Source organism: Yinghuangia soli (genome assembly GCF_021502675.1).
GTDB lineage: Bacteria > Actinomycetota > Actinomycetes > Streptomycetales > Streptomycetaceae > Yinghuangia > Yinghuangia soli.
The window spans coordinates 1-56351 of record NZ_JAKFHA010000015.1 but is presented as its reverse complement, the minus strand read 5'-3'; the positions used below and the strand labels follow the sequence as shown (position 1 = coordinate 56351).

The 56351-nt window shown below is 72.9% G+C and carries 54 protein-coding genes and 1 pseudogene (1 of these 55 running past the window's edge); 25 read left to right on the top strand and 30 right to left on the bottom strand.

Annotated features, from left to right (window positions below):
• From LZ495_RS23790 to LZ495_RS23780, 3 genes are all read right to left on the bottom strand, one after another.
• Positions 1-1014, bottom strand: partial view of a pyridoxal phosphate-dependent decarboxylase family protein gene (locus tag LZ495_RS23790; protein ID WP_235054892.1) — the 5' portion only. Its footprint begins 468 nt before the window's first position; only the first 1014 of its 1482 coding nucleotides appear in the window; the start codon lies at positions 1012-1014; its stop codon lies off the left edge, out of view.
• Positions 1015-1474: 460 nt separating this feature from the next.
• Positions 1475-2479, bottom strand: coding sequence for a Gfo/Idh/MocA family protein (locus LZ495_RS44980; protein WP_235054891.1), 1005 nt, complete (start codon positions 2477-2479; stop codon positions 1475-1477).
• Positions 2480-2566: 87 nt separating this feature from the next.
• Positions 2567-3133 (bottom strand): PadR family transcriptional regulator, encoded by a 567-nt coding sequence (locus LZ495_RS23780; protein WP_235054890.1) that lies wholly within the window; start codon positions 3131-3133, stop codon positions 2567-2569.
• Positions 3134-3352: 219 nt separating this feature from the next.
• On the opposite strand from LZ495_RS23780, the gene LZ495_RS23775 reads away from it, so the two are divergent.
• On the top strand, positions 3353-4291 hold the full coding sequence (locus LZ495_RS23775) for a L,D-transpeptidase family protein (RefSeq protein WP_235054889.1): 939 nt from the start codon (positions 3353-3355) through the stop codon (positions 4289-4291).
• 48 nt (positions 4292-4339) lie between these two features.
• Here the strand turns inward: LZ495_RS23775 and LZ495_RS23770 are convergent, their stop codons facing one another.
• On the bottom strand, positions 4340-4633 hold the full coding sequence (locus LZ495_RS23770) for a hypothetical protein (RefSeq protein ID WP_235054888.1): 294 nt from the start codon (positions 4631-4633) through the stop codon (positions 4340-4342).
• Positions 4634-4754: 121 nt separating this feature from the next.
• On the bottom strand, positions 4755-5432 hold the full coding sequence (locus LZ495_RS23765; RefSeq protein WP_235054887.1) for a winged helix-turn-helix transcriptional regulator: 678 nt from the start codon (positions 5430-5432) through the stop codon (positions 4755-4757).
• 164 nt (positions 5433-5596) lie between these two features.
• Between LZ495_RS23765 and LZ495_RS23760 the strand changes: the two genes are divergently transcribed.
• From LZ495_RS23760 to LZ495_RS23745, 4 genes are all read left to right on the top strand, one after another.
• Positions 5597-6460, top strand: a complete 864-nt coding sequence (locus LZ495_RS23760) for a class I SAM-dependent methyltransferase (protein ID WP_308268601.1) — start codon at positions 5597-5599, stop codon at positions 6458-6460.
• Between the two features lie 97 nt (positions 6461-6557).
• On the top strand, positions 6558-7940 hold the full coding sequence (locus LZ495_RS23755; protein WP_235054886.1) for a M1 family metallopeptidase: 1383 nt from the start codon (positions 6558-6560) through the stop codon (positions 7938-7940).
• 158 nt (positions 7941-8098) lie between these two features.
• Positions 8099-8830: a helix-turn-helix domain-containing protein gene (locus LZ495_RS23750; protein ID WP_235054885.1), complete on the top strand. Its 732-nt coding sequence runs from the start codon at positions 8099-8101 to the stop codon at positions 8828-8830.
• A 178-nt stretch (positions 8831-9008) separates the two neighbouring features.
• Positions 9009-11075 carry a phosphocholine-specific phospholipase C gene (locus LZ495_RS23745; RefSeq protein ID WP_235054884.1) on the top strand — a complete coding sequence of 689 codons (2067 nt, stop codon included), beginning with the start codon at positions 9009-9011 and terminating at the stop codon, positions 11073-11075.
• A 66-nt stretch (positions 11076-11141) separates the two neighbouring features.
• On the opposite strand, the gene LZ495_RS23740 is transcribed toward LZ495_RS23745, so the two are convergent.
• On the bottom strand, positions 11142-12299 hold the full coding sequence (locus tag LZ495_RS23740) for an MBL fold metallo-hydrolase (protein WP_235054883.1): 1158 nt from the start codon (positions 12297-12299) through the stop codon (positions 11142-11144).
• Positions 12300-12394: 95 nt separating this feature from the next.
• Positions 12395-12982 carry a TMEM165/GDT1 family protein gene (locus LZ495_RS23735; RefSeq protein ID WP_235054882.1) on the bottom strand — a complete coding sequence of 196 codons (588 nt, stop codon included), beginning with the start codon at positions 12980-12982 and terminating at the stop codon, positions 12395-12397.
• 316 nt (positions 12983-13298) lie between these two features.
• Between LZ495_RS23735 and LZ495_RS23730 the strand changes: the two genes are divergently transcribed.
• Positions 13299-13778: a nucleoside deaminase gene (locus LZ495_RS23730; protein ID WP_235054881.1), complete on the top strand. Its 480-nt coding sequence runs from the start codon at positions 13299-13301 to the stop codon at positions 13776-13778.
• A 6-nt stretch (positions 13779-13784) separates the two neighbouring features.
• On the opposite strand, the gene LZ495_RS23725 is transcribed toward LZ495_RS23730, so the two are convergent.
• The gene (locus tag LZ495_RS23725; RefSeq protein ID WP_235054880.1) at positions 13785-14417 is read right to left on the bottom strand and encodes an RBBP9/YdeN family alpha/beta hydrolase; all 633 of its coding nucleotides are present in this window, start codon (positions 14415-14417) and stop codon (positions 13785-13787) included.
• A gap of 51 nt (positions 14418-14468) precedes the next feature.
• Here LZ495_RS23725 and LZ495_RS23720 point away from each other — a divergent pair, with 51 nt between their 5' ends.
• From LZ495_RS23720 to LZ495_RS23700, 5 genes are all read left to right on the top strand, one after another.
• Positions 14469-15416 (top strand): LysR family transcriptional regulator, encoded by a 948-nt coding sequence (locus LZ495_RS23720; protein WP_235054879.1) that lies wholly within the window; start codon positions 14469-14471, stop codon positions 15414-15416.
• A 72-nt stretch (positions 15417-15488) separates the two neighbouring features.
• Positions 15489-16079: a TetR family transcriptional regulator C-terminal domain-containing protein gene (locus LZ495_RS23715; protein WP_235054878.1), complete on the top strand. Its 591-nt coding sequence runs from the start codon at positions 15489-15491 to the stop codon at positions 16077-16079.
• A 64-nt stretch (positions 16080-16143) separates the two neighbouring features.
• Entirely contained in the window at positions 16144-17076 is a 933-nt protein-coding gene (locus LZ495_RS23710) for a haloalkane dehalogenase (protein WP_235054877.1), read from the top strand.
• 132 nt (positions 17077-17208) lie between these two features.
• A complete protein-coding gene (locus LZ495_RS23705) occupies positions 17209-18066 on the top strand; it encodes a class I SAM-dependent methyltransferase (protein ID WP_235054876.1) in 858 nt (285 codons plus the stop codon).
• Entirely contained in the window at positions 18063-18977 is a 915-nt protein-coding gene (locus tag LZ495_RS23700) for an alpha/beta fold hydrolase (protein WP_235054875.1), read from the top strand. Before LZ495_RS23705 ends, LZ495_RS23700 begins: the two co-directional genes overlap by 4 nt.
• Before the next feature lie 10 nt (positions 18978-18987).
• Here the strand turns inward: LZ495_RS23700 and LZ495_RS23695 are convergent, their stop codons facing one another.
• Positions 18988-19806 (bottom strand): L,D-transpeptidase, encoded by an 819-nt coding sequence (locus tag LZ495_RS23695; RefSeq protein ID WP_235054874.1) that lies wholly within the window; start codon positions 19804-19806, stop codon positions 18988-18990.
• Positions 19807-20023: 217 nt separating this feature from the next.
• Here LZ495_RS23695 and LZ495_RS23690 point away from each other — a divergent pair, with 217 nt between their 5' ends.
• Together LZ495_RS23690 and LZ495_RS23685 are read left to right on the top strand one after the other, a co-directional pair.
• Positions 20024-20539: a putative immunity protein gene (locus LZ495_RS23690; RefSeq protein ID WP_235054873.1), complete on the top strand. Its 516-nt coding sequence runs from the start codon at positions 20024-20026 to the stop codon at positions 20537-20539.
• Between the two features lie 64 nt (positions 20540-20603).
• The gene (locus LZ495_RS23685; protein WP_235054872.1) at positions 20604-21491 is read left to right on the top strand and encodes a LysR family transcriptional regulator; all 888 of its coding nucleotides are present in this window, start codon (positions 20604-20606) and stop codon (positions 21489-21491) included.
• 71 nt (positions 21492-21562) lie between these two features.
• On the opposite strand, the gene LZ495_RS23680 is transcribed toward LZ495_RS23685, so the two are convergent.
• The 5 genes from LZ495_RS23680 to LZ495_RS23660 form a co-directional block, all read right to left on the bottom strand.
• Positions 21563-24400, bottom strand: a complete 2838-nt coding sequence (locus LZ495_RS23680) for a DUF5682 family protein (RefSeq protein WP_235054871.1) — start codon at positions 24398-24400, stop codon at positions 21563-21565.
• On the bottom strand, positions 24397-25509 hold the full coding sequence (locus tag LZ495_RS23675) for an ATP-binding protein (RefSeq protein WP_235054870.1): 1113 nt from the start codon (positions 25507-25509) through the stop codon (positions 24397-24399). The genes LZ495_RS23680 and LZ495_RS23675 overlap by 4 nt, the downstream gene beginning before the upstream one ends.
• Positions 25510-25609: 100 nt before the next feature.
• Positions 25610-26923 carry a VWA domain-containing protein gene (locus LZ495_RS23670; RefSeq protein ID WP_235054869.1) on the bottom strand — a complete coding sequence of 438 codons (1314 nt, stop codon included), beginning with the start codon at positions 26921-26923 and terminating at the stop codon, positions 25610-25612.
• Entirely contained in the window at positions 26920-28308 is a 1389-nt protein-coding gene (locus LZ495_RS23665) for a hypothetical protein (protein WP_268823273.1), read from the bottom strand. Before LZ495_RS23665 ends, LZ495_RS23670 begins: the two co-directional genes overlap by 4 nt.
• Positions 28308-28811 carry a hypothetical protein gene (locus LZ495_RS23660; protein ID WP_235054867.1) on the bottom strand — a complete coding sequence of 168 codons (504 nt, stop codon included), beginning with the start codon at positions 28809-28811 and terminating at the stop codon, positions 28308-28310. The genes LZ495_RS23665 and LZ495_RS23660 overlap by 1 nt, the downstream gene beginning before the upstream one ends.
• Positions 28812-28945: 134 nt before the next feature.
• Here LZ495_RS23660 and LZ495_RS23655 point away from each other — a divergent pair, with 134 nt between their 5' ends.
• The gene (locus LZ495_RS23655) at positions 28946-29563 is read left to right on the top strand and encodes an NUDIX domain-containing protein (protein WP_235054866.1); all 618 of its coding nucleotides are present in this window, start codon (positions 28946-28948) and stop codon (positions 29561-29563) included.
• A gap of 81 nt (positions 29564-29644) precedes the next feature.
• On the opposite strand, the gene LZ495_RS23650 is transcribed toward LZ495_RS23655, so the two are convergent.
• Both LZ495_RS23650 and LZ495_RS23645 read right to left on the bottom strand, forming a co-directional pair.
• On the bottom strand, positions 29645-30349 hold the full coding sequence (locus LZ495_RS23650; protein ID WP_235054865.1) for a response regulator: 705 nt from the start codon (positions 30347-30349) through the stop codon (positions 29645-29647).
• Entirely contained in the window at positions 30346-31632 is a 1287-nt protein-coding gene (locus LZ495_RS23645) for a sensor histidine kinase (protein ID WP_235054864.1), read from the bottom strand. The genes LZ495_RS23650 and LZ495_RS23645 overlap by 4 nt, the downstream gene beginning before the upstream one ends.
• A gap of 235 nt (positions 31633-31867) precedes the next feature.
• On the opposite strand from LZ495_RS23645, the gene LZ495_RS23640 reads away from it, so the two are divergent.
• The gene (locus LZ495_RS23640; protein WP_235054863.1) at positions 31868-34093 is read left to right on the top strand and encodes an MMPL family transporter; all 2226 of its coding nucleotides are present in this window, start codon (positions 31868-31870) and stop codon (positions 34091-34093) included.
• On the opposite strand, the gene LZ495_RS23635 is transcribed toward LZ495_RS23640, so the two are convergent.
• Positions 34062-34763, bottom strand: coding sequence for a hypothetical protein (locus tag LZ495_RS23635; RefSeq protein WP_235054862.1), 702 nt, complete (start codon positions 34761-34763; stop codon positions 34062-34064). The two genes, LZ495_RS23640 and LZ495_RS23635, sit on opposite strands and share 32 nt — an antisense overlap.
• Before the next feature lie 152 nt (positions 34764-34915).
• On the opposite strand from LZ495_RS23635, the gene LZ495_RS23630 reads away from it, so the two are divergent.
• Positions 34916-35206: a DUF1905 domain-containing protein gene (locus LZ495_RS23630; protein WP_235054861.1), complete on the top strand. Its 291-nt coding sequence runs from the start codon at positions 34916-34918 to the stop codon at positions 35204-35206.
• A 26-nt stretch (positions 35207-35232) separates the two neighbouring features.
• Here LZ495_RS23630 and LZ495_RS23625 read toward each other — a convergent pair.
• Positions 35233-35642: pseudogene (locus tag LZ495_RS23625) on the bottom strand (organic hydroperoxide resistance protein).
• A gap of 93 nt (positions 35643-35735) precedes the next feature.
• Here LZ495_RS23625 and LZ495_RS23620 point away from each other — a divergent pair.
• Positions 35736-36356: a TetR/AcrR family transcriptional regulator gene (locus LZ495_RS23620; protein WP_235054860.1), complete on the top strand. Its 621-nt coding sequence runs from the start codon at positions 35736-35738 to the stop codon at positions 36354-36356.
• 194 nt (positions 36357-36550) lie between these two features.
• Positions 36551-36958, top strand: a complete 408-nt coding sequence (locus tag LZ495_RS23615) for an SHOCT domain-containing protein (protein WP_235054859.1) — start codon at positions 36551-36553, stop codon at positions 36956-36958.
• Between the two features lie 61 nt (positions 36959-37019).
• Here the strand turns inward: LZ495_RS23615 and LZ495_RS23610 are convergent, their stop codons facing one another.
• The 6 genes from LZ495_RS23610 to LZ495_RS23585 form a co-directional block, all read right to left on the bottom strand.
• Positions 37020-37730, bottom strand: a complete 711-nt coding sequence (locus tag LZ495_RS23610) for a response regulator transcription factor (protein ID WP_235054858.1) — start codon at positions 37728-37730, stop codon at positions 37020-37022.
• A complete protein-coding gene (locus LZ495_RS23605; RefSeq protein ID WP_235054857.1) occupies positions 37727-39394 on the bottom strand; it encodes an ATP-binding protein in 1668 nt (555 codons plus the stop codon). The genes LZ495_RS23610 and LZ495_RS23605 overlap by 4 nt, the downstream gene beginning before the upstream one ends.
• A gap of 161 nt (positions 39395-39555) precedes the next feature.
• On the bottom strand, positions 39556-40002 hold the full coding sequence (locus LZ495_RS23600; RefSeq protein ID WP_235054856.1) for a hypothetical protein: 447 nt from the start codon (positions 40000-40002) through the stop codon (positions 39556-39558).
• A gap of 133 nt (positions 40003-40135) precedes the next feature.
• A complete protein-coding gene (locus tag LZ495_RS23595; RefSeq protein WP_235054855.1) occupies positions 40136-41272 on the bottom strand; it encodes a glycosyltransferase in 1137 nt (378 codons plus the stop codon).
• Positions 41273-41780: 508 nt separating this feature from the next.
• Positions 41781-42041: a hypothetical protein gene (locus tag LZ495_RS23590; protein ID WP_235054854.1), complete on the bottom strand. Its 261-nt coding sequence runs from the start codon at positions 42039-42041 to the stop codon at positions 41781-41783.
• 171 nt (positions 42042-42212) lie between these two features.
• Positions 42213-43436 carry a trans-sulfuration enzyme family protein gene (locus LZ495_RS23585; RefSeq protein ID WP_235054853.1) on the bottom strand — a complete coding sequence of 408 codons (1224 nt, stop codon included), beginning with the start codon at positions 43434-43436 and terminating at the stop codon, positions 42213-42215.
• A 101-nt stretch (positions 43437-43537) separates the two neighbouring features.
• On the opposite strand from LZ495_RS23585, the gene LZ495_RS23580 reads away from it, so the two are divergent.
• Positions 43538-44032: an Lrp/AsnC family transcriptional regulator gene (locus LZ495_RS23580; RefSeq protein ID WP_235054852.1), complete on the top strand. Its 495-nt coding sequence runs from the start codon at positions 43538-43540 to the stop codon at positions 44030-44032.
• 50 nt (positions 44033-44082) lie between these two features.
• Here LZ495_RS23580 and LZ495_RS23575 read toward each other — a convergent pair whose 3' ends face one another.
• The 3 genes from LZ495_RS23575 to LZ495_RS23565 form a co-directional block, all read right to left on the bottom strand.
• On the bottom strand, positions 44083-45840 hold the full coding sequence (locus LZ495_RS23575; RefSeq protein WP_235055015.1) for an ABC transporter ATP-binding protein: 1758 nt from the start codon (positions 45838-45840) through the stop codon (positions 44083-44085).
• 169 nt (positions 45841-46009) lie between these two features.
• Positions 46010-46753 carry a permease prefix domain 1-containing protein gene (locus LZ495_RS23570; RefSeq protein ID WP_235054851.1) on the bottom strand — a complete coding sequence of 248 codons (744 nt, stop codon included), beginning with the start codon at positions 46751-46753 and terminating at the stop codon, positions 46010-46012.
• The gene (locus tag LZ495_RS23565) at positions 46750-47091 is read right to left on the bottom strand and encodes a PadR family transcriptional regulator (protein WP_235054850.1); all 342 of its coding nucleotides are present in this window, start codon (positions 47089-47091) and stop codon (positions 46750-46752) included. The genes LZ495_RS23570 and LZ495_RS23565 overlap by 4 nt, the downstream gene beginning before the upstream one ends.
• 79 nt (positions 47092-47170) lie before the next feature.
• Between LZ495_RS23565 and LZ495_RS23560 the strand changes: the two genes are divergently transcribed.
• Positions 47171-47638: a DUF2269 family protein gene (locus tag LZ495_RS23560; RefSeq protein WP_235054849.1), complete on the top strand. Its 468-nt coding sequence runs from the start codon at positions 47171-47173 to the stop codon at positions 47636-47638.
• Between the two features lie 12 nt (positions 47639-47650).
• Here the strand turns inward: LZ495_RS23560 and LZ495_RS23555 are convergent, their stop codons facing one another.
• The gene (locus LZ495_RS23555) at positions 47651-48067 is read right to left on the bottom strand and encodes an NTP pyrophosphohydrolase (protein WP_235054848.1); all 417 of its coding nucleotides are present in this window, start codon (positions 48065-48067) and stop codon (positions 47651-47653) included.
• A 442-nt stretch (positions 48068-48509) separates the two neighbouring features.
• Here LZ495_RS23555 and LZ495_RS23550 point away from each other — a divergent pair, with 442 nt between their 5' ends.
• Both LZ495_RS23550 and LZ495_RS23545 read left to right on the top strand, forming a co-directional pair.
• A complete protein-coding gene (locus LZ495_RS23550; RefSeq protein ID WP_235054847.1) occupies positions 48510-48995 on the top strand; it encodes a cation:proton antiporter regulatory subunit in 486 nt (161 codons plus the stop codon).
• Between the two features lie 4 nt (positions 48996-48999).
• Positions 49000-50301, top strand: coding sequence for a cation:proton antiporter (locus LZ495_RS23545; RefSeq protein WP_235054846.1), 1302 nt, complete (start codon positions 49000-49002; stop codon positions 50299-50301).
• A gap of 33 nt (positions 50302-50334) precedes the next feature.
• Here LZ495_RS23545 and LZ495_RS23540 read toward each other — a convergent pair whose 3' ends face one another.
• Positions 50335-50937, bottom strand: coding sequence for a TetR/AcrR family transcriptional regulator (locus LZ495_RS23540; RefSeq protein ID WP_235054845.1), 603 nt, complete (start codon positions 50935-50937; stop codon positions 50335-50337).
• A 156-nt stretch (positions 50938-51093) separates the two neighbouring features.
• On the opposite strand from LZ495_RS23540, the gene LZ495_RS23535 reads away from it, so the two are divergent.
• A complete protein-coding gene (locus LZ495_RS23535) occupies positions 51094-52161 on the top strand; it encodes a zinc-binding dehydrogenase (protein ID WP_235054844.1) in 1068 nt (355 codons plus the stop codon).
• A 65-nt stretch (positions 52162-52226) separates the two neighbouring features.
• On the opposite strand, the gene LZ495_RS23530 is transcribed toward LZ495_RS23535, so the two are convergent.
• Complete coding sequence (locus LZ495_RS23530; protein ID WP_235054843.1) at positions 52227-52808, bottom strand: TetR/AcrR family transcriptional regulator; 582 nt, start codon at positions 52806-52808, stop codon at positions 52227-52229.
• 91 nt (positions 52809-52899) lie between these two features.
• Between LZ495_RS23530 and LZ495_RS23525 the strand changes: the two genes are divergently transcribed.
• Together LZ495_RS23525 and fusA are read left to right on the top strand one after the other, a co-directional pair.
• Positions 52900-53760: an NAD(P)-dependent oxidoreductase gene (locus LZ495_RS23525; RefSeq protein ID WP_235054842.1), complete on the top strand. Its 861-nt coding sequence runs from the start codon at positions 52900-52902 to the stop codon at positions 53758-53760.
• 460 nt (positions 53761-54220) lie between these two features.
• A complete protein-coding gene (fusA, locus tag LZ495_RS23520) occupies positions 54221-56338 on the top strand; it encodes an elongation factor G (protein WP_235054841.1) in 2118 nt (705 codons plus the stop codon).
• The last annotated feature ends 13 nt before the right edge of the window (positions 56339-56351 follow it).

Genomic DNA, 56351 nt, shown 5'->3' with positions numbered 1-56351 from the left:
GAACACGTAGCTGGCCTGCTGGCGGAACGCGGCCAGGCTGTGCTCGCGGTTCCGGTAGAACAGCAGCGTGCAGGGCGCGGGCACGAACATCATCTTGTGCGCGTCCCAGGTCAGCGAGTCGGCCTCGGCGATGCCGCGCAGCGCGCCGCGCAGCTCGTCGGACACCAGCAGGCTGGCGCCGTGCGCGCCGTCCACGTGCAGCCAGCAGTCGCGCTCATGGGCCAGGTCGGCCAGTTCGCCGATCGGGTCGAAGGCCCCCACCGAGGTGGTGCCCGCCGACGCGACCAGGCAGAACACCCGCAGTCCGGTGCGGGCCGCGCGGTCCAGTGCGGACCTGGCCTGCGCCGGGTCGATGCGGTAGTCCCGGTCCAGCGGCAGCCGGACGATCTGCTCCTCGCCGATGCCCATCACGCCGGCCGCCCGGGACACGCTGTAGTGCACGTCGGCGCCGACCGCGATGGCCGGCCTGGCGCCGCCGGCCAGTGCCGCGCCGCCGTGCGACCAGTAGTCCGGGAACGCCCGGTTGCGGGCCGCGAGCAGCGCGGTCAGGTTGGCCAGCGAGCCGCCGGAAGTCGTCACCATCGCGAAGCTGCCGGCCGGCCAGCCGATGAAGGAATTCAGTTCGTCGGCCATGATGCGCTCGACGGCATTGGGAAGTTGGCCGGCCTCGTAGAACGACGAGGGCTGGTTGACCACGGAGCTGACGAAGTCGATGACACCGGCCAGCGGCACCACCCCGGAGAACTGCCGGCCCATGTACGAGGGCGAATGCACCTGGATTCCGGTGGCCAGGTACAGGTCGACGATCGCGGCGAGTTTCTCCTCGTCGAAATCCGCGATCTTCTCGCGCTCCTCGGTCATGAGCGCCCGGGCCGCCGCGATGAGCCGTGCCGGATCGGACAGTTCCAGACCGCGGAGCGACTGGTCGGCCAAGTGTTTCTCCAGTTTGGCCAGGACGGTCTCGGAGTTCTCCCGGAACAACTTGGCGTCGAACGTCGCGGGCAGAATCGTCACGCGGGCCTCCCCCTAAGAGTTCGCCGGCGAAGGCAGGGCAGCCGGAAACTCCTGCCACCCACCACCGGCCCAGGACCGGGAATACCGACGGGCGGCTGTCGGAAATCCCCGGGACTACCCGCGGCCGGCACCCCCACCGGCCACGTCCACAACCATACGTATTTTCTGGCCGACTCCTCCGCTTTTTCCGGTCTGACCGGAAAACGCCGCACCGGTCGGCGCTGTGCTGCGTCTCCATGGCGCTGCGCCACGGACCGCGACCTCGCAACTCATCGCGTCACCGGGCGACTTCAGGCGGTGAAAGCGGATCGGGGCATGCCGGTTCGGCCGGCCGCGGGCGCGTTCGGGCCAGCGGCGGCACGGCGCCAGGCGGGAGCCGGCGTTCCGCATGTCCGGGAACGCTCCGTGGCGCATCGCTCACAGGTTGTGTCCGTGGCGCAGCGGGCGTGGCGAAGGGTGTTCAGCGCGCCCCGAGTTCGTGGCGGGCGTCGGCGAGGATGCGGAGGACCGCGAGGGTGTCGTCCAGCGGCATCACCGGGGATTCGGTACGGCCGGCCCGGACCATGTCGCGCACTTCGCGCAGTTCGCCGGCCAGCGCCTCGTCCGCGCTCTCGATGACGAACTCCTGCGCGGCGGCGCCGTCGTACGGCTGCACGGTGACCCGGGTGGCGGCGTGGAAGGGCATCGCGAAGTCGGCGCGGGCCTTGGTGCCGACCACGCTCGCGGTCATCGGCAGCAGGGTGAGCAGGGAGGTCTCCAGGAGCGCGTGCGCGCCGCCCGGCCAGCGCATGAGCAGCGCCGCCTCGGCGTCGACGCCGCTGGGGCCGAGCGAGCCGGCGACCGCGACCGATTCCGGCGAACCGAGGAGCAGCTGGGCCAGCGCGACCGGGTAGACGCCCAGGTCGAGCAGCGCGCCGCCGCCCAGCTCCGGGTTCCACAGCCGGTGGTCCGGGTCGTAGGGGAACGGGAAGCCGAAGGAGGCGTGCACCGAGCGGACTTCGCCGAGCTTCCCGTCGTCGGCGAGCTCCTTGACGCGGCGGACCAGCGGATTGAACCGCATCCACATCGCCTCCATGAGGAACACCCCGGCGGCCCGGGCCTGCGCGGCCATCGCCTCGGCGTCGGCCACGGTCGCCGCGATCGGCTTCTCGCACAGCACCGCCTTGCCCGCGGCGAGGGCGAGTTCGACGACCTCGCGGTGCTGGGCGTGCGGGGTCGCGACGTAGACGGCGTGCACGCCGGGGTCGGCCATGAGCTCCGCATAGGACCCGTACGATGCGGCGGCACCGTGCCGGGCGGCGAAGTCGGCGGCGCGCTCCTTGCTGCGCGAGCCGACCGCGGCTATCCACATGCCGGGCTCGGCGGCGATCACCGCGGCAAGCGTCGCGGCGATGCCACCGGTCGCGGCAATCCCCCAACCGAACTCCTCGGCGGTGTCTGCGGCAGTGTTCGGCGACGGGTGCACGGGGTTCCTCCGGGGACGGTCGGCACAGCAGGGGACGGACGGAAGGGACGTCGGTGTCGGTGTCGGCGTCGGGCGTGCGGGGGCCGGTCAGCCCTGGCGGCGCAGTTCCAGGCGCTGGAGCGTGAGCTTGAGCCACGCGATGTACGCCGCGGTGGACGCGTAGCCGTGCTCGTGCGCGAGCAGGTGGACCTCGCGCGCCCAGGCCGGGTCCAGTTCGGGGATCTGCGGCTCGTAGTGGTCGCTCAGGTCGAGGACGCCCATGGGGCTGACATGCGCCATCCGGTACTCGAGTTCGGCGCGGACCACCGCGATGGCGATGTCGGGGTGGAGCTGCCCGCCGAAGACGAAGCGGATCAGGAAGTCGGAGTCCATCGGCCGCGCGGCCGGCTCGAACGGGGACCGGGCCCATTCCAGGAGCGCCTCGCGGCCCGCGTCGGTCATGCGGTAGACCTTGGCGTCCGGACCGCGGTCGCGCGCGTCGATGTCGAACTCCACCCAGCCGCGCTCGACGAGCTTGGCGAGCCGGCGGTAGATCTGCGGCAGTTGGACGCCGTAGCCGATGTACTTGAGCGGGCCGTCCATCCACTTGCGCAGGTCGTAGCCGGAGAACCGGCGCATCGCCAGCAGCCCGAGGATGACGAAGTCGAGTTGCATGCCCGTCCTTTGACCGCGCCGGTCACTAGAGACCCATGAATCCAGTGATGATAGCCGAATAAGCTGGCCATCCAGCATATTCGGCCCTCGTCATACCCTCGCCATAGCTTCGGACTTATATAGCCGACCGGGAGAATACGGCGAGGCGGCCCGCCGCGCGGCCGGCCGGGATACCGTGGCCGCGACGTGCGGAGGATGCGACCGGGGCTGGGGGCACAGGTGGGAAGAGCTCGGCGCCGGGCGGCGGTTCTGCTGGCGGTCGCGGTCCTGCAGGCCGGACTCGCCGGCTGCGCGGACGGCGGCAAGACCGGCAAGGCCGGAGCGGGCAGCCCGGCGCCCGCCTCGTCGGGCGCCGTACCGAATCCGCCGACCGAGCCGGTCCCCGCGTCGGCGCCCGCCGAGACGGCAACCGCGTCCGCCGCCCCGACCACGCCTCCGGCCGAGTCCCCGACCCCCTCGGCCACCCCGGCCGCCACTCCCGCGACCCGGCCGCCGGCCACGGCGACGAGCGCCCGCCCCCAGCCGCCCACCACCCCCGCGAAGCCGCCCGCCCCGGCGTTCCCGGTACCGGTCCAGGTCGGCGACGCCCGGCAGGTCGTGACCGTCCAGGCACGCGGCAGCTACGCCACCGTCGCCACCTGGCAGCGGGAGGCGGACGGGAGTTGGACCCGCCGCACGGTGACCGAGAACGCCCGGATCGGGTCGGGCGGCGTGGTGCCGGGCGCGTCCCGGACCCAGAACACCAACACCACGCCCGCCGGGACGTACACCCTGACCCAGGCCTTCGGCATCAACGCCGATCCGGGCACCGCGCTGCCCTACACCAAGGTCGGCCAGGACCACTGGTGGGTGCAGGACAACAACTCCGACTACTACAACCAGATGCGTCTGGGCAGCCAGGGCGGCTTCGACAAGACGCTGCCGGAGAGCCACACCAACGGTTCGGAGCGCCTGATCACCCACGATCCGGCATACCGCTACGCCGTGGTCATCGACTTCAACCGCTCCCCCGCGGTGCGGTACCGCGGCGCGGGGATCTTCCTGCACGTCAACGGGTCCGGTGCGACGGCGGGGTGCGTATCGGTGCCGCAGGACTTCCTGGCTGCCGCGCTGCGCTGGCTGGACCCGGCGCAGAAGCCGCGCATCGCCATCGGCTGACACCGCCGCGCCATCTGGGAAACGGTCGGCAGGTGCCGCGGGCGCCGGTCAGGAAACCTGGCCGCGGGCCGCCGCGGTGGCCCGCTTGTGCGCCTCGACCGGGTCCACGCCGCGCGCCTTGAGCAGCTTGACCAGCACCGCGACCACCTCGCGCGTGCGCAGCAGTTCGGTGGCCAGGTTCATGGCGCCGACGTCCTCGACCCAGTCCGCGAGCGCCCGGGCGCGTTCGGCGCCGGCCATCTCGTCGTGGCGGCGCAGCGCGGCCGGGAAGTCCACCCAGCAGTCGAACGGCGAGGACGCGGGGAGCACCGGCTCGGTGCGCGGGCGCGGGAGTTCGGTCACGGCGTCGACCTCACGGGACGAGGGGTACCTGCGGTCACCGCGCACTCTGCCACGGGCGGACCACGGAAATCGACACCCCCGCGGGTGCCGGTGCCGCCGCGGCCCCGCAGGGCCGGGTCCGTCAGGCCGGGCGCGGCACCGCGGCGAAGGCGGGCAGCGTGAACCATCCCGGGACGCCCCGCCGCAGCTCCTCCGGGCCGTGCACGCTGACGCCGCCCGAGCGCAGCGCGTCCGACCAGGCCAGGTCGCCGCGCCACACCTCGATGAGGCGGCGCAGGCTGGCGGTCACCGTCACGGTCACGTCGAATCCGGGGTCCGCATCGCACAGGTCGGCCTCGCCGCCGGAGATCACCAGCCACCAGTCGCGCAGCTTGGCCGGCACGTCCGGGAAGTTGAACCGCACTACCGTGCGGCCGTCCGGCACCGCGCTGCCGTCGACGCTGCGGCGCATGTCCCACAGCAGCAGCTTGGGATCCAGGTCGACATCGCCCAGCTCGCCCACCCAGCGCACGCTCCAGGCGCTGAGCGCCTCGACGACCGGGCGCAGTTCGCGGCCCGCCTCGGTGAGTTCGTATCGCACCTCGGAGCCGTCCGCGACCCGCTCGACCAGCCCGGCGCGGACCAGGGTGATGAGCCGTTTGGACAGCAGCGTCGGGGACATCCGCGGCACGCCGCGCCGGATCTCGTTGAAGCGGCTGCTGCCCGCGACCATCTCGCGCACGATCAGCAGCGTCCACCGCTCGTCGAGCAGTTCCATGGCCTTCGCCACCGGACAGAACTGGTAGTACGAAGCACCCATGCGAACAGGTTATCGCCGCGCGCCGCTCGCCCGAGGCCGGTCGGTACAGATCCTGTACTAGGCCGGGGCCTTCCCGGCTCCCTACTGTCGTTTGTGGAGGAGCGCGGCAAACTCCCGCAACAGGGCGGGAAGTTGGTCATCGCGCCCAAGGAAAGGGAACGATCGTGGGGGACACGGAAGCAAAGGGCGGCCAGGGGGCGGCGGAGGCGGCCGCGGCCGACCAGGCGTTGAAGGCCAAGCACAAGGCCATGTGGGCGCTCGGCGACTACCCGGCGGTGGCCACCGAGGTCATCGCCGAGCTGGGCCCGGTGCTGGTGCGGGCCTGCCAGGCCGGCCCCGGCACCCGGGTGCTGGACATCGCGGCCGGCTCCGGCAACGCCGCGATCGCGGCGGCGCTGACCGGGGCGGACGTCGTGGCGTCCGACCTCACTCCGGAGCTGCTGGAGACCGGCCGCGCGCACGCCGCCGAGGCCGGCGCCAAGCTCGAATGGCAGCAGGGGGATGCCGAGGACCTGCCGTACGGGGACGGCGAGTTCGACGTGGCGATGTCCTGCGTGGGCATCATGTTCGCACCGCACCACCAGGCGAGCGCCGACGAGATGCTGCGCGTGGTCCGGCCGGGCGGCACCCTCGGGGTCGTCAACTGGACGCCGCAGGGCTTCATCGGGCAGATGTTCGCCACCATGAAGCCGTACGCCGCTCCCCCGCCGCCCGGTGCGCAGCCCGCACCGCTGTGGGGCGACCCGGAGCACGTGCGCGCGCTGTTCGGCGACCGGGTCACCGACGTCGTCGCCGAGCGCCGCATGCTGCGCGTCGAACGCTTCGGCAGCCCGGAGGAGTTCCGCGACTTCTTCAAGGCCTGCTACGGCCCGACCATCGCCACCTACCGGTTCATCGCCGAGGACCCGGAGCGCGTCGCCGCGCTGGACCGCGACCTCGCCGACCTCGGCCGCCGCTTCGGCGCCGCCGACGGTTCGGGCGCGATGGAGTGGGAGTACCTGCTCCTGACCGCCCGCAAGGCGGACTGACCAGGAAAGCCGCCCCGGCCCGGCGACAAGATCTTTCCACCCGGAGGATCTGTTGCCGGGCCGCTCCGCGGTCCTAATGTGTCGCGACATGCGACGTATGACGAAACGACGCTGGGGCACCACGGCGACCGCGCTCGGGTGTTCCATGCTGCTGTTCGCCGCGGTTCCGGCCTCGGCGACCGGCGACGGTGCGGCGGGGTCCGGAGACCCCTACTTCCCGCTCGCCGGCAACCAGGGATACGACGTCGAACACTACGACCTCGCCCTGGACTTCACTCCATCCACCCACACACTGGTGGCCCAGGCCACCATCACCGCGGAGGCCGTCAAGGATCTGCGGAGCTTCAACCTGGACTACTCCGGTCCGGCGATCCAGCGCATCCAGGTCGACGGCCGCCCGGCCGCGTTCCGGCAGGACGGCCAGGAGCTGACCGTCACGCCGGACCGCAAGGTGCGCCGCGGCAAGGACTTCAAGGTCACCGTCTGGTACGCCGGGCAGCCGCAGCAGCTCGACGACCCGACGCTGGGCGTCTACGGCTGGATCAACACCGACGACGGCGCGGTGGCCCTCAACCAGCCGGACGGCGCGCGGACTTGGTACCCGGTGAACGACGACATCCGGGACAAGGCCACGTACACCTACCGGATCACCACGCCGAACGGCACGACCGCGCTGGCCAACGGCGAGCCGGTCGGCAAGCCGGTGGTGCGCGGCGACCGGACCACGGTCGTCTGGTCGATGCGCAAGCCGATGGCCAGCTACCTGTCGATGGTCGCCATCGGCAAGTACAACGTGACAAACGGCAAGGTCGGGAAGCTGCCGAACATCACCGCGTACGACCCGGCGCTCCCGGTCACCGACGCCGACCTGCACCGCCTGACGGCCGAGGCGTCGGTCTGGGGCAAGGCCGAGTTCGGCCCGTACCCGTTCGACTCGACGGGCGGGATCCTGGACCGGATCGGCGTGCACTACGCGCTGGAGACGCAGAGCCGCCCGGTCTACGACGGCACGGCCCGCGAATCCACGATCGTCCACGAGATCGCCCACCAGTGGTACGGCAACAGCGTGACGCCGAAGTCGTGGGCGGACATCTGGCTCAACGAGGGCTTCGCCACGTACGCCACGTGGCTGTGGCGCGAGGAACACGGCGGTGCCACCGCGCAGTCCGTGTTCGACGGCCTGTACGCCACGCCGGCCGGCGACCCGTTCTGGAACCTCAAGACCGGCGACCCGGGCCGCGACGAGATCTTCAACGGCGACGCCATCTACACGCGCGGCGCCATGACGCTGCACGCGCTGCGCATGAAGATGGGCGACCAGGACTTCTTCAAGCTCCTGCGCGACTGGGCCGACAAGTACAAGTACCGCAGCGCGGATTCACGTGATCTGCGCAAGCTCGCGGAGAACATCTCGGGCAAGGACCTGCGCCCGTTGTTCGAGGCCTGGCTGTACACGGCTGCCAAGCCGGGCACGCCCTGACCTCTGCCGCTCCGGTGACCGGGCGCGGCGGCTTCGGCCGCCGCGCCCGGTTCCCTGCCGGGGGACGGCGACTCGGCGCCGGTGCTTGGTACGCATTCGGCCAAGATCCCGCGTACCCCCGTCCACACCGGGAGGGCGGGGCCCTACTCTGGTTCGCCGTGACCCACGCTCAGGAACAAGACGCGCCGCCGCCGTTCGACCCCGCGGCCGCGCGCGCCGCCCGCAACGTCATGGCGCTCACCCCCGAGCGCGTCGCCGCGACCCTCGCGTCGTACGGCGTCAACGCCTTCCCACGGGACGTCCGGGCCTGGGAGGACGGCACGCTCGCCCCGAGCGAGGCCGAACTCGTCGGCCTGGCCAGTGCGCTCGCCGTGCCGGTCGAGCGCCTGATGGGCGACGCGCCGACGTCCCTGATGTCCCGCCGGCTGCGCGCCGGGATGTCGCGGGCCGACATCGGCCGCAAGGTCGGCATGTCCGAGGCCACCTGGACGCGTCTGGAGCGCACCAACACGTGGCGTGCCGACGAGCGGCGCACCGAGGCCCTGGTGAAGGTCCTCGGCGGCCTGTCGCACCGCGAGTTGGTCGAGGTCTCCGGCGGCGGCCCCGAACTCTCCGGGCACCTCGCCCGGTGCCTGGCCGACGGCCGCCGCACCGCGCACCTGGGCCCGATCACCGAACTCCTCGGCGCCCGGCGCCGCAAGGTCGGCGAGGCCCTGGAGGCCCTGGCCGCCGAGTTCCCCCCGGACACCGTCAAGCCCGCCGAGGGCGCCGAGGGCGCCGACCCGGAGCTCCCCGACGGCGCTCTGGACCGCTTCTGGTCCCACCTGGGCAACCCGCCGGCCGACCCCTTCGCCCCCGCCGTGTGGCGCCGCCCGCCCAGCCGGGGCTGACCGGGCACGGCCGATCGGACGCGCCGCGCCGGGCATACCCGCGGGAAGTTGCGGCAGGCTTCTTGTGGTGTTTGCCCGGCGGCAGTGCGCAGTTCCGCGGTGGCTTCGACATTGAGCGGCGCACGCATGCCCGGCATGCGCGCCGCACCATCGGACCACCGAAGGAGACACGCCCGACGTGAACGCCATCGACCGTCGCAGGTTCATGCAGCTGGCAGGCGGCACCGCCGCGCTGTCCGCGCTCTCGGCACCCATCGCCCGCGCGGCGGCGATCCCGGCCCACCGGCGCACCGGCACGCTGAAGGACGTCGAGCACATCGTGGTGCTCATGCAGGAGAACCGGTCCTTCGACCACTACTTCGGCACGATGCGCGGCGTGCGCGGCTACGGCGACCCGCACCCGGTGACGCTGCCCAGCGGCAAGCCGGTGTGGCACCAGTCGGACGGCACCAAGGAGGTGCTGCCGTTCCGCCCGGCCGGCACCGATCTGGGCATGAAGTTCCTGGAGGGCACGCCGCACGGCTGGAACGACGGCCACCAGGCCTGGAACCAGGGCAAGTACGACGGCTGGCTGCCCGCGAAGGGCCCGGCGACCATGGCGCACCTGTCGCGCGGCGACATCCCGTTCCACTATGCGCTGGCCGACGCGTTCACGATCTGCGATGCGTACCACTGCTCGCTGATGGGCCCGACCGACCCGAACCGCTACTACATGTGGTCGGGCTACACCGGCAACGACGGGGTCGGCGGCGGTCCGGTCATCTCCAATGCCGAGCTGGGCTACGGCTGGACGACGTACCCGGAGCGCCTGGAAGCGGCCGGTGTCTCTTGGAAGATCTACCAGGATGAGGGCACGGGCCTGGACGCGGCCGGGTCGTGGGGCTGGACCGACGACGCGTTCATCGGCAACTACGGCGACAACTCGCTGCTGTACTTCAACAACTACCGCAACGCGCAGCCCGGCAACCCGCTGTACGACAAGGCCCGCACCGGTACGCGCGTATCGCAGGGCGGCGGCTACTTCGACATCCTGCGCGAGGACGTGAAGGCGGGACGCCTGCCGCAGGTGTCCTGGATCGCCGCCCCTGAGGCGTTCAGCGAGCACTCGAACTGGCCGTCGAACTGGGGCGCCTGGTACATCTCGCAGGTGATGGACGCGCTCACCGCCGACCCCGAGGTGTGGAGCAAGACCGTCCTGCTGATCACGTACGACGAGAACGACGGCTTCTTCGACCACGTCGTGCCGCCGTTCGCCCCGAACGGGCCCGCGCAGGGCAAGTCCACGGTGAGCGTGGCGGGCGAGCACTTCACCCCCAAGCCGGGCGACCGCAGCCTGGCCGGTGCGTACGGCCTGGGGCAGCGCGTCCCGATGCTCGTGGTCTCGCCGTGGAGCAAGGGCGGGTACGTGTGCTCCGAGGTGTTCGACCACACCTCGATCGTGCGCTTCATCGAGCAGCGCTTCGGGGTGCGCGAGCCGAACATCTCGCCGTGGCGGCGGACCGTGTGCGGCGACCTGACCTCGGCCTTCGACTTCGGCAGGACCGACCCCAAGCGGCCCGCGCTGCCCAGCACCGCCGCCTGGGTGCCGGCCGACCACGACCGGCACCCGGACTTCGTGGCCACGCCGCCCGCGGTGCCGCAGCTGCCGCAGCAGGAGAAGGGCGTGCGGCCCGCCCGCGCGCTGCCATACGACCTGTCCGCGGACTCCCGCGGCGGCGCCGACGGCCGGCTGCGCGTCGACTTCTCCAACCCGGGCAAGGCCGGTGCGAGCTTCTTCGTGACCTCGACGACGCAGCCCGGCGGTCCGTGGACCTACACGGTCGGCGCGGGCCGCGAGCTGTCCGAGACGTGGGACGTATCGGCGGCCGCGCAGGGTGCGTACGACTTCGCGGTGCACGGCCCGAACGGGTTCCACCGCCGCTTCGCGGGGCGGGCCGGGCAGGCCGGCCTCGAGGTGCGCGCCCGGCACCGCGGCCGCAGCGGCAGCGTGGAGGTCGTGCTCGCCAACGAAGGCGCCGAGACGATCGAGGTGCTGGTCGCCGACGCGTACGAGCGCGGCCGTCCGGAGAAGTACCGCATCCGGCCCGGGAAGTCCGCGGTGCACGAGGCGCACCTGCGGGACAGCCGCGGCTGGTACGACCTGACCGTCACGGTGCTCCAGGCGCCCGGCTACCTGCGCCGGATGGCCGGGCACGTCGAGACCGGCCGGCCGGCCACCAGCGACCCGGCGTTCGGGCGCGGCTGACGCGCACCCGGTACACATGCCTCCGCCCCGGTTCGTCGGACGAGCCGGGGCGGAGATGTGTGCTTGCTACGTTGCGGCGTCGGCCTCGCTGCCGAGCACCCGGAGCGCTCCGGCGGCCGGCTTGCCGAACTCCCACCAGGCGTCCGGCTTCGCCGCGTCGTCGACGTCGATGCGGTCGCCGGGCCGCGGCACGACGAGCCGCGTGCCGGTCGCCTCGGCCTCCCGGCCCAGCCGCTGGACCGGTTCGGACCAGGCGTGCGGGGCCAGGTTGAACGTGGCCCAGTGCACCGGCAGCATGACGTTGCCGCCGAGGTCGAGGTGGGCGGCGACGGCCTCTTCGGGGTTCATGTGGATGTCCGGCCAGTTGGCGCTGTACGCGCCGATCGGCATCAGGGTCAGGTCGAACGGGCCGTGTGCGGCGCCGATCCGGACGTACCCGTCGAAGTAGCCGGAGTCGCCCGCGTAGAAGACCTTGCGGCGCTGGCCGGCGACCACCCACGAGCCCCACAGCGTGTCGTTGCGGCGCAGCGTGCGGCCGGAGAAGTGGCGGGCCGCGGTGGCGGTGAAGCGCAGGCCGCCGACCACTGCGTCCTCGTCCCAGTCGAGTTCGATGATGCGGTCGGCGGGGACCTGCCAGCGTTCGAGGTGCGCGCCGATGCCCAGCGGCACCAGGAAGGGCGCGGACTGCCCTGCGGTGAGGGCCAGGATCGTGGCGCGGTCGAGGTGGTCGTAGTGGTCGTGCGAGATGACCACCGCGTCGACCTCGGGCAGCATGGTCAGCGGTACCGGCAGCGGGTGCAGGCGCCGCGGGCCGACCAGCTGCGACGGGGACACCCGGTCGCTCCACACCGGGTCGAAGAGCACCCGGTGGCCCTCGATCTCGACCAGCGTGGTGGCGTGGCCGTACCAGATCGCGCTCACGCCCTCCGCGGAGCGCGGCGTGGCGGGCCTGGCGACCAGCGGGATCTCGCCGGCGGGCTGCCGCGAGGCGCGGTCGCGCATCATCTGCGCGGCGATCCCGGGCGCGCTGCCGGGCTCCACGAGACTGGCCGGCACCGAGTTGTGGAAGGTGCCGTCCCGGTACTGCGGGGAGCGCAGCATGCGCTCCAGCCGCTCCCCCGACGCGGTGCCGCCGAGCTCGGCGGGCACGTCGCGCAGCGCCCACCCGGCCGCCGCCAGCGCGGCTCCGCCCGCGGCCAGCCGCCGCACTGCCTTCATCCCCATGGGAAAGCTCCTCCTGGATCGCCTCTTCCCATTCAACCCCGCAAGCCCGCGTGCGCTTCCGCACGCGCCACACGAAACGCGGGGCGGCCGGTCGGTCAGCCGGTGAAGACCTCGACCAGCGACCAGATCGCCAGGCCGAGCATGCACAGGCCGCCGATCCGCTGCACGGTGCCGAGCGGTACGCGCTTGGCGATGAACCGCCCGGCGAGCAGGGCGAGCGCGGAGACCGTCATCAGGGCGGCGGCCGAGCCGATGGCGGTGGACCAGGTGCCGTTGGAGGCGGCCAGGTTGGCGGTGGTGATCTGGGTGAGGTCGCCCCACTCGCTGATGAAGACGGCCATGAAGGCGGTCGTGTACACCGGCCAAAAGCCGGTGACGGTCTTGCCTGCGGTGTCCTCGTCGCCGTCGTCGCCCGCGCCGCCGCGCAGCAGCATGAACGCGCCGAAGCCGAACAGCGCCGCGGAGACGAGCTTGACCAGCCAGTCGGGCAGCAGGCCGATGAGGCTGCCCGCGCCGACCGCGATGGCGACGTGCACGATGAACGCGCTCGACGTGCCGAACCACACGTAGAGCGGGCGCATCCGGGTGCCCATCGCCAACGACGCGAACATCGTCTTGTCCGGGAGCTCGGCGAGGAAGATCAGCCCGAAGGCGGTGAGGACCGCCACGAGATCGAGGTGCATGGCCGGGGCTTTCTGGCACGGGGCCGGACCGCAGGCCTTCGACGTGCCGTGAGGCGGCGGAGAGGACCACTCGGCCCGGCACGACTTGCGCGCCCGCGGATGCGGACGCGTCGATACCGGAGCCGAAGGTCTCGCCCGCCTGCGCAGTGCACGGGCCCGGCCACCGGGAGCCCGAGGGCTCCAGCATGTCGACGACCGGTTTGCGGGGCTACTCCCCTTCGCAGTGATCAAGAGTACCGCAGGCGTGACGACGGCCCGAATCCGACACCCCGAGCCCCTGCCGGGATGCCCGCCGCGGGCGGCTTAGCATGCGGGGATGGTGCACGATTTCGAACTCGCGCTGCTGCGCCGCTGCATCGGGCTGGCCGAAGAGGCGCTCGAGGCCGGCGACGAACCTTTCGGCTCGGTCCTCGCGGGGCCGGACGGGACGGTCCTGGCGGAGGACCGCAACAGAGCGGCGGGCGGGGACCGGACGCGGCATCCGGAGTTCGAGCTGGCCCGCTGGGCCGCGGAGCACCTGTCGCCCGAGGAGCGGGCGGCCGCGACCGTCTACACCTCCGGGGAGCACTGCGCGATGTGCTCGGCGGCCCACGCGTGGGTCGGCCTGGGCCGGATCGTGTACGTCGCGTCGACCGCGCAACTCGTCTCCTGGCTGGACGAGTTGGGCGTGCCCGCGGCGCCGGTGCTGCCGCTCGCCGTGCGGGAGGTCGCGCCCGGCATCACCGTGGAGGGCCCGGTCGCGAGCCTGGAGGCCGACATCCGCGCGCTCCACCGCCGCTTCCACACAAAGGCCTGATGCGCCTCAGGCCGTCCGTGCGGTGAGGCGCACCTGCGGGTCGAGGCACCAGTCCAGGACGGCCTGCCACGAGCCGTACCCGGCGTCCATGTCCAGGTGGGCGCCGCCCGGCACCACATCGACGTCCAGGCCGAGCGGCCGCCCGAAGACCTCGGCCGCGCCGCCCGGGCAGTACGGGTCGTCGTCGCCGGCCACCAGCCGGGTCGTCCCGGCCGCGGCGGCCATCTGCGCGGCGGTCGGTGCGCCGCCCGCAAAGGCCGCGACCTCCGGAAAGCCCCGCAGGACCGCGTCCGACGGCGGCGCCACCAGCAGCACCCGGTCCGCGCGCACGCCGCCGCGGGCCGCGGCATGCAGCCACAGCGAGGCGGACAGGCTGTGCGCGACCACCACCCGCTCGCCCGTGGCGGCGTCTTGCTGCGCCTTGAGCTCCGCGTCCAGGCGCGACAGCCATACGCCCAGGTCAGGGGTGTCGGGGTCGGGGAGCTGGGGGTACGCGACCGCCGCACCGCGGTCGGTGAGCGCGGCGGCCAATTGGTACTGCCAATGACCCTCGGGGCGGTGGTTCTGCCAGCCGTGCAGGATCAGGAACGCGGCGGCCGGGGTCGTCGCGGTGGCCGGGGTGGTCGGGGTGGTCTCCATACCGGAGATCCTTCCGGCCCCGGACTCATCAGGTCCAGTTAACGTTTCTGCATGGAACACATCAGCGGATCCTTCACCATCGACCTGCGGCGCCTCGGCGCCCTGCGCGAGCTGGATCGGCGCGGCAGTCTGGCGAAGGCCGCCGAGGCGATGCACCTGACGCCCTCGGCGGTGTCGCAGCAGCTGACCGCGCTGTCCCGGGAGCTGGGTGTGCCACTCGTCGAGCGGCACGGGCGCGGGGTGCGGCTGACCGGCCAGGCCCGGGTGGTGCTGCGGCATGCCGAGGTGATCGCCGCGCAGATGGAGCGCGCCCGGGCCGATCTCGCCGCCTGGGAGGACGGGCAGCGCGGGAACGTCGCGATCGGCGCGTTCTCCAGCGCGGTCGGCGGCCTGCTGCCGGGAGCGCTGACCGGGCTGGCCGCGGCGCGGCCCGACATCACCGTCGCGGTCCGCGAGTCGGAGCCGCCGGACCTGTTCACGCAGCTCGACGCGGGCGAGGTCGACGTGGCCGTGGCGGTCGACTTCGCGGCGTCGCCGGCCTCGTCCGATGCCCGGTACGTCCGCACCGAGCTGCTGGCCGACGTCCTGGACGTGGCACTGCCCGCGGGACACCGGCTGGCCGGCCTGGCCCGCGTGCCGCTGCGCGAACTGGCCGCCGATCCGTGGGTCGTGGGGGACGCACGCAGCTGCTGCGGGGCGGTGACGCGGTCGCTGTGCGCGGCCGCGGGCTTCACACCCGACATCCGGCATGCGGTCGGCGACTGGCAGGCACTGGCCGCGCTGGTGGAGGCCGGGGCGGGCGTCGCGCTCGTACCGCGGCTCGCGCAGCCGCTCCACCGGCCGGGCGTCGTGCTGCGCGCCCCGGACGGCCCGGCTCCCGTGCGGCACATCTTCGCCGCGGTCCGCGCGGGTGCGGAGCACAACCCGGTGCTCGCGGCGGTGCTGGAGCAGCTGACCGCGGCGGCCCGCACCGCGGCGGCGTACGCCCCGGCGGGCTAGGGCGGAGCGGACCGCAGGGGCTTTCGGGGAAGGCCGTTGACAGAAGCAATACGAACGTTCATATTGATTGTCATGGCGAGAGCATCGAAGAAGGACCAGATCCTCGACAAGGGGATGCAGGCCGTGCGCCGGACCGGCCTGGTCGGGTCGAGCGTCCGCGACATCACAGCGGCGGCCGAAGTGCCGCTCGGCTCTTTCGGCAATCACTTCGCGTCCAAGGAGCAGTTCGGGCTGGCGGTCATCGACCGCTACTTCGCGGACGTGCGGACCGTCATCGCGGCGACGCTCGACGACACCTCGCGGCCGCCGCTGGCGCGGCTGCGGGCGTACTTCGACGCGATCACCGACCGGCTCGCGGACCGCGGCTGGCACGACGGCTGCCTGATCGGCAACACCAGCATCGACTCGACGGAGACCAGCGAGGCGATCCGCGGCCACCTGTCCGAGGTGTTCGCGGAGTGGCACGAGCCGTTCGCCCGCTGCCTCGCCGCGGCGCAGCGCGACGGGGACATCGAACTCCCCATGGCTGCCAACGACTTCGCGGACTTCCTGATGGCCTCGTGGCAAGGCGCGATGCTGCGCATGAAGGTGGAGCGCTCGCCCGAGCCGCTGGAGCGGTTCAAGACGGTCGTCTTCGGGACCCTCCTCGCCCCGCGCGCCTGAACCACCGCTTCTGCACCCCTGCACCGGACCGTACGCACGCCCACTTCGCAAGGACGGTACGACCATGAGCACGCAGACCCACTCCCCCGCGCACACCGCCCCCGCCCCCGCACCTGCCGCCGCCCCGGCCGGCCCCGGGGCCGCCGACCCGCACCCGCGCCGCGAAGCCGCGGTGCTGGACACCCGGATGAGCTACGTCGACACCGGGCACGGCGACCCGGTGGTCTTCCTGCACGGCAACCCGACGTCCTCCTACCTGTGGCGCAACGTCATCCCGCACCTGGCCGGCGACCGCCGCTGCCTGGCGCCGGACCTGGTCGGCATGGGTGCGTCCGGTCCGATGCCCGGCGGGCGGTACCGGTTCGAGGACCATGTGCAGTACCTGGACGCGTGGTTCGACGCCGTGCTGCCCGAGGGACAGGTCACCCTCGTGCTGCACGACTGGGGTTCGGCGCTCGGCTTCCATTGGGCACACCGGCACCCGGAGCGGGTCCGCGGCATCGCGTACATGGAGGCGATCGTGCAGCCGCGGCTGTGGGCGGACTTCCCCGAAGGCCGCGACGGGCTGTTCCGCCTGATGCGCAGCACCGAAGGCGAACGCCTGCTGCTGGACGAGAACTTCTTCATCGAGACCGTGCTGCCCAAGAGCGTCCTGCGGCCGCTGGAGGAGGCCGAGATGGCCGCCTACCGGGCGCCGTTCCGGACCCGCGAGTCGCGCATGCCCACCCTGATGTTCCCGCGCGAGCTGCCCATCGACGGGACCCCGGCGGACGTCGCGGCCACGGTCGAGGCGTACGGCCGCTGGCTGGCCGGTTCCGCGGTGCCCAAGCTGCTGATCTCCGCCGAGCCGGGCGCGATCCTGGTCGGCCGGGCCCTGGAGTTCGCGCGTACCTGGCCGAACCAGCGCGAGGCGGCGGTGCGCGGGATCCACTATGTGCAGGAGGACTCCGCGGCCGAGATCGGCGCGGCCGTCCGGGAGTTCGTGCTCGGGCTGTGACCGCGCCGGCAGGCGATCCATGCCGTCCGGACATGGATCCATGCCGTCCCGGCGATCGGGCGCCGCGCACGTTCCGGCGTCCGATCGCGCGTGCTACGTTCCGGCTCCATTCGAGCCGAGGGGGCGCCGGACGTGAGCACGACAGACCGCAGCCCGAGGCCGGTGAAGCTCGGCACCGTGCAGGAGACGCTGCTGCCGACGCTGTACGCACGCGCGGTCGAGACGGCCAAGAAGAAGGGCATCCTGCACGATGCCAAGGCCGCCGAGATCGTCGCGGCGGTCGACTACGACTTCACGAGGTTCGACGGCTCCGCGACGCTGCCGCTGACCGTGCTGCGCACCCTGATCCTCGACCAGTGGGTGCTGGACTTCCTGGCCGAGTACCCGGCCGGCACGGTCGTGGAGATCGGCGCGGGGCTCAGTTCGCGCTTCGAACGGCTGGACAACGGCCTTGCGCACTGGATCGAACTCGACCTGCCGGACTCGTTGGAGCTGCGCCGCAGGTTCTTCGCCGATGCGCCGCGGCGGCGCATGCACGAGGCGTCGGTGCTGGACTCGGACTGGTACGCGCGGGTGCAGTCCGCGCCCGCGCCGTACCTGTTCGTCCTCGAGGGCGTGCTGCTGTACTTCCCCGAGGAGCAGGTCCGCACGGTGCTGGGCGGGGTCGCCCGCGCGTTCCCCGGCGCGCGGCTGGCCTTCGACACCGCGTCGACGGGGGTGGTGGAGAACCAGGAGCACCCGGCGCTGAAGAAGGAGCTCGCCGCCGAGTTCGTGTGGGCGTGCGACCATCCCAAGACCGTCGAGGACTGGGGCATCGGCCTGTCCGCGCTCGACTCGCGCGGCCTGGTCGAGCTGCCGGAGGCGACGCTCGCGCGCATGACGTTCGGGCAGCGGCGCGGCATGGCGGTGGCCCGGGCGGTGTTCCGCAACAGCGCGGACGCGTACCGGGTCAACCTCTTCACCGCCGCGCCCCCGGCGGGGACGCGGTGACCGGGGCGGTGCGGTCCTGGACCGAGTCGTCGCTGCTCCTGGCCGGCGCGGAGGGCGGTCCCGGCGACGAGCAGGGCACCGCGCTCCTGCTGCACTACGGCGACCTGCCCGCGGCGACCGCGGCGGAGGACCCGGCCGGGGAGGCACCGCCGGTGCTCCTGGTGCACGGCTACGCGGGCAGCATCGCGGACTGGGACGGCGTGGCGCCGGAGCTGGCCGAGGACCGCCGCGTCGTGGCGTACGACCACCGCGGGCACGGCGCCAGCACCAAGTTCGGCGACCGGCGCGCGTACGGCCTCGACCTGCTGGGCGCGGACCTCGAGGCCTTCGCGGCCCGCATGCTGCCGGGGCCGGTCGACCTTGTCGGGCACTCGATGGGCGGCGTGCTCGCCCTGCGGTACGCGCTCGCGCACCCCGAGCGGGTGCGTTCCCTGGTGCTCATGAACACCGCCCCGGAGCCGGCCTCTTCGTGGGGCGTCCGGCTGCTGTTCCGGCTGCTGGACGTGCTGGTCCGGCGGCGCGGCATGGGGCCGGTGATGTGGTTCGTGGAGCGCATGGTCCCGGTGCCCGGCGACGCCTCGCCGCGGGACCTGGCCCGGATGGAGCGGCAGGCCGCCGCGGTGGCCGGGATGGACCCGGCCGCGTTCGTGGCCCTCGGCAAGGCGATCCGCTCGTACCCGTCGCTGCGCGACCGGCTCAGCGCCGTCGCGTGCCCGGTCACGGTCCTCAGCGGACCGCACGACCCGGGCCTCCAGACCGCCGCGGCACACCTGGCCGCAGGCATACCCGGCGCCCGGCTGGTGGTGCTGCCGGGCGCCGGGCACAACTCGCAGACCGAGGCCCCGAAGGAGTGGCTCGAAGCGGTGCGCGACCACTTGGCCCGCGCGGCCGGCACCCCGGCAAGCCCCTGAGCCGGAGGGACTAGCTGCGGTAGACGATCACCTTGTCGCCGACCTGGGACTCGGCGAACAGCTTCTCGACGAGCGGCTTGTTGCGCACGTTCACGCAGCCGTGCGAGGCGCCCTTGTAGCCGTTGGCGGCGAAGTCGGGCGAGTAGTGCACGGCCTGGCCGCCGCTGAAGAACATCGCGTACGGCATGGGCGTGTGGTACAGCGTCGAGACGTGGTCCTTCGACTTGAAGTCCACCTTGAACGCGCCTTCGCGCGTGGGCAGTTCCTGGGAGCCGAAGCGCACTTCGAAGGAGTACTGCGGCACGCCGTCGATGAGCCAGGTCAGCTGCCGGGTGGTCTTGTCGATGCACATCGCGCGCCCGGTCATGCAGCGCGGGTCGTACTTCGCCTTGGCTTCCTCGGTGGCCGACGGCTTCGGCTTGGGCGGCGCGGTGGTCGACGGCTTCGCGGAGGTGGTCGGCGCGGTCGGCGACTGCGTCGGCGGGGTCGGCTTGCCGGACGGCGTCCCGGACTCCGTCGCGGACTCCGTCCCGGGCTTGCCCGAGGCGTCGCGCTGGGTGTCCGTCCCCGGCTTGGCGTTCTTCTGGCCTCCGGTCGCCGATGCGGACGGCTTGCCGGTCGCGGTGGTGCCCGGCGCGGTCGGGCGGTCCGTCGCGGTGGCACTCGGCGGCGTGGCCTGCGGAGTCGGCGTCGCGGCCGGCGGCGGCACGGAGGCAGGCGCTGCGGCGCTGTCGCGGTCCGTCGACGGGGACTGGCTGCTGCCGCAGGCCGCGGTCGCCAGAATCGCCGCTGCTGCGGCCGTCACCATCGCTATGCGCGTCTTGCTCACTTGCGGACCTTCCGTGACCTGCATCACTACGGGGACAGCAAACTTCCACCCGTTTGGTGTCGGCTTGCTCCACAAGGGTGACATGCGAAATGTCCGGTTCGTGTCACACCCCGGTCCGAACCCGGCGTCCCGGGAATCACAAAGCACTACGCTCTGTCACATCGCTCCCGGCCATCCCCCTGGACTCCGGGGCCTCCGCTGCAGCACAGTGCGGCTCATGATCCTTCCCAAGGTGCGGGATCCGCGCTTCATCACGGTCCGCCGGGGCGGGACGCTCAGCGATGAAGATCACCATCTGCTCGCGCTGTGGGCGGCCGCGTGCGCGGAGCATGTGCTCGGGCTGTTCGAGGCGGTCCGGCCCGACGATCCGCGGCCCCGGGCGGCGATCGAGCACGCCCGGGCCTGGGTGCGCGGCGAGGTCAAGATGATGGAGGCGCGGGCGGCCGGCGGTCATGCGATGGGGGCGGCGCGGGATCTGCGCGGCGCGGCCCGCAATGCCGCGTACGCCGCGGGGCAGGCGGCGGTGGTCGCGCATGTCGCTGCACACGAACTGGGTGCCGCGGCGTACGCGGTCAAGGCCGTCCGGGCGTCGGTGCCGAAGGCCGAGAGCGCCGAGGCCGGCCGCCGCGAGTGCCGCTGGCAGCGCGGGCAACTCCCGGAGGCGATCCGCGCACTGGTGCTCGACGACCAGCGCCTGCGCAACGACATCTGCTGGCACGCCTTCGACTGCTGAGCCGGGACCGAGTTTTCGCTCCGGACCGATCGATCTTCCGAAGCGGAATCGCTACCTTCGGTTCGTGACTCTCCAGCAGCTGCGCTATCTCGTCGCGATCGCGGAGCACGGCGGCGTCTCGGCGGCGGCCGAGGCGCTCTTCACCGCGCAGTCGGCCCTCACCAGGGCCGTGCAGGCCCTCGAACGCGAGCTCCGGACCGCGCTGCTGGACCGGCGCCCCGGCCGCGGGCTGCTGACCCCGGAAGGCGAGCAGGTCGTGCTGCTCGCCCGGCGCGTGCTGCAGGGCGTGGAGGCCATCGCCGGCAGCCTCGCCCCGGCCCGGGACCTCCCGGCGCGCCCGGTCCGGCTGGGTGCCAGCGCCTCGGTGGCGATCCACATGATCAGCTCGCTGGCGCCGCGGTTCGCCCGGCTGATGCCGGACGTCACCGTCGACGTCGTGCAGTTCTCCGACCACGCGATGATCTTCGAGGCGCTGCGCAGCGGGGCCCTCGACCTCGCGGTGACCGATCTGCCGTGCCCGGCGGACCTGGAGTCCGACCTGCTGCATCCGTACGAGGTCGTGCTCGTCTCGCCGCCGGACGTGGCGCTGCCCGATCCGGTCCCGTGGCAGGCGCTGGACCGGCTGCCGATGGTGCTGCCGTCGCGGACCGGGGCGCGACGGGCGGACTTCGAGGAGTTCTTCGTCACCGCCGGGATACGCCCGGTGCCGGTGGTGGAGACCGACGAGCGCGGCGCGTGGATGACCACGGTCGCGGACGGCCGGGCCTCGCTGCTCTGGTACCGGGACCTGTCGGCCTGCTTCGGCGGGGTCGCGGTGGTGCGGTCGTTCGACCCGCCGATCCGGCGCAGCATGGAACTGGTCACCGCGCGCCACCCGCTGCGGCCGGAGGTGCGGGCCTTCTCGAAGTTCGCGCGGCAGGCGGGGGTCCGCCCGCCCGGCAGTACGCCGTAGTCCGCCGGCCCGGCAAGAAGGTCCGGGAACGCCGCTGCAACGGCGTTCCCGGACTCCCCTTCCCCGCGGTGTCAGACCCCTGCCAGCAGCGCCTCCAACGCCTCGGCCGTCTCCGGGTGCCGGCCGAGCAGCACGGCGCCCGCCGCATCCGGCTCCGCCGCGGCCCATCCCCCGTCGCAGCCCAGCAGTTCCGCGAGCGCGTCGCAGGTCTGCGGGTGCGCGGCGAGCAGCGCCGCGCCCCGCGGGCCGGACGTGCCGCGCGCCGGGCGGGCGGTCGGCGGCCGCGCGGGAGCCAGCCACGGCGGCACCCACGTATCCAGCGCGGCGAGCTTCCCCGGGAAGATGCGCCCGGCCTCGCGGATGAGCAGCGGCGCGAGTTCGGCGCCGCTCGTGCGCAGCGTGCCGATCAGCGTCGGCAGCCACGGCAGCAGGAGCGGGTCCGGCAGCCGCCCGAACGCGTTGGAGACCGCCTCCACCACGAAGTCGGCCAGCCCGGGCACCGGTTCGAGGGCCTGCACGAACCCGCTCAGGTACTGCGGGTACGCGGGCAGCACGAGCGGGTTGCCCAGCAAGCCGTCGCAGCGCGTGCGCAGCTCGGCCCGGGTCAGGGTGCCCAGGTGGACCTGCGCGCCCCACAGCAGCGCGACCTTCGCGGGCTCCTCGGGGTGGCATTGCGCGACCGCGAGTTCCAGCTGGGTGCGGTCGCAGCCGAGCGACAGGGCAAGGCTCTCCATGCCGAAGAGGAAGCCGAGCATGGCGGCGACCTGCCCGACGGTCGCTTCCTCGTCCGTGCAGGCGGTCGGCAGCAGCGTGCAGTAGTGGCGGTACGCGGTGGTGACGAACGCCTCGATCCAGGCGGGCAGCACCGGTTCGCTCGTCCGGTAGTACGCGAGCAGCCGGCGGACCCGGCGCAGCACCTCGGGTGCCCCGTCCACGCTGCGCTCGGCGGCCAGGACCTCCAGGGCGCGCGTGCCCAGCTCGTCGGCGAGCCGGCGGCTGCGCAGGTACAGCGTCGCGTCCTCGACGGTGCCGAGCACCGACGCCGCGGTGGCGTGCGGGCTGTACGCGGCGCGGCGCAGGCGCTGTTCGAGGACCTGTTCGATGCCGACGCCCTCGTAGCCGAGCTCGATGAGCGCGCGCTGGTGGGTGCCGAGCGCGAGGTCCCACGACTCCTGGATGGGCCGCTCCCCCAGCTTCCGCTCGCCCATGATGGGCCGGGCGGCACCGGCGGGCATCAGGTACTTCAGCACCCACAGGACGTCGGAGCAGAGGGCGAGTTCCGGGCGTCCCGCGATGTCGAGGAGCGCCCGCTGCACGCCCCGGCGCTCCAGCGGGAGGCCGAGCGGGGCAAGCCGGTCGTGCACGTCGCGGGCCAGCGGCGGCAGCGCGTCGTAGCCGACCCGGCCGATCCGGTCGCCGCCCATCATGATCTCGACGAGGCGGCGGACGTCGCGGCGGCCCGGCACCGACTCCTTCTCTATGCAGGTGACTGCGGCGTCCTGGAAGTCGTACGGCGTGGGCCGGGCCCGGTCGCGCATCCCGGCCAGCAGGATCGAGGTCTCGAAGACCGCGATGGCGTCGGCGGTCGAGGCCAGGTAGCCGTTGCGCCGCGCGGCCCGCACGATCTCGACCGACCAGCCCAGGAGTTCGTCCTCGTCCAGGCGGTCGAGGACGGGCGGCTGCCGGAGGAACCCGGTCAGCCGGTCGGGCGCCGGGCTCCCGGCCGCGGCGTCCGGTGCCGCCCCGGGGGGCACCGCGGCCGGCTTGGCCGCGGTCTTCTTCGCCGCCGCCTTGGCGGTCTTCCTGGCCCCGGCCTGCCCGGCCATGCGGTACGGCGCGACGCCGGTGCGCTTGAGGTTCTTGCCCCACACCGTCGCGGCGATCGAGACCGAGCCGGCCGCGAGGCCGAACTGGGCCTCGATGGCGGCGTGGCTGGACGGGATGAGCCCGTGCTGCCAGACCGTCTCGGTGCGCGGGGCGATCGCGAACGTGTCCGTGCCGTCGACGCCGAACTCCTCGACCCGGCTGGCCGCGTGGAAGGCGCCGCACACGTAGATGCAGTCCGCCGGGTCGGTGCCGGTGGCGGCGAGGTGCTCGCGCATGCGCGTCCACATGTGGCGTTCCCGGTCCTCGTCGACGCGCACCCGGCGGGTGTCGCCCGGCGCCAGGCGCCGGAAGAGGCTGCCGATGAGGAACATGACCTGGCGGTAGGTGTCGTGGTCGCTGTCGCCGAGCGGCAGTTCGACGTACTGGTGCCACCACTCCGACCAGTGCCGGACACGGCCGTGCCGCAGCAGGTGCTCCTCGAGTTCCGCGAAGCGCGGCCGCAGGTCGCCGATCTCGACGCCTACTGCGTCGCCGTGCAGCGCGGCCTCCTCCTCCGGCGGGGCCGCGTCGGGGTCGGCGGGCTGCGTGCTGTCGGCCGCCCGCGGTTCCCACTGGAAGACGTGGTCCGACGAGCGGTCCACGAGGACGAGTTCGACGCCCGGGGTGTCCAGGGCGTACGCGATCGCCTGGTATTCGGCGGACGCCTCGGTGATCGGCGCGACCACCGACAGCGGCGCCCACTCGACCGGGAAGCCCTTGACGTCGGTGGCGAAGGCCTGGACCGCCACCGGGAGCGTGCAGTTGCGCAGCTCCGGCAGCAGCGGGGCCATGTCCTCGCAGAGCTCCAGGTAGACGACCTTGGGCTGCCGTTCGCGGAGCCGGCGGGCCATCGCGGTGGCGGAGGCGGGCGAGTGGTGGCAGACCGGGAAGATCTCCAGCGGCTCGCGCGCGGCCCGGTCGACGTCGTCGACGATGCCCAGCAGGATCTCCTGCAGTGCGTCCGGCCCGTCCGCGAATTCCGATGCCGCTTCGCTCAGTTGGCTGCGCAGCGCGGTGAATCCCGCATCGTGGGGAGCACTCATGACAGGGTGGCGATCGTGTCGCGGCCGCCGTCGAGGAACTCGGTCCAGGGACCGCCCTCGGCCTTGCTGCGCGGCTCGACGACGCCGTGCAGGTACTTGTTGATGATGGCGAGGTCCTCGGGCTCGCGGCGGGTCAGCGAGCCGACCAGCGACGAGGCCAGGGCGCGGGCGGTCAGCGCCCGGTCGCCGAAGAAGTTGCTGTGCAGGATGGCGTCCTCCAGGACGCCGATCTGCTCGGCGGTGGAGAGCGACGATTCGAGCTTCTCGTCGTCGCTGCCGGCCGCGGCCGCGGCGGCCCGCAGGTCGGCGAAGCTCTGCAGCAGGACATCCAGGAGCGTGGGCGGGACGTCCAGTTCGATGGCGTGCCGGCGCAGCAGCTCCTCGGTGCGGAAGCGGACGATCTCCGCCTCGCTCTTCTTGTTGGTCACCACCGGGATGCGGACGAAGTTGAAGCGGCGCTTGAGCGCGGACGACAGGTCGTTGACGCCGCGGTCGCGGCTGTTCGCGGTGGCGATCACCGAGAAGCCGGGCTTGGCGAAGACGATGCCGTCGCTGTCCAGTTCGGGCACCGAGATGTACTTCTCGGACAGGATCGAGATCAGCGCGTCCTGGACGTCGCTGGTGGACCGGGTCAGCTCCTCGAAGCGGCCGATCGCGCCGGCCTCCATCGCGGTCATGATGGGCGACGGGATCATGGATTCCCGGGACTGGCCCTTGGCGATCACCATGGACACGTTCCACGAGTACTTGATGTGGTCCTCGGTGGTGCCCGCGGTGCCCTGCACGACGAGTGTGGAGTTGCGGCTGATGGCCGCGGCGAGCAGTTCGGCGAGCCAGCTCTTGCCGGTACCCGGGTCGCCGATCAGCAGCAGGCCGCGGTCCGAGGCGAGCGTGACGATGGCGCGTTCGACGATGCTGCGGTCGCCGAACCACTTCTGGTCGATCGCGCGGTCCAGGCCGTCGGCGCGCTCCGAGCCGAGCACGAACAGCCGGACCATCTTCGGGGACAGCCGCCAGGCGAACGGCTTGGCGCCGTCGTCGACCGACTCGAGCCAGTCCAGCTCCTCGGCGTACTTGATCTCGGCGGGGGCGCGCAACAGGTCGGACATGAGGGGCCTTTCGAAGAGTGGGGGAAGGAGGCGGTCCCGAGCAGGCGGGCGGTGCGGCCGGGCTGCCTGGCGGCAGGGCGGGCCGGGCACGTCGCGCGCGTCAGGTCAGGAACGTCTTGAGTTCGTGCACGAGCTTGCGGATGTGGCCGGAGATCACCGGGGTGCCGAGGTCCTTGAAGCGCTCCCGGAACCAGGGGTTGACGCTGCCGCGCCCGGCGCTGGTGACCGAGCCGACCGGGATGAACTTGGCGCCCGAGCGGTGGATGGCGGCCATGCTCGCGAACAGCTGGTCGGTGTGCCATTCGTAGAAGTCCGAGATCCACACCACCACGGTGTTGCGCGGCTCGGCGATCTTCGGCTGGGCGAGCGCCATGGCGACCGTGCCGTCGGTGCCGCCGCCCAGGTCGGTGCGCAGCAGCGTCTCGAACGGGTCGTGGATCCAGGGCGTGAGGTCGACCGCGCGGGTGTCGTACGCGATCAGGTGCACGTCCACCTTGGGCAGCCCCGCGAAGATCGACGCGAGGATCGTGCAGTTGACCATGGAGTCGACCATCGAGCCGGACTGGTCCACGACCACGATGAGCCGCGAAGGCGTGGTCTTGCGGGCGGTGTGCCGGTAGTAGAGGCGGTCGACGTACAGCCGCTCTTCCTCGGGGCTCCAGTTGGTCAGGTTCTTCCAGATGGTCCGGTCCAGGTCGAGGTTCCGGAATACCCGCTTGGGCGGTACGGAGCGGTCCAGCGCGCCGACCGTGGTCTTCTCGACCTGGGTGCGCAGCACCTCGGCGACCTCGTCGACGAACCGCCGGATCAGCGCCTTCGCGTTGGCCAGAGCCACGCCCGACAAGTTGTCCTTGTCGCGCAGCAGTTGCTCGATGAGCGACATGCTCGGGGTCAGCTGCGCGGCGAGCGCGGGGTCGGCGAGGACCTCGCGCAGGTGCATGCGCTTGACGAGGTCGGCTTCGATCGCGGCGAGGTCGCCGGGCTTGCTGCCCAGCGCGCGCTCGAGCCAGCCGGCGTCGCGCTGCCAGTCGGACAGCTGCCCCGCGCTGACCGTTCCGCTGCCGGTGGAGAAGACGTTGAGCAGGACCTTCGACACCAGTGCGGCGCGGCGGACCTCGGCGGCGCGGTCGCGTCCGGTGCCCTCCTCGTCGTCGGTTTCGGGGGTCATCAGGCGGTCGAACTCGGCGGCCAGTTCCGGGTGGCGCTGGACGACCGAGTCGACCGAGGCGCGCGGGTCCAGGAGCGCCGGCGGGAGGCCGATGTCCTCGACCACGGCCAGGCTCGCGGACTCCAGTGCGGCCTGCTCCTCCGGGTCGAACAGGCGGGCCAGCAGCCGCCAGTAGAGGACCTCGCGCCGGTTCGCCTCGGGGTCCGCGACAGGTGCGCCGGCGGGTTCGTGCGTGGCCTCGGTCATTTGCGCAGCAGCTTTCCGGCGCGCTCGCGCAGCACCGCGACAGCGTCGGTGGCGGCCTTCTCGGCCTTGGCCGCCGCCTTGTCGGCCGCGCCGCCCGCCCATGCTCCGGCGTGCACGGCGACCGGCTTGTTGCGCACCGCGGTCTCGACGGCGAGCGGCTGGAGCCGGAACTCCCCGGCGTCCCAGCGGAGCAGGCCGATGCAGGCACGTGACGCGGCGACGGTTTCCGGGCCGAGCGGCCCGGCTGCCGGGATGCGGTCGGTGTCCACGGCCAGGCGCAGCCCGGCGAACGCGAACACGAGTTCGCGGTCGGTCTCCTCGGCGGTGTAGCCCTCTACGAAGACCGGTTCGGCGATGGCCGCGGGGTGCCGGTCCAGCGGGTGGACGGCGGCGGCCGAGGCGGTGGGGAGCGCGACGCGGGCGGTCGCGAAGGCGTCGGCCGGTTCGCCGGTGCGCGCCTTGGCGTCGTCCCAGAGGAGGTCGCCGCCCGCGGTGAGCGTCATGTCCGCGATGTTCATGGCACGGCCTTCGCCGACCGCGGCGAGCAGCGACATATGCGGGCGCAGGAGCTGCCAGACGCCGGCGCCGACGACGGTGTCCGGCTTCGGCGCCGACACACTGGCCCGGACGAGGCGCGCGCCGCTGCCGTCCGCGGGGTCGAAGACGGCGTGCACCTGGGCCTGGGCGGCGGTCGCGTGCTCGTGCAGGTCGATGCCGAGCGGCAGGAGCCGCCCCGTCGCGGTGCCGGGCGGCGGCGCGGCCGAGGCGCCGGGCTGTGCCAGGATCATCGCGCGCGCCCACAGGTCGGCCCAGCGGCGGGCCGGGACGCGGTCCAGTGCGGCACCGGGGCAGGACGCCGCGAGTTCGGCGGAGAAGCCGTCCAGCAGGGTGGCCAGGCGGCGCAGTTCCGGGTCCGGCAGCATCGCGGTGACCACCGGGGCCGCGTCGGCGACGAGGTCGTGGTCGATGCCCTGCCATCCGGCGCGGGCCAGGTCGCACAGCCAGGAGCGCGCGGCGGCCAGGAGGTTCACGGCGGGCGGCGGACCGGGCACGGCGGCCTCGGCGGCACTGCGCGTCCGTCCGGTGGCCTCGTCCAGCCGGGCGAGCAGGGCGTCGTGCGCGGAGCCGAGCAGGGCCGTGCGGGCGGCGGCGAGCGCCGCAAAGTGGTCTTCTCCGCCGGCCGCGGCGGCGGTCTTGTCGGCGGCTTCGCAGACCCGTACGGCCAGCGGGGTGCCGGCCACGCTGTCGGCGAACTCGGCCAGCGCAGCGCCCTGTTCGGGGCGCGGGCGGAGGAGTCCGCCGGTCAGGACGCCGTCGAAGGCGGTGACCGCGGCGAGTGCCTCGTCCAGTCCGGCGACCGGTTCGGCGAGCAGGTCGGTACGCATCACGCCACCGCCCTGGTCGGCGGGAACCACTGCATCTCGGGCAGCGGCGCGGTGGTCGCGGCGAGTTCGAGGTACGCGAGGTGCCGCAGGAAGCGGCTGAACACCTGGGCGGCGGCCTTGCTGTCGCCCTTCGCGGGCCCGGTCGCGCGCATCGCGGTCGCAATGTCGTGCGCGGCGGGCTCCACCGCGGCCGTCTCGACGCGCAGGTAGCGGGCCACCCGCACGCCGCCGTACTGGAGGACGGCTTCGGTGATCAGGGCGCCGATGTGGTTGCAGAACGAGCCGCGGGCGCCGCCGCACGGCCGGTTGTTGTTGGTGCTGCACGCGAAGGCGTAGTCGCCCGCGGCGACCGACGACACGTACACGCGGCCGGCGTCGGATCCGCTGGAGACCACGCCCTGCAGGCGGCCGTCGGCGAGCTCCACGAACGGGACTTTCGCGAGCTTGCGCGGCCGCGCGGGCGGCACCACGCGGGCGGTGCTCGACCCCTCCCAATCCGACAACACACCATCTCCTTTTCGCACGTGGGAAGTGCCTTCGCCAGAACGGCGGGACGTGTCGAACGTACTGGTGGACACCGACAACAAGGCGGTGTGCCACCGTGGTGCGGTACGTCGCGTCGAGAGAGGGGCCGGGCGTGAGCGAGAGCGTGGCCGAATTCGTGTCCACCGCGCGGAAGCGGCTGGCTGCCTTCCGGCACATCGCGGTGCCGGACACGCCGGGGATGCGCCGGGCCGCGGTGGTGCTGTGCATCGCGGAGTTCGGCGGCAGGCCGCAGGTCGTCGTGATCAAGCGGGCCTACCGCGGCCGCAACCCGGGCCAGTGGGGGCTGCCGGGCGGGCGGCTCGACGCGGGCGAGACGCCGCTGCAGGCGGGGCTGCGCGAACTGCACGAGGAGCTCGGTCTCGAGCTGGCCGAGGATGCGGTCCTCGGCCGGCTGGACGATTTCCCGGCTGCGTCGGGGTTCGCCATCACGCCGATCGTGGCGGCCGTCGACGGGCCGGTCGTGCTCACCCCGAACCACGAGATCCACACGGTCCACACGGTCGGCCTGGACCGCCTGGCGGCCCCGGACACGCCGCGGTGGGTCCCGCAGCCCGGCGGCCCGCCGCTGCTGCAGATGCACCTCGCACCGGACATGCTGCTGCACGCCCCGACCGGCGCCCTGCTGTGGCAGTTCCGGGAGGTCGTCCTCCTCGACCATCCGGACGCCCGCGCCGCCGACTTCGCCCAGCCGGACTGGACCCGACACTGACGGCGATGCCGGCCGGGTCCGGATGCGGTTCGCCGCTTCCGTCGGGTCCGGCTGCGGCGCAAAGCCGCGGTCGGCCCGCGGTCAGGCGGAGTGCCCGGGGATGACCAGCCCCGTCTCGTAGGCGACCACCACCGCCTGCGCGCGGTCCCGCACGCCGAGTTTGGCGAACAGGTTCGTGGCGTGGTTCTTCACCGTCGAGACGGTGATCTGCATGGCCTTGGCGATCTCGGCGTTGTCCAGCCCGGCCGCGATCAGGCGCAGCAGTTCGACCTCCCGCGGGGTCAGGTGGGAGAGGCTGCCCACGGCGAGCGGCTGCGGGGCGTCGGGGGTCATGACGTACGTGGAGATCAGCCGGGTGAGCAGCCGCGGTGCGACGACGGCCTCGCCTGCCTTGACCACGCGCAGCGCGGTGAGCAGGTCCTCGGGGGACACGTCCTTGGGGAGGAAGCCCGCGGCTCCGGCGCGCAGCGCGGCCACGACGTACTCGTCCATGTCGAACGTGCTGAGCGTGAGGACGCGGCACTGCGGCAGTGCCTCGGCGAGCCGCGCGGTGGCCTTGACGCCGTCGAGGACCGGCATGCGGATGTCCATCAGGACGATGTCGGGGCGCAGGCGCACTGCCTCGGCCACCGCGGCTTCGCCGTCGCCGGCTTCGCCGACGACCTCGACGGCCGGGTCGGAGCGCAGGATGAGCGCGAGTCCGGTGCGGACCAGGGGCTGGTCGTCCGCGATCAGCACGCGCAGCGTGCCGGTGCCGGATGCGCTGCTGGGGTCGGCCGGGATCATCCGGAGTACTCCTCGGACTCGGGCCGCCGGGCGGCCGTTTCGTACGGGTGGGCCGGTACGGGGATCGCGGCGGCGACCGCGAAGCCGCCGTCCGGCAGCGGTCCGGCCTCGAAGGTGCCGCGGTGCACGGCGACGCGTTCGCGCATGCCGACCAGGCCGTGGCCGCCGCCCGGCATGCGCTGCGCGGCGCGCCCGGGGTCGGGCGCGGTTCCGCCGTCGTCGCCGATCCGCAGCACGACCCGGTTCGGCAGGTACTCCAGCCGTACCTGGGCCTGGGCGTTCCGGCCCGCGTGCTTGCGCGCGTTGGTGAGCGCCTCCTGGCTGATCCGGTAGAGCGCGAGTCCGACCGGCAGCGGGAGTTCGCGGCGCGGCCCGGCGATCTCCAGTTCGGTGGGCAGGCCGGCCAGGCAGGACTCGGCGACCAGCCGGTCGAGGTCGTCGACGCCGGGCTGCGGTGCGGACGGTGCGTGCTCGGTGTCGTCGTCGCTGCGCAGTACGCCGAGGAGCTGCCGCATCTCGCCGAGCGCGACGCGGCCGGAGGCCTCGAGGGTGAGCAGGGCGCCGCGGGCCGCGTCCGGGTCCCGGTCCAGGTTCGCGCGGGCCGCGCCGGACATGAGGTGCATCGTGGTGACGTGGTGCGCCACGATGTCGTGCAGTTCGCGCGCGATGCGGCGGCGCTCGTCGGTGAGCGCCCGGTCCGCGAGCAGCGCGCGGTTGACCTCCAGCTGCTGCTGCCAGTGCCGGACTCCGGCGCTGACCGCGAGCACCAGGATGGTGGCCACCACGTCGGAGCTGGCCATCCAGGTGAGCGACTGGTCCTCGTTGCCGTACCCGCTGGTCTGCGCGGCGACGGTGAGGACCGCGGCGCCCGCGGTCACCGCGGGGCGGCAGGCCAGGCCGACGGTGTAGAGCGCGACGACCACGGCGAAGCCGTAGCGCGGCGGCATCTCGGTGAGCAGGTTGATGGTCGTGCCGAGGACCAGCACCGCGGCGAGCACCGGCAGCGGTGCGCGGCGCCGGAAGAGCAGGCAGGCGGCGGAGAGCAGCAGAAACGTTCCACCAAGCACCGGTCTGTCGGTCTGCGCGGGGGTCGCGGTGATGAAGTAGCCGAAGAGGTCGACAGCCCCCACGACGAGCGGGATCAGCACATCGGCAGGGGTCCAGGGGCCGAGGAGGCGGCGGATCCCGGTGCGCACGGCCGGTGCGGAAGGGGCCGGCTCCGCGAGGTCGCGACCGGTGATCGCCTTGCCGAACGTGGCCATGGACATGGGGCCGAAGCCCATCCAGGGCCTCCTTCCGTGGGGAATCGCGTCTTCGAGTATTCCATCGCGCCGGGCGGGCGCCCGGACCGCCGGCAAGCACGATTCCGGGCCGGTACCCCGGTCCCCTGCGGCCGGCCGGAGATGGGACCGGAGTACTGGTCCGCGACCGTACGGCTGGTCGATGACCTCCCGATACGCACCGTGATGGCCTGGAAAAGGCCCGGAACCCTGGGCAGTCCCCTCAAGCGGAGTAACCATGATCCGTGCTTTGACGACCGGCTCCACCCGCCACGCCTGGAAGGTCATCCTGCTCTGGGCCCTCGTGTGCGGCGCCATGACGGTCCTCGCACCCGGCCTGATGTCGCGGGCCTCCGATGCGCAGACCGGCGACTTCCTGCCGGAGAAATACGACTCGGCGGCCGCGCTGCAGATAGCCGAGGACAAGTTCGGCATGACCTCGGACACCACCCCGGTGACGATCCTGGTGGCCCGGTCGGACGGCGCGAAGTTGTCCCCGGCCGACCTGCGCAACACGGCCGCGGCCGCGGAGCAGCTCGGCCGCGAGCGCGTCGAGATGCCCGAGCCCGAGGATGGTCCCACTCCCCTGCTCAAGGACCGGTCGCAGACGCCGCACGTGGAACTCGGGCCGGCCGCGCCGGACGGGTCGTTCCAGCTCGTCACCGCCACTTTGCGGGGCGGGGCGATGGACTCCGGCGTGCAGGGCGTCTACAAGGAGTTCCGCGACGCGGCCGAGGCGCGGTTCGCCGCGGACGGCCTGCGGACCGGCTTCACCGGGCCGATCCCGGACGCGGTGGACACCGCCGAGGCCAACAAGACCACCGAGATGGTCGCCGGACTGCTGACCTTCGGCCTCATCGTGCTCCTGAACGTCCTGGTGTTCCGCAGCGTGCTCGCGGCGATCGTGCCGCTCTTCGCGGTGGTGCTGATCGGCGGCGCGGCGACCGGAGCAGTGGCCGGCATGGCCCTGCTGACCGGCATCGAGCTGGACGCCTCGATCCCGTCGCTGATCACCGTGGTGCTGCTGGGCATCGGGGTGGACTACTTCCTCTTCCTGATGTTCCGGTTCCGCGAGCAGCTCCGCACGCATCCGGACCAGGACAAACGCGCGGCCGCGGCGGTCACCGCGGGCAAGGTCGGCGCCGCCGTCACGTGTGCCGCGCTGACCATCGTGGCGGCGTTCGCCACGCTGGGCGTGGCCACGTTCGGGCAGTTCCGGGTGCTGGGTCCGGCGATCGCGGTCGCCGTGCTGGTGATGCTGCTGGCCAGCCTGACGCTGATGCCCGCGCTGCTCGCGGTGTGCGGGCGCGGCCTGTTCTGGCCGGCGAAGGCCTGGAAGCGCGACCGCGAGGGCGGTGTGGCGGCACGCTGGGGCGACCGCATCGCCGCGCGTCCGGCCCGCTTCGCGCTGGGCGCGGTGGTGCTGCTGGCTGCTCTGTCGGCCGGTGCGGTGGGCATGCGGATGAACTACGACATCGCCGAAAGCCCCCAGGACACCGCGTCCGCCGGCACGGCCGCCGAAATCTCCCGTGCACTGCCGGCCGGCACGTCCGATCCGCACACCGTGTACGTCGCGGCCGCACCCGGCCGGACGCTGGACGAGCAGGGCCTCGCGGGGCTCGGCCGGGCGGTCGCGGGCGTGCCCGGCGTGGGGCAGGTGGCCCCGGCGACGCTCAGCGCGGACCGCACGGCGGCGCGCATGGACGTCCTCCTGACCGCATCGTCGAACTCCGCAGAGGCCCGCGACCTGGTGTCCGGGCCGCTCCGGGCGGCCGTGCAGGGCAGCGCACCGGACGGGTCCGAGGCGCATGTGACCGGCACCGCGGCGATCTTCGCGGACGTGTCCGAGGCCGTCGACCACGACCTGAAGGTCGTCTTCCCGGTGGCCGCCGCACTGATCGCGCTGATCCTGTTCCTGCTGCTGCGCTGCCTCCTGGCCCCGCTGGTGCTGATGCTCGCGGTCGGGTTCGGGTTCCTGGCGACGCTGGGCGCCTCGGTCCTCGCCTTCCAGCACATCGCCGAACACCCGGGGGTGTCCTTCACGTTGCCGCTGGTCCTGTTCCTGTTCGTGGTGGCGCTCGGTACCGACTACAACATCTTGATCAGCGACCGGCTGCGCGAGGAGATGGCAAAGCCGGGGTCGGCCCGGGACGCGGTGGCACGCGCGGTGCGCCATACCGCCCCGGCGATCGCGACGGCCGGCATCGTGCTGGCGGGTTCGTTCGCGAGTCTGGCGGTGAACCCCGACAAGTCGATGCAGGAGATCGGCTTCGCGACCGGACTCGGCATCCTGCTCTCGTCGTTCGTGCTGTCGCTCACGCTGGTCCCGGCGCTGGCCGCGCTGCTCGGCCGGTCGATCTGGTGGCCGCGGCGTCCGGACCGGTCCGGTCGGCACCAGCGGCCGGCCGAGGAGTCGCACGAGGCGTGGGCGGTCACACCGTTCGAGAAGTCGCCGATGCGCTGAAGGGTTCGGCGGTCTCGTCGATCCAGCCGCGGTCGAGCGTCTCGTCGTCGTCGAACACCACGAACTCGCGTTCCACCGAGAGGATTTCGTGGCCGCGGCCGGTCAGCTCGGTGACCAGGAGGTCGAGGGCGGCGGCCGCGGTGCGGTCGCCGACCGCCCGGCAGCGCTGCGTGACGAACCGCTCGTGGCGTCCGTCGTCGCGCTTCCGCCGGGCGTTGCGCGACAGGTGGGCGGAGTGCCGGACGGCGAGCGCGGCCAGCGGCCCGGTGGCGTCGTCCGGCCCGAGCAGCAGCTTCACGTGGTGCTCGAAGTGGTACGCGGGCTCCAGTGCGGCGGCGTCCTCGTCGCGGACCGGCACGGCCGGATGCCAGGGCGCCGCCTCGATCTTGATGCGGACCGGGTGGAAGCCGTCCGCCCGGGCCGCGCAGGCCAGCTCGGCAGCGGCCGCGCGGGCGGCGGCCAGGGTCGTGGCGGCGCGCAGCGTCAGCATCGGCTGGGAGACCGTGCGGCCGCGCTCCAGCAGGATGTGGGTGGCCCCGGTGCCGCGGGCCTTCCCCCAGGCGACGAGAGCGTCGACCTCGGCGTCGGCGCACGTGAAGGTGACGTGCGTCTCGAACTCCCCGGGGAGGTCTGCGGGGAAGGTGCGGCAAGCGGCGGCTTTCGTGGACACGGAGCGATGCTCCCAGCCGGCACCGACAGCGGAGTAGGCATTTTCCGGCGGGCAGTCGCCCGGACTCGGCGGCCCGAGGCCGATGAGTTTCGGGCTGCCGGGCGGTCTGCATTGGTGCATCGTCGTCAACAGGCCACCGTCAAGGAGTCCCCATGAGCACGCAGCAGAAGCTCGACGAGACGTTCGACGCCCGGCTGGTGAAGAGCCCGGCCCCCGGCGGATGGACGTACCTCGTCTGGCCGCATTCCGCCGCCTTCTTCGGCACCCGCGGCCTGGTCAAGGTGCGCGGCACCATCGACGGGCAGCCGTTCCGCAGCTCGTTCATGGCGCTGGGCGACGGGACGCACAAGCTGCCGGTCAAGGCCGAGGTCCGCAAGCGGATCGGCAAGGAAGCCGGCGACACCGTGACCGTGCACCTCGAGGAGCGCCTCGCGAGCGGCTGACCGCGCGGCGCTCCCCCGGGCGCGGCTCAGTCGACGACGAGCTCGACCGGGATGTTGCCGCGGGTCGCGTTGGAGTACGGGCAGACCTGGTGGGTGGCCTCGACGAGCGCGGTGCGCTGCTCGGCGGTGAGTGCTCGGGCAGTTCGACGTGCAGCACGACGCCGAGCGTGAAGCCGCCCTCGCCGTTGGCGTCGAGGGACACCTCGGCGGTCACCGAGGCGTCGGCCGCGTCGACCTTCTGGCGCTTGGCGACCAGGCCCATGGCGCTGGCGAAGCAGGCCGCGTAACCGGCCGCGAAGAGCTGCTCGGGGTTGGTGCCGACCCCGTCGCCGCCCAGTTCCTTCTGCAGGCCGAGGGCCACGTCCAACTGGCCGTCGGAGCTGACCGCGCGCTGGTCGCGGCCGGCGGAGGTGGCGACGGCGGTGTAGAGGCTCATGGGGGTTCCCTTCAGGCGACTGCAAAAACAGACAGATCTGTCTGTCCGGCTGATGACCGCAGACTAGACAGATCTGTCTGATATCGTCAAGGCGTGCCCACGAAAGACTCCGTCCGCTCCGCCGGCCCCGCGGCGACCGCGGCCCGCCGCGAGAGCCCGGCCCGCCGGCGCGTGCTCGACACCGCGACCGCGCTCTTCTACGCCGAAGGCGTGCACGCGGTCGGGATCGACCGGATCATCGCCGAGGCGGGCGTCGCGAAGGCCACCTTCTACAGCCACTTCCCGGCCAAGCAGCAGCTGGTCCACGCGTACCTCGACGAGCAGTACCGCGGGCAGCGCGCGCTGGTCGACGCCCTTGCCGAGGACCTGGCCGGCGAGCCGGCCCGCGAGGTGCTGCTGCGGATCTTCGCGGCGATGGCCGAATACGGCGGGCAGGCCGGCTTCCGCGGCTGCCCGTTCATCAACGCCGCGGCCGAATTCCCGGACGCCGCCCACCCGGTCCGGCAGACCGTGCAGGCCCACCGTGCCTGGTTCCACGGCCTGATGGCCGACCTGCTCGGCCGGGCCGGCGACCCGCACCCGGAGGCCGGTGCGGGCATCCTCATGCTGCTTCGCGACGGCCTCGCGGTCGGCTGCTACCTGGACGACCCGGCGGCGCTGCGCACGGTCGTCGAGGACGCGCTGGAGCGCGTGCTCCCGCCCGCCAAGGCCTGATCAGAGGGCGGGCCAGAGGCCTGCCGGAGGGTTGCTCCGAGTCCGGACGCGCCACTGTCGCGGCCACGCCTCGACATGCAGAGGAGCAAATCGGGTGATATCCCTCGAATAGCCACTGTTCGTCCTGGACGGGCAGGGCACGGTGATCCGGTCCCTCCTGCAGCCGGACGCCGCAGGCTGATGTGGAGAGCGCCGTGGACGATTACCCGCTGCTGAACGTGTTCTGGACGATGATGTGGCTGTTCCTGTGGGTGCTGTGGTTCTTCCTGCTGTTCAAGGTGATCACCGACATCTTCCGGGACCGCGACCTGGGCGGCTGGGGCAAGGCCGGATGGCTGATTTTCGTCATCCTGCTGCCGTTCCTCGGCATCCTGGTCTACCTGATCGCGCGCGGCCGCTCGATGGGCGAGCGCGACGTCCAGCAGGCCAAGCAGAGCGAAGAGGCCTTCAAGGCGTACGTGCGCGACGCGGCGGGTTCGTCGAGCCAGTCGAACGCCGCACCGAGCGCGGTCGACCAGCTCTCCAAGCTCGCCGACCTGAAGAACAACGGCGCGATCTCCGCCGAGGAATTCGAGAAGGCCAAGGCCAAGCTGCTGGCCTGAGGCATACCGCGGGCCCGGCCGGGAACGGCCGGGCCCGCGGCGTGTCCGCCCTCCGCGTCGCTCAGGGGATGGGCACGGGCCCCAGGCCCGCCTCGCGGGCCCGGACCACCGCCTGGGCGCGGTTGGCGACGCCGAGCTTCCCGAACAGGTTGGACATGTGGTTCCGCACGGTCTTGGGACTCATGTGCAGCGTCCGGGCGATGTCCCCGGTGCCCAGGCCGGTGTTGAGCAGCGCCAGGACCTCGCTCTCGCGCTCGGTGAGCCCCGGGATGCCGAACGGGCGCCGCCCCGTGCGGGCGTCCTCGGCGATGCCGGCGAGCAGGCCGGACACCCCGGTGCCGAGGAACGCGCAGCCGGACGCCACCGCGCGGACCGCGCCGACGATCTCGCCCGCCGAGGCGCCCTTGAGCACGAACCCGCGGGCACCCGCGGCGAACGCGGCCTGCACGGTCCCCGCGTCCGCGAACATGCTGACCACGAGCACCCCGGCGGCCGGGCAGCCGCCGGTGATCCGGCGCGTCGCGGACAATCCGTCGGTGCCGTCCGGTCCGCGCATCTGCAGGTCCATCAGGACCAGGTCGGGGCGCAGGCGCTCGGCCTTCGCGACGGCGTCGTCGCCGCACGAGGCCTCGGCGACGACCTCGGCCCCCGGGAACGGCACGTCGGCCAGGATGGCCCGCAGCCCGGTCCGGAACGCCGGGTGGTCGTCCACCAGGATCGTGCGCACCGGACCGGCCGGGGCCGGGCGCAGCGGCCCGGCAGCGGGGATCACGCGGCGTCCGTCGGGGTCAGCGGGACGGTGAACGCGATGCGGGTGCCGCCGCCGGCGGCGCGGCCGATGGCGCAGTCGCCGCCGAGCTGCCGGATCCGGGTGCGGATGGACGCCAGGCCGGTGCCCGGCACCGGTCCGGCGGGCAGGCCGCGTCCGTCGTCCACGATCTCCACGTGCATGCGGTCGGTGGTGGCGACCGAGACGAAGACGCGTCCGGCATCGGCGTGCCGGCGGGCGTTGGTGAGCGCCTCCTGCACGATGCGGTAGACGTCCTGCTGCACGGCCGCGCTCACCGCCTGGCAGTCGCCGTGGAAGGTCAGCAGGACGGCCGGGCCGTCGGGGTCGCGAGTGAGTGCGCGCAGGGCGTCCGCCAGCCCGTCGCGGACGAGTTGCGGGGGTGCCGCGCCGCGCACGATCGACCGCAGGTCCTCGAGGGCGGTGCTCACGTGCGCGTGCGCCGGGGCGAGCACGGGGCGCAGGTGCTCGGCGTGCCGTCCGGGGTCCAGGCGCATGACCGCGGACGCGAGGGCGTGGCCGACGCCGTCGTGGAGTTCGCGGCGCAGGTGCTCGCGTTCGGCGCTGCGGGCGTCGTCGAGGCGGAGCACCGCGTAGGCGAACGCGGCGAGCTGCCTGGCCAGCCGGTCGACGGTGGTCAACGTCCGCGTGTCCAGGGCGCGTTCGCTGTGGATGTGGAGGCGTCCGAGGTCCCGGCCGCGGCACACCAGGGCCACGTCGACCGGGCGTTCGACGGTCTGCCCGTGCCCGGCCGAGACGGTGTCCAGTTCGACCACGACGCCGGCCACGCCGAGTTCGGTGGCGGCCAGGGCGGCGACGCGGCGCAGGTTGTCGGCCGGATCGGCGGCCTCGTCGGACAGCACGAGGATGGCGGCCTCCAGGACCGCCTCGTGGCGGGCGGCCTGTTCGGCCAGCCGGCGCCCGCGCGAGTGCGACCACAGTGCGACCGCGACGTGCACGGCCGCGGCGGCGCCGACCACGAGGAGGCCGGACGCCGGGAGGAGCGGGCGCAGGACCGCGGTGAGCGCGATGCACGCGATGATGGCCAGCACGGCGATGGGCACCCGGAAGGCCATCCGGCGGGTGAGCCGGTCGAGTTCGCCGGTGCGGCCGGTGGCGCGGGCGACCAGGACGGCGAGCGGCGGGGTGAGCAGGAACAGGACCGTCAGCGGGACCAGGGCCCCGGACGGCACCGCCGAGTCGGGTGCGGAGTACGCCGCCGCGGCCAGGATGCCGCCGAGCGCCGCCGCGGGGAGGTGGTGCCAGTGCCCGGGCGCGGCCCGGACCAGGGCGGCGCCCAGCGCGACGAGGGCCAGGACGAGCGCCGCGACCGGAACCCGGGCCGGGAGCGCGGGCCATGCCGCCTGGGCGAGGACGACCGCGGGCAGCGCGAGGGCGAGCCACGGGCCGCGCCGGGGGGCGAGCGTGATGAGCGTCCCGGCCAGGGCGCACGCGGTGATCAGCGGGGCGTGCGCGAAGCTGCTGCGGGCCGGTGCGGCGGATTCCGCCGCGACCGCGGCCAGGACGTGGCAGCCCCCGGCGAAGGCGATCGCCCGGGGCGGGTGCAGGTGCACCGGCCCCGGGCGGTCGGCCGGTCCGAGGACGGCGATCGGCCCCGTGCCGCCGGCAGGACGGTCGAGTAAAGCCATGGTCTCCCCCCGAATGGCGCACCGCCCCCGCGCAGCCTGCGCGGGGGCACATCCGACGGGGGCTCATTGTCCTGGACGGGATGCGGGGAGTCTGCATCACCCGGCCACTATGTTCACCGCCCGGGCACCTGGGGTGTCCGGGCGGTGAACGGGCGGCGGTGTCAGGCGATCTGCGTGACCGTGTAGTAGACCGCGTAGCGGCCGTCGTTGCCGCTCAATTCCACGCCGTTGGCGCCGACGTTCGGGACGGCGCCGGTCAGCGTGATGGTGCCGACGCGGTCGTCGCGGGCCGGGTCCTGGTCCCAGAACTCGACCTTGAGCGGGGTCACGTTGTCAAAGTAGAAGGTGCGCGGCAGCAGGACGTTGAGGTTCTGCGGCGTGTTGTACGGCACGTCGCGCGGGCCCCACACCGTGCTGCCGTTGACCTTGATGTACATCTCGTCGACGCTGTTGTTGTCCTGGTTGTTCATGATGTTCACCCAGTTGAGCTGCACCGCGTACACGGGCCCGGCCGCGTGCGCGGTTCCGGCCGTGCCGGCCACCAGGCCGGCGGTGGCGAGCGTCGACAGCGCGGCACCGAGCACGGCGCGGCGGATCCTTCGGGTCATGGGGACTCCTGGTCTGCGGGGCGCCGGTCTTCGGGGGTGGACCGTACGCCCGTCCGCATGGGGACGGAGCAGACTGTGCCGCACGCTGCGTCCCGCCGTCCTGAGCCGCCTGTCCCGGCCTGCAGGCGGGACGTCAGTCCCGGTCGCCCGGGTCGCGGGCGTCGTCGAGGGCGTCCCGGTAGGCGGCCTCGACTGCCGCGACCACCGTGGGCCCGCCGCCCAGTTCCGCGTGCCGGGCGAGTCCGGCGCGGGCCAGCCGGTCGCGTTCGCGCGGTTCGTCGATCAGCCGGACGAGGGCGTCGGAGAGCGCGTCGGCATCGCCCGGTTCGACCAGGACGCCGGCCTGCCCGCCGTCGAGTTGCGCGGGGACGCCGCCGACCCGGGTGGCCACCACCGGCACTCCGGCGGCCATCGCCTCCAGCACCACGAGCGGCGCGCCCTCGGTGACGGACGGCAGGCACAGCACGTCCAGTTCGGCGACTGCGGCCTCGCCGTCGGCGCGCTCGCCCGCGAACGCGAGCCGGCCGCCGAGCCCGAGGCCGTCGGCCAGGGCCTCCAGGTCGGGCCGGAGGCTGCCGTCGCCGACCACGCTGAACGCGGCGTCCGGCCGGACGGCGGCGACCCGGGCGGCCGCGCGGACGAACAGCTCGACGCCCTTCTCGCGTTCCAGGCGCGCCACGACGCCTACGTGCAGCGGGCGTTCCCGCGGTTCCGCGGGCCGCGTACGGGCGCTGCGCACCGCGCCGGTCTGGCGGCCGAACAGCGCGGTCCCGACCACCCGCACGCGGCCCGCCGGGACCCGGTCCGACCGGTAGAGCCGGTCCTGGATCTCCGCCGACACGGCCAGCACCATCGCGCAACGCCGGTAGAGCAGGCGGCTGTACGCCCGGGCCAGCCGGCCGCGCCAGGAGGCCATGCTGTGCTCGGTCACCACCACGGGCGCGCGCATGAACGACGCCGCGACCGCGGCGGCCATCGAGGCGGCGTGCACGTGGGCGTGCACGACGTCGAACCGCTCGGCGCGGACCAGGCGCGCGATCCGTACCGCGGTCGCGAGGCTGACCCGCTTGGCGACGCGGCGGCGCCCCAGCATGCGGACCGGGACGCCGGCCGCGCCCAGGCCCGCGCCGACCGGGCCGCCTTCCGTGCAGGCCACCACCACGGTGTGGCCGCTCTCGGCCAACGCAGCCGCCAGCCCCACCACTTGGCGCTGTGCTCCGCCGATCCGCAGATCGTCGACGACCATCAGGACACGCAATCGCCCGTCCATGTGCACCCACCCCCACCTGAGCCCCAACGAAAACGACGGCCTCATCGTGGACGACACCACACGGCACGAGGACCTGCGCAAGGCCGATCCCGCGCGCAGTCACCGATAACGGTGACCGGCACGGCACCCGATCGGCCCGGCGCGTTCGCCGCCGCACCTCGCGCCGGTCCCGCACCCGCCGGGCATGCGGGACCGACGCGAAGGTCTTCACTGTGGGGTCCGACGGGACAGCTGGATATCCGCAGAACGACCTAAATCGGGATGGCCCCTGCCATCGCGCCGCATGGTCGCGCATGCCCCGTGGACCGCTCCCCCGGCAATGGCCACCTGTGGATGACACGCTGCGGAGGGCTCGGCGGATCACCTGCGCACGGTCGGGAGTTCAGTGCGTCCGGGACGCGGGCATGCGGGCAGCCGAATGCACCGGTCCGGCCGTCGTGGACGGCGGTGACCGGTGCATCCGGCGGAATGCCCCGGCAGGTCGGGGCAATTGGCTATGCGCGCAGGATCAGAGGATCAGGCCGACACCCAGGCCCACGGCGACGCCGGGGTACCAGCCCGGCCCGCACCAGACCGGGTAGCCCGGGTGCCCGTACCAGCAGTACGGGTACGCCGCGCTGCCGGCCTGCACGTAGCGGGCGGCCTCGGCGGCCGGTGCGGACGCCGGCGAAGTCGCCGCGGACGCGGGCGAGGCGGTGGCCACGCCGAGGCCGATGAGCGCGGGCAGCAGGGCTGCGGTGGCGAGTTTGCGACGGGAACGAACGAACATGGTGGGACTCCATGGGCAGGGGCGTATGCGGAGACGGCAGACGCCGGGGTGAAGTGCGCCGGGACTGGCAGCACTTCACGGACACCATAGGAAACCGAAGCGTTGGATTCGTGGCCCGTACGCCGAACGGGTGTGTTGCGCCTGGGATTACCGCGCGCGGCTGCCCGGGCGCTACGCGGACGCCGTTGCCGCCGCGGGCTGCTCGGCGCGCCCGGCGGCCACCGGGCGGTCCAGGCCGCGCTCGAGGTCGGCCATGAGGTCCTGGTGGTCCTCCAGGCCGATGGACAGGCGTACCAGGCCGGTTCCGGGGCGCGCCTCGGCAGCGACCGGGCGGTGTGTCAGCGCGGCGGGGTGCTGGATGAGCGAGTCGACGCCGCCGAGCGAGACCGCGTGCGTGAACAGCCGTACCGCGGACGTCAGGTGCCGGGCCTGCTCGTACCCGCCGCGCAGCTCGATCGCGATCATGGCGCCGCTGCCGCGCATCTGGCGGCCCATCAGGCCCATCGGGTCGCCGTCGCTGCCCGGGTAGTGCAGGCGCGCGACGGCCGGGTGGGTGGCCAGCCAGGCGGCGATGCGCCGGGCGTTCTCCTGCTGCGCGCGCATGCGGATCGGCAGCGTGGCCAGGCCGCGGTGCACGAGGTACGCGCCCAGCGGGTGCAGCAGCCCGCCGGTGACCGCGCGGACCCGGCGCAGGGCGGCGGCGTGCTCGGTGCCGCACGCGATGATGCCGGCCACGACGTCGCCGTGCCCGCCGAGGTACTTGGTGGCGCTGTGCAGGACCATCGCGGCGCCGTGGTCGGCCGGGTTCTGCAGGACCGGGGTGCCGAAGGTGTTGTCGACCAGCACGGGCACGTCGCCGGCCGCGGCCACCGCGGCGGCGATGTCGACGAGTTCCAGCGTCGGGTTGGCGGGGGTCTCCAGGACCACGAGCGCGGTGTCCGGCCGCACGGTGGCGGCGATGCGGTCGGCGGTGCAGTAGGTGACCTCGGCGCCGAGCAGGCCCGAGGCCAGCAGGTGGTCGGTGCCGCCGTACATCGGGCGGACCGCGACGACGTGGCGGCGCCCGGTCTCCGCGGTGGCGGCCAGCACCGCGGCCGTGAGCGCGGCCATGCCGGACGCGAAGGCCACCGCGGCGTCGGTGTGCTCCAGCTGCGCGAGGGCCGATTCGAGGCGCGCGACGGTGGGGTTCCACAGCCGCGCGTAGACCGCGCCGCCTTCGGCGAGCGGCAGGCCGCCGCCGGCCATCGACTCGTACGACAGCCCGCCGGCCTCGATGTCGGGCAGCGGGTTCGTCGAGGAGAGGTCGATCGGCAGGGCGTGCACGCCGAGGGCGGTCAGGTCCTCGCGTCCGGCGTGGACGGCGAGGGAATCCGGGTGCAGAAGCGGCGACGTCATACGCTCAAGATGGTCGGATCCCCAACTCTGCACAAGATACCTTGGGGATACCCCATCAGAATCGGGAAATCGGCGCAGGAACCACAAAGGGAGGCGGTCCGGTGGACGCGCATTCGAAGAAATCGCAGCCGTCCTCGGGGGGTCTGGACGGCACCGACCTGGCGATCCTCGCCGCGCTGGTCGAGGACGGCCGCATGACCAACGCCGCCATCGCGGCCCGGATCGGGGTGGCCGAGTCGACCTGCGCGTACCGGATCCGGGCACTGCGGCAGTCCGGCACCGTCGCGAGCATCACCGCACGGCTCGACCTCGCCGCGCTCGGGCACCCGATCAACGCGATCGTGAAGGTCCGGCTGGGCAGCCACAGCCGCGACCTGGTGCGCGACCTGTACGACAACCTCGTGAAGGTCCCCGGCGCGCTGTCGGTGCTGCACATGGCCGGCGACGACGACTTCCTGCTGCACGTCGCGGTGGAGAGCCCGGAGAGGCTGCGCGACCTGATCCTGGAGCACATCACCGTGCACCCGGTGGTCCGGCAGATCGAGACGCAGCTGGTCTTCGAGGTCCGCGAGGGACGCGGCGTCCTGCGCCGGTAGCCGCCCGGTCGGGGGCATGGCCGGCCCAGGACGCCGCGCGCCCGGGCGGTTCAGTTCCGCTGCGCGGGGACTCCGCCGTCCTCGTCGAGGAAGCCGCCGGACTGGTGGTGCCACAGCTTGGCGTACGTGCCCTGGCGGGCCAGCAGTTCGGCGTGCGTGCCCTGCTCGACGATCTCGCCGTGGTCCAGCACCACGAGCTTGTCCATCTGCGCGACGGTGCTCAGCCGGTGTGCGACGACCAGTGCGGTACGCCCGTCCATGAGCTCCCAGAGGGCCTCCTGGACCAGGACTTCGCTCTCCGAGTCGAGTGCGCTGGTGGCCTCGTCGAGCAGCAGGATCGGGGTGTCGCGCAGGATCGCCCGGGCCAGCGCGACGCGCTGGCGCTGGCCGCCGGACAGCTTGATGCCGCGCTCGCCGACCATGGTGTCGAAGCCGTCCGTGAGGGCCTCGGCGAAGTCGGTGACGTGCGCGGCCCGGGCCGCGCGCATGATGTCGGCATCGCTGGCCCCGGGCTTGGCGAACGCGATGTTCTCGCGCAGCGTCCGGTGGAACATCGCCGGGTCCTGCGGCACGTACGCGATCAGGCTGCGCAGGTCGGTCTGCCGCAGCTTGGCGATGTCCTGGCCGCCGATCAGGATCCGGCCCTCGTCGACGTCCATGAAGCGCAGCAGCAGCCTGGTCAGCGTGCTCTTGCCGCCGCCGGAGCGGCCCACCAGGCCGAGCTTGGAACCGCTCGGCACGGTCAGGTCCAAGCCCGCGAACAGCGGCGGCGCGCCGCCGTGCGCGAACGTCACGGCGTCGAACCGCACGTCGGCCGCGGCCGGGCGCAGCGGTTCGGGGACCGGCGGGTCGACGACCGTGGGCGGTTCGAGGAGGAGTTCGGTGAACTGCGCGGCCTCGGTGAGCGAGCTCTCAAGGCGCCGGTAGATCTGGTTGAACTCGAACATGATCCGGGTGGCGTTGGTGTAGTACGTGAACGCGACGATGGTCGCCTCCACGCCGAGCCCGCCGCCCAGCGTCACGGCGAGCAGCAGCCCGAGGGAGTTCGCGAGCACCGACAGCGGCGCGACGATGGTGTCGATGCGCAGGTTGCCGTAGTCCCAGGAGCGCAGCGACAGCCGGCGGCTCTCCGCGACGCGGGACTTGTGCTCGGCGGCCTCGTGCTCCTCGGCCGCGAAGGCGCGGACCGTCTCCATGTTCATGATGCTGTCCGCGACGTGCCCGGAGACCCGGGCGATCGCGGCCTCGCGCTGGTCGACGAGCTTCTGGCGGCGCCGGATCAGCGGGGCGATGACGAACGCGGTGACGGCCAGCATGCCGACGAGCACGGCGACCAGGATCGGGTTGTAAAACCACAGGATGACGGACGCGAAGCCCAGCGGGATCAGGTTCGCGACGACGGCGAAGGCGAGGGTGTCGACGAACTCCTCGTAGCGCGACGCGAAGCTGAGCACCCGTTTGGTGAGCGAGCCGGCGAAGTTCTCGTGGAAGAACGCCGCGTCCTTGGCGAGGAGTTCGTCCATGCCGAAGATGTAGAGGCGCTCCATGCCCAGGCCGTCGGTGCGGTTGATGCAGTGCAGCCCGACGCGCCAGAAGACCTCGCCGAGCAGGCCCATCGCGGCGAAGCCGGCGACGTACCAGAGCACCGAGTCGCCGCCGTCGGCGAGATGGGCGACGAGCGCGGCGACGAACAGCGGGGCGATGTAGAAGAGGCAGACGTTGCCGATGGCCGGGCACAGCAGTGCCGGCACCGAGAACTTGCGGTTGCGTTTGAGTTCTCTGCCGTAGTGGCGCAGGGCCAGCAGCACGGCGGACTTGCGTTGCGGGGATGCGGATTCGAGGCCCTCGGCAGCGGGCGCGGACACTCGTCCCCCTCACGGTGGTGTGGGATGGCGGTGTGTCCATGCTGCCGCACGGCAACCAAATAGACGATCGATTATCGGGCGCCGGGAACCGGTGGACGTTCCCGCCGCAGCGTCAGCCGAGGCGGGCGATCCCGGCAGGCTCGGCGATCGGCAGGCGGGCGCACCGGCGGCAGGCCCGGGCCGAGCCCGCGACCAGTGCATGTGACGCGGCGGCGAGTGCCCCTGCGCCCGCCACGATCACCCAATCGGCCGACATCAGCGACGTGATGGCCAGGGTGAGTGCCGCCGCGGCCGTGCAGACGCTGGCTGCGGTGCCGGTCCACGCCATGGCCTTGGGGAGCCACTGCGGCGTACCGGCCCGGCGCACGAGGCTGCCGGTGACGGCCAGCGCGATCGCCGCCGCGAAGACCGCGAGGCACGCCGCGGCCGCCAAGTGGACGGCGAGCAGTTGTGCGGCCTGGTGTGCGGGATGCGCGGGCTCTCGGGCGGTGTCCACGAGCAGCCAGGCCCCGGCCAGGAAGGGCGCGGTGCGGACGACGGACCGTGCGGTGTGCCGGGCCTGAGCAACCGTCAGCTCACGCTGGCAGCTCGGCGCGAGGTCGTCCGGGCTGCTGAACTCGTCCAGCGCGTGCTGCAGGGCCTCCTCGCGCCTCAGGCCCTCGTCTTCGTACGCCGCGACGGTGTCCTCGAAGCCCCCGCGGACCTCCTCGACCAGGCGGGCCTTGGCGGCCCGGGGCCCGTGCAGCGCGCCGTCGAGTGCGGCCGCATACCGCGCGACCGGATCCGCACCGGACTCCCCGACGGACTCGGGGACTGACTCGGGGACGGCCGCAACCGCCTTGCGCCGGGACCTCACGTGGCCGGCCTGACGTGCCCGGCCGGATCGAGCACCGAGCCGATCGCGGCGGTGAACTCCCGCCAGGAGGAACGCTCTTCGGCGAGACTCGCGCGCCCCGCGTCGGTCAGGTGGTAGGCGCGGCGGCGGCGCTCGCCGACCGCGTCCCAGTCGCTGCCGAGCAGCCCGACGCGCTCCAGGCGGTTGAGCGCCGGGTAGATCGTGCCGGTCCGCAGATCGAGCACGCCGCCGCTGCGCTCGCGGACCGCCGTGATGATCGCGTAGCCGTGCAGGGGGCCTTGCTCCAGCACCGCGAGCAGCAGCCCGTCGAGGTGCCCGCGCACCGCATCCGCCTTCATGAGTAGGCAGCCTACCTAATCGAGGCGTAGCCGTGCTATCTATTGGCAGCCAACATATCGAGGCATGGAGGAACCCGCGATGACCAAGTTCTTGCTGTCCGTCCACGTACTCGCGGCGATCCTGGCCATCGGCCCCATCGCGGTCGCCGCCTCGGTCTTCCCCCGCTTCGCCGGCCCGGCCGCCGCCGACGAACGCGCCGCCGCGGTGGCCGCGTTCCTGCACCGGATCTGCCGCGGCTACACCTTCGTGGGCATAGCGGTCCCGGTCTTCGGCGTGGGCACCGCCCTGCAACTCGGTGTGCTGGGCGACGCCTGGCTGATCGCCTCCATCATCCTGACCACCGCAGCCGCGGCCTTGCTGGTGGGCGCCATCCTCCCCGCCCAGCAACGCCTCCTCGCCGCGCCCGCACCCTCCCCCGCGGACGCAGCCCCCGAACCCCCGCACACCGCAGCCCGCCTCGGCATGCTGACCGGCACGTTCAACCTGCTGTGGGCAGTGGTAGTCGTCCTGATGATCGTCCGCCCCGGCTCCACCACCGGAGCCTGACGGCCGCGCCGGTCAGCGGCGGTGGACGGTTCGGGGGCCCAGGGGGATCGCGTCGTGGGCGGTGATGCGGGTGCGGAGTTCGCGGTCGGCGGTGATGACGGCGATTCGGCGGTCGGGGGACGCGGTGCGAGCAGCTGCGACGATGCGGACGATTTCGTCGTCTCCGCTGCCGGGTGCGGTGGCGACCGCGACGTCGGGGACGCCGGTCAGGCCGCGGGCGGCGCCTTCGACCACCAGGACGATGTGGAGCGGGCCTTCGGTGGCCCAGGCCGGGGTGCCGGCGGATGCGGCCAGGCCGTCGCTCGCGTAGCGGACAAGGGCATCGCGCAGGCGGGTGGCCGCGCCGAGGCGGTCGCGCCACCAGCCGTCCGGCACCGAGCCGACGACGTTGGCCGCGTCCACCACGAGCAGGGGGTCTTCGTCGCTCACCACCCCAGAACATCACATGGGGCATGAATCGTGCAGCCTGCTGTCCACAGGTTGCGGCTGACGCCACGTCATACGGGCCGGGCCGCACGGTCCGGCATGGAAGCGTGCCTTAACTCTGCCGGAATCGGGCAATGCCCCACGGCCGCGCCCCTCGCAATGATGGCAGGGCGGGCGGCGCACAGCCGACCCGCGGGGGCGATCGGGGAGGGGTATGCCGGGGATGGCGGACGCAGTCTCGCGGACGGGGTGCGCAACCGGGTGGCCTCCCGATGATCCGGGTCGGGGATGATCCGCGTTCGCTAGAGTGCGGGCCGACCGAGGACGGGCGTACCGGGCGAACCGGCCGCGCCGAAACGTTTCTCGGGACGATGCGGCGCCGACCGGCGCCCGCGCGGGAACCGCGCCTGCGGGTTCCCGGGCCGAGACGAAAGGGGGACGGGTCGTGCCCGCTCCGCGTCTGAGCACCACCCCGCTGCCGGGAATCGGCGTCAAGTACGACCTGACCACCCGCGAGCACAAACACCTGTCCGTCGTGGCGCACCGGGACGGCACCCGCACGCTGAACACCTACCGGTCGGACGACCCGGACGCCTGCTCGCTGTCCGTGAAGCTGACCGCGGGCGAGGCGGAGGCGCTGGTCGATGCGCTGATGCCGGCCCACCACAGCCCCAACCTGCTGCACACCACCGGACTCGGCCTGGTCGCCGAGCGCATCGAGATCGCCTCGACGTCGCACTGGAACGGGCGCGTGCTCGGCGACACCCAGATGCGCAGCGCGACCGGCGTCTCCATCGTCGCGGTGCTGCGCCGCACCGACGCCATCCCGTCGCCCGCCCCGGACTTCCGGCTGGCCGGCGGCGACACCCTCATAGTCATCGGCACCCGCGAAGGCGTGGACGCCGCCGCGGCCATCCTGGAAAGGGAGTGAGCGCGTGCACGGAGCTGTCTTCCTGATCGAATTCGGCGGCATCCTCCTCGCCCTCGGCCTGCTCGGCCGCGTCGCGGGACGTATGCGCTTCTCCCCCATCCCCCTCTACCTGCTTGCCGGGCTGGCGTTCGGCACCGGCGGACTGCTGCCGCTGGGCGCCAGCGAGGAGTTCGTGGCCATCGGCGCCGAGATCGGCGTCATCCTGCTCCTGCTGATGCTGGGGCTGGAGTACACCGCGTCCGACCTGGTGACCAACCTGAAGACGCAATACCCGGCCGGCATCGTCGACTTCTGCTTCAACGCGCTGCCCGGTGCGGCGATGGCGCTGCTGCTGGGCTGGGGTCCGGTGGCCGCGGTGGTGCTGGCCGGCGTCACCTGGATCTCGTCGTCCGGTGTGATCGCGAAGGTACTCGGCGACCTGGGCCGCGTGGGCAACCGGGAGACCCCGGTGATCCTGAGCATCCTGGTCCTCGAGGACCTCGCGATGGCGGTCTACCTGCCGATCGTCACCGCGCTGCTGGCCGGCGTCGGCCTGGCGGCGGGCAGCCTGACGCTCGCCATCGCGCTGTCGGTGGCCGGGCTGGTGCTGTTCATCGCGGTGCGCTTCGGGCGGCTGATCTCGCGCTTCGTCTCCAGCGACGACCCGGAGAAGCTCCTCCTGGTGGTACTCGGCCTCACCCTGCTGGTGGCCGGGATCGCGCAGCAGCTGCAAGTGTCGGCCGCGGTCGGCGCGTTCCTGGTCGGCATCGCGCTGTCCGGCGAGGTCGCCGAGGGTACGCACGCACTGCTCAGCCCGCTGCGCGACCTGTTCGCCGCGGTGTTCTTCGTCTTCTTCGGACTGCACACTGACCCGGCCAGCATCCCGCCGGTGCTGCTGCCCGCACTGGCGCTCGCCGTGGTGACCGCGGGCACGAAGATCGCCACCGGTTACTGGGCGGCCCGGCGCGCGGGCATCTCGGTGCGCGGACGCTGGCGGGCCGGCGGCGCGCTGGTCGCGCGCGGCGAGTTCTCCATCGTCATCGCCGGGCTCGCGGTGACCGCGGGCATCGAGCCGGAACTCGGTCCGCTGGCCACGGCGTACGTGCTGATCCTCGTGGTGATCGGTCCGCTGACCGCGCGCTACACCGAGCCGGTCGGGATGGCTTTGTCCGCCCGGTTCCGCAAGCCCGCGCCGGCGCCCGATGCGGCCAGGGCCGCGGCAACTGCGCCTGCCGCCAAGGCCGGCGAGCCGGCCGTGGCCATTCCGGCCCAGGGCCAGGCACCGGCCGAAGCCGAGGCCGACGGGGAACTCGCCCCGCCGCGCTGACCGTGGCCGCCGCACACCCTCTCGCCCCGCGCGTCAGCCGCGCGGGGCGAGTGTGCCGTGCAGGACCAGGTCGGTGAGCGAGTCGACGAGGGCGTCCAGGTCGTCGACGTCGCGGATGCACAGCGCGAAGATCGCCGCGCCCGCGATGGTGTCGAAGAGCGTGTCGGGATCGGTCCCGGGACGCGCCGCCCCGTCCGCGACGGCCTGCGGCAGCAGGTGGGTGAGGCTGCCGCGGGCCGCGGTCTCCAGGCGGGCCGCAAGAATCTGCTGGAGCGCCGGGTCGGAGCGGATCTCGGCCATGAGCCCGGGGATCGCCGCCCGCGTGGCGGGCTCGGCGAACATGTGGACGGCGCCGTGCACCATCGCCGCGACCTCCGCGGCGAAGTCGCCGTCGGGCCGCGGGCGCGCGTCGACGCCCACGAAGACCGCCTCGTGGACGAGGTGCGCCTTGGACGGCCAGCGCCGGTAGATGGCCGGGCGGCTCACCCCCGCGGTGGTGGCGATGAGGTCGATCGAGACCCCGGCGTAGCCATGCCGGATCAGCAGCTCGCGGGTCGCCGCCAGCACATTTTCGTCGATCTGCGGGTCGCGGTGCGGGCCGTGCCGGCGGCGCGCGCGAGCGGGCGGCGTCGTCATCTCCGGCTCTCCACCCTCATTTCCTTGCTTTGGTTAAGTAGCTCGGTTAGCTTGCCACAACGCTTGTCGTTCCAGTGTGTAACGACAAGCGCGTCGACTGATCGGTGCAGTCAGGTTCCGTTCAGTCCGGTTCGACCGACCGAGAGGCTTGGTGGCATGGCCATGGGGAAGTCCGTCGCGGCAGAGGCGTGGGTCGCGGAGCGCACGGGAAAGCCGTCCGAGGTGCTGGTGCGGCGCGCGTTCGAGGTCCGCGAGCCGGGCCCGAACGAAGTCCGGCTCGTCAACGAGGCGTTCTCCCTCAACTTCAACGACATCGACTGCATATACGGCCGCTACGCGACGGTCCCGGTCTCGCCCCCGTTCGTCCCCGGCATGGAGGCGGTCGGCGTGGTCGAGGCGGCCGGCCCGGGCGCCGAGGACCTGATCGGCACGCGCGTCGTCGGCATCCCGACCGGAGCGCTCGGCGGCTACAGCACGCACGTCGTGTGCCCGGTGTCGATGACCCTCCTGGTGCCCGAGCATGTCGCGGGCGAGACCGCGGCGGCGATGCACTACCCGTTCCACCTCTCCTGGCTGGGCCTGTACGAGCGCGGCAAGCTGCAGCGCGACGAGACGCTGCTGGTCACCGCGGCCGCGGGCGGCGTCGGTTCGGCCGCCGTGCAGCTGGGTCGGCTCGCCGGAGCGCGGGTGATCGCCCTCGCGGGCGGCCCCGAGAAGGCCGAGGTATGCCGCGAGCTGGGCGCCGACCTGGCGATCGACTACCGCGCCGAGGGCTGGGTCGAGAAGGTCAACGAATTCACCGGCGGCGACGGCGTGGACGTCGCCTTCGACCTGGTCGGCGGCCAGGTCACCACGGACATCTTCCGGACCATGGGCTTCGGCGGCCGGCACCTGATCGCGGGCTACTCCTCCGGGATCGAGCAGGAGCACAACGCGTCGTTCGACCCGTGGCGCATGGTCTACGGCAACTTCTCCCTGGTCGGCGTCGCCCACCTCTACTCGGACGACCCGGTCGCGCAGTGGCGCCGCACCGGCACCCGGCCCACGCTGCGCAGCCACGGCATCAAGGTGCACGCCGACATCCTGCGCCTGCTGGACGAGGGCAAGATCGCCCCGGTGATCGGCCGCCGGGTCGACTTCGCCGACCTGCCCGACGCGATCGACGCCTTGGAGGCGCGCAACACGCACGGCAAGGTCGTGGTCGGCAACCTGCCTGCGGTGTAGGCGACTTCGCGGCACATCCGGCCTCCGGCCCCGACGTCCCCGTCGGGGCCGGAGCCGTTCCCGGGTCAGAGGTACGACCGGATCAGCCGCGCCAGATGTGTCCCGGCCGCGTCCAGCGGCGCCGTGCTCCGGGTGATCTGGGCCGTCATCTCGGCCCCTTCCAGCGTGCTGACCACCGTGTGCGCGAGCTCGTCCGCGGTCTCCTCGTCGATGCCGGACGCGACCAGCTTGCCGCGCACGATGCCGTGCCAGTTCGCGAAGGCCCGCTCCGCGGCGTCGCGCACCTCCGGGAGCCGGCGGGAACTCGCCAGCGCCGCCGTGGTGACCGGGCAGCCGTCCTGCCAGTCCGACGCGCGCATCCCGTCGGCGAGTTCGCGCGTGCAGGCGGCGATCGCCTCGGCCGGGTCGTCCACCCGCGCCAGCACGCCGCGCAGCAGCTCCGCGAACTCGCGGTCGCCCTCGCCGATCGCCTCGACCGCCAGCTCCAACTTCCCGCCGGGAAAGAAGTGGTAGACCGAGCCCAGCGTCGCCTGGGCCTCCCGGGAGATCTCCTTCAGCCCGGTGCCTTCGTACCCGTGCCGCTGCATGAGCCGGGACGTGGCCTGGACGATGCGCTCCCGGGTGCCGACCTCGTGCTTCGCCTTCATGGGCCCAGAGTACTGGATAGAGCGTTCGTTCTAGTGACGTGCTACGGTCCTGTCACCGGATAGAACGTTCGTTTTAGAACCGAGGAGTGCCATGACCGCGCGATCCGTCACCGTCATCGGCCTGGGCCCCATGGGGCAGGCAATGGCCGCCGCGTACCTCGACCGCGGGTACGAGGTGACCCTGTGGAACCGCACACCCGCCCGCGCCGAGGCCCTCGTGGCACGCGGCGCCCGACTCGCCGCAACCGTCGAAGAGGCCCTGCAGGCCAATGAATTGGCGGTGCTGAGCCTGACCGACTACGCCGCGGTGGACGCGATTCTCGGCCAGGCGCCGCACGCCCTGAAAGGCCGGACCGTCGCCAACCTCACCTCCGACACGCCGGCCCGGGTCCGGGAGGGCGCGGAATGGCTCGCCGTGCACGGCGCCGTCCAGATCACCGGCGGGGTCCAGGTTCCGCCGCCGGGGATCGGCAGCCCGGACTCGGCCACGTACTACAGCGGGCCGGCCGATGCGGTCGAGGCGCACCGCGCCGCCCTCGAAGTCCTCACGTCCGTCGACTACTTGGGCGAGGACTCCGGGCTGGCGGCGCTGTACTACCAGATCGGGATGGACATGTTCTGGACCGGGCTCGTCGGCTACCTGCACGGGCAGGCGGTGGCGCGGGCCAACGGCATCTCGGCCGAGCAGTTCCTCGCCCACGCGGTGAAGACCATGGACTTCAAGTACTTCCTGGAGTTCTACGCACCGCGCATCGATGCGGGCCACCACGAAGGCGACGTCGACAACCTGGCCATGGGCGTGGCGAGCCTGGAGCACGTGGTGCACACCGCGGAGGCGTCCGGTGTCGACGCGTCGCTGCCCACGGCCGTCCTCGACCTGTTCCGCCGCGGCGTCGCGGCGGGCCGGGAGCGCGACAGCCTGACCAGCCTGACGACCCTGCTGGAGCGGTGACGGCAGGGAGCGGCGACAGCAGCGACTAGTGACAGCAGGGAAAGGTGGCAGCAGGGAAATCCGGGTGACCGCCGGGCAGTCCGTGATCTAGGTTTGCCGTATGAATGCGACTCTCCCCCGAAGCGACAGGCGGTGCCCGGTAATCGGCGCGCGCCCGCGGGGCGCGCATTCTTCCGCCGGCCGCCGGTGCAAGGGCCACGGTCGTTGGCCCGATCACGCCGGATCGCCGCGCAGCTGAGCCACGCGCGTCGATAGCCGGGCAGCGACTTCCGCTGCCCGGCTTCGCCGCGTCCGCCTCATGCCCGCGCGTACGGCGTCTCCGTACGCGCATCTCCCCCTGCCTGCCCGGCGATCGAGGGCGCAGTCCGCCATGCCGTCCCCCTTCCGGGGGCGCTGCGGGCTGCCGCCATGCCCGGCACGTTCCCGCATGTCCGCATGCTTATGAGGAAGGCGAACCACCATGACCACGACCGCGCGCAACCTGGCCCGGATCCGGAACATCGGCATCATGGCGCACATCGACGCGGGCAAGACGACCACGACCGAGCGGATCCTCTTCTACACGGGCGTGTCGTACAAGGTCGGCGAGGTGCACGAAGGCACCACGGCGATGGACCACATGCCGCAGGAGCGCGAGCGCGGCATCACCATCACCTCCGCGGCGACCACATGCCATTGGGCGCTGGACGGTGCCGACCACGTCGTCAACATCATCGATACGCCCGGCCACGTGGACTTCACCGTCGAAGTCGAACGCTGCCTGCGCGTGCTGGACGGCGCGGTCGCCGTGTTCGACGGTGTCGCGGGCGTGGAGCCGCAGTCCGAGACGGTGTGGCGGCAGGCCGACCGGTACCACGTGCCGCGGATCTGCTTCGTCAACAAGCTCGACCGGCCGGGCGCGGACTTCCTGCGCTGCGCCGACATGATCGGCACACGCCTGGGTGCGGTCGCGCTCGTCGTCCAGCTCCCGATCGGCGCGGAGGCGGACTTCCGCGGCGTGGTCGACGTGATCGCGCAGCGCGCCTTGGTGTGGCCTGCCGATGCGAAGACCGGGGACGCGTACGAGGTTTCCGGCATCCCGGAGGCGTACGCGGAGGCCGCGGCCGCGGCCCGGGCCGCACTCCTGGAGACCCTCGCCGAGCACGATGAGGAGTTCCTGGAGCTGTACCTGGGCGGCACCGACCCCGCCGAGGCGCAGATCCATGCCGCGGTGCGCCGCGTCACGATCGCGTCCGGCCGCGGGGACGGCGTCACCGTCACGCCCGTCCTGTGCGGGACGGCGTTCAAGAACAAGGGGGTGCAGCCGCTGCTCGACGCCGTCGCACGCTACCTGCCGTCGCCGCTGGACGTGGGCGCGGTGGAGGGCTGCGCCGAGGACGACCCGTCCGCGGCGGTCCTCCGGGCGCCCGCGGACGACGAGCCCTTCGCGGCCCTAGCGTTCAAGGTCGCGAGCGATCGGCACCTCGGCAAGCTCACGTTCGTCCGGGTCTATTCGGGCCGGCTGGACGCGGGCGACCAGGTCCGCAATTCGGTCCAGGGCGCCAAGGAGCGGGTCGGCAAGATCTTCCGCATGCACGCCGACAAGCGCGAGGAGGTGGGGTCCGCGGGCGCGGGCGACATCGTCGCGGTCCAGGGGCTGCGCCGGACCGGCACCGGGGAGACCCTGTGCGACCCGGCGCACCCGGTGGTGCTGGCCGCGATGGACTTCCCGGAGCCGGTCATCGAGATGGCCGTCGAGCCGGCCTCGAAGGCCGACCAGGACAAGCTGGCCGTGGCGCTCGCGGCGCTGGCCGACGAGGACCCGTCGTTCCACGCCCGGACCGACCGGGACACCGGGCAGACCATCGTCGCGGGCATGGGCGAGCTGCACCTGGAGATCCTGGTGGACCGGATGCGGCGCGAGTTCGCGGTGGCCGCGAACGTGGGCCGGCCACGGGTCGCGTACCGCGAGACGCTGCGCGCGGGCGTCGCCCGGCACGACCACACGTACCGCAAGCAGAACGGCGGCAAGGGCCAGTTCGCGAAGGTCCAGATCGCCGTGGAACCGCTGGAGGGAGGAGAGCACTACGAGTTCGTCAACAAGGTCACCGGCGGCCGGGTGCCGCGCGAGTTCATCCCGTCCGTGGACGAGGGCTGCCAGGCCGCGATGGACGCGGGCGTGCTCGCCGGGTATCCACTGACCGGGGTGCGCGTGACGCTGCTCGACGGGGCCTTCCACGACGTCGACTCCTCGGAGACGGCGTTCCGGCTGGCCGGGATGGCCGCGTTCCGGGAGGCGGCCGCGCTGGCCTCGCCGGTGCTGCTGGAACCGGTCATGGCCGTGGAGGTCACCACGCCCGCCGACTACATGGGCGACGTGATCGGCGACCTCAACGCGCGGCGCGGGCACGTCAGGGCGATGGCGGACCGCTCGGGCGCCAAGGTCGTCACCGCGGAGGTCCCGCTCGCCGAGATGTTCGGCTACGTCGGCGATCTGCGCGGCCGCACGTCGGGCCGGGCGAGCTTCACGATGCGGTTCGAGGCGTACGCCGCGGTGCCGCGGCACATCGCGGAAGGGGTGCTGAGCCGCACCCGGTGACGCGGTGAGGCGG

Excerpts from the sequence above, each read along its gene's own strand:
- LZ495_RS23780 (WP_235054890.1), bottom strand. The coding sequence starts at position 3,133 with ATGCAACTCGACTTCGTCATCCTCGGGCTGCTGGCGATGCGCCGGTTC.
- LZ495_RS23765 (WP_235054887.1), bottom strand. The coding sequence starts at position 5,432 with ATGGGTGCTTCGTACTACCAGTTCTGTCCGGTGGCGAAGGCCATGGAA.
- LZ495_RS23755 (WP_235054886.1), top strand. The coding sequence starts at position 6,558 with ATGACGAAACGACGCTGGGGCACCACGGCGACCGCGCTCGGGTGTTCC.
- LZ495_RS23740 (WP_235054883.1), bottom strand. The coding sequence starts at position 12,299 with ATGGGGATGAAGGCAGTGCGGCGGCTGGCCGCGGGCGGAGCCGCGCTG.
- LZ495_RS23735 (WP_235054882.1), bottom strand. The coding sequence starts at position 12,982 with ATGCACCTCGATCTCGTGGCGGTCCTCACCGCCTTCGGGCTGATCTTC.
- LZ495_RS23730 (WP_235054881.1), top strand. The coding sequence starts at position 13,299 with ATGGTGCACGATTTCGAACTCGCGCTGCTGCGCCGCTGCATCGGGCTG.
- LZ495_RS23725 (WP_235054880.1), bottom strand. The coding sequence starts at position 14,417 with ATGGAGACCACCCCGACCACCCCGGCCACCGCGACGACCCCGGCCGCC.
- LZ495_RS23720 (WP_235054879.1), top strand. The coding sequence starts at position 14,469 with ATGGAACACATCAGCGGATCCTTCACCATCGACCTGCGGCGCCTCGGC.
- LZ495_RS23715 (WP_235054878.1), top strand. The coding sequence starts at position 15,489 with ATGGCGAGAGCATCGAAGAAGGACCAGATCCTCGACAAGGGGATGCAG.
- LZ495_RS23710 (WP_235054877.1), top strand. The coding sequence starts at position 16,144 with ATGAGCACGCAGACCCACTCCCCCGCGCACACCGCCCCCGCCCCCGCA.
- LZ495_RS23690 (WP_235054873.1), top strand. The coding sequence starts at position 20,024 with ATGATCCTTCCCAAGGTGCGGGATCCGCGCTTCATCACGGTCCGCCGG.
- LZ495_RS23680 (WP_235054871.1), bottom strand. The coding sequence starts at position 24,400 with ATGAGTGCTCCCCACGATGCGGGATTCACCGCGCTGCGCAGCCAACTG.
- LZ495_RS23675 (WP_235054870.1), bottom strand. The coding sequence starts at position 25,509 with ATGTCCGACCTGTTGCGCGCCCCCGCCGAGATCAAGTACGCCGAGGAG.
- LZ495_RS23670 (WP_235054869.1), bottom strand. The coding sequence starts at position 26,923 with ATGACCGAGGCCACGCACGAACCCGCCGGCGCACCTGTCGCGGACCCC.
- LZ495_RS23665 (WP_268823273.1), bottom strand. The coding sequence starts at position 28,308 with ATGCGTACCGACCTGCTCGCCGAACCGGTCGCCGGACTGGACGAGGCA.
- LZ495_RS23650 (WP_235054865.1), bottom strand. The coding sequence starts at position 30,349 with ATGATCCCGGCCGACCCCAGCAGCGCATCCGGCACCGGCACGCTGCGC.
- LZ495_RS23645 (WP_235054864.1), bottom strand. The coding sequence starts at position 31,632 with ATGGGCTTCGGCCCCATGTCCATGGCCACGTTCGGCAAGGCGATCACC.
- LZ495_RS23640 (WP_235054863.1), top strand. The coding sequence starts at position 31,868 with ATGATCCGTGCTTTGACGACCGGCTCCACCCGCCACGCCTGGAAGGTC.
- LZ495_RS23630 (WP_235054861.1), top strand. The coding sequence starts at position 34,916 with ATGAGCACGCAGCAGAAGCTCGACGAGACGTTCGACGCCCGGCTGGTG.
- LZ495_RS23605 (WP_235054857.1), bottom strand. The coding sequence starts at position 39,394 with ATGGCTTTACTCGACCGTCCTGCCGGCGGCACGGGGCCGATCGCCGTC.
- LZ495_RS23600 (WP_235054856.1), bottom strand. The coding sequence starts at position 40,002 with ATGACCCGAAGGATCCGCCGCGCCGTGCTCGGTGCCGCGCTGTCGACG.
- LZ495_RS23595 (WP_235054855.1), bottom strand. The coding sequence starts at position 41,272 with ATGGACGGGCGATTGCGTGTCCTGATGGTCGTCGACGATCTGCGGATC.
- LZ495_RS23590 (WP_235054854.1), bottom strand. The coding sequence starts at position 42,041 with ATGTTCGTTCGTTCCCGTCGCAAACTCGCCACCGCAGCCCTGCTGCCC.
- LZ495_RS23585 (WP_235054853.1), bottom strand. The coding sequence starts at position 43,436 with ATGACGTCGCCGCTTCTGCACCCGGATTCCCTCGCCGTCCACGCCGGA.
- LZ495_RS23565 (WP_235054850.1), bottom strand. The coding sequence starts at position 47,091 with ATGAAGGCGGATGCGGTGCGCGGGCACCTCGACGGGCTGCTGCTCGCG.
- LZ495_RS23560 (WP_235054849.1), top strand. The coding sequence starts at position 47,171 with ATGACCAAGTTCTTGCTGTCCGTCCACGTACTCGCGGCGATCCTGGCC.
- LZ495_RS23540 (WP_235054845.1), bottom strand. The coding sequence starts at position 50,937 with ATGACGACGCCGCCCGCTCGCGCGCGCCGCCGGCACGGCCCGCACCGC.
- LZ495_RS23535 (WP_235054844.1), top strand. The coding sequence starts at position 51,094 with ATGGCCATGGGGAAGTCCGTCGCGGCAGAGGCGTGGGTCGCGGAGCGC.
- LZ495_RS23530 (WP_235054843.1), bottom strand. The coding sequence starts at position 52,808 with ATGAAGGCGAAGCACGAGGTCGGCACCCGGGAGCGCATCGTCCAGGCC.
- LZ495_RS23525 (WP_235054842.1), top strand. The coding sequence starts at position 52,900 with ATGACCGCGCGATCCGTCACCGTCATCGGCCTGGGCCCCATGGGGCAG.
- fusA (WP_235054841.1), top strand. The coding sequence starts at position 54,221 with ATGACCACGACCGCGCGCAACCTGGCCCGGATCCGGAACATCGGCATC.